At 70.8% G+C, this 56,559-nt stretch carries 50 protein-coding genes and 2 tRNA genes (1 of these 52 cut by a window edge); 36 read left to right on the forward strand and 16 right to left on the reverse strand.

Going from position 1 to position 56,559, the window contains the following annotated elements; translation table 11 throughout:
• Positions 1-206 precede the first annotated feature (206 nt).
• The 5 genes from ACFYXF_RS07450 (at position 207) to moeZ (ending at position 6,288) form a co-directional block, all read left to right on the forward strand.
• Positions 207-1,931: a DUF3492 domain-containing protein gene (locus ACFYXF_RS07450; RefSeq protein ID WP_389348624.1), complete on the forward strand. Its 1,725-nt coding sequence runs from the start codon at positions 207-209 to the stop codon at positions 1,929-1,931.
• On the forward strand, positions 1,928-3,208 hold the full coding sequence (locus ACFYXF_RS07455) for a hypothetical protein (RefSeq protein WP_389348625.1): 1,281 nt from the start codon (positions 1,928-1,930) through the stop codon (positions 3,206-3,208). Before ACFYXF_RS07450 ends, ACFYXF_RS07455 begins: the two co-directional genes overlap by 4 nt.
• 141 nt (positions 3,209-3,349) lie before the next feature.
• Entirely contained in the window at positions 3,350-4,309 is a 960-nt protein-coding gene (locus tag ACFYXF_RS07460; protein WP_235474996.1) for an NAD(P)-dependent oxidoreductase, read from the forward strand.
• Positions 4,297-5,046: a spherulation-specific family 4 protein gene (locus tag ACFYXF_RS07465; protein WP_389348626.1), complete on the forward strand. Its 750-nt coding sequence runs from the start codon at positions 4,297-4,299 to the stop codon at positions 5,044-5,046. The genes ACFYXF_RS07460 and ACFYXF_RS07465 overlap by 13 nt, the downstream gene beginning before the upstream one ends.
• Positions 5,047-5,109: 63 nt before the next feature.
• On the forward strand, positions 5,110-6,288 hold the full coding sequence (moeZ, locus tag ACFYXF_RS07470) for an adenylyltransferase/sulfurtransferase MoeZ (RefSeq protein ID WP_389348627.1): 1,179 nt from the start codon (positions 5,110-5,112) through the stop codon (positions 6,286-6,288).
• Between the two features lie 80 nt (positions 6,289-6,368).
• Here moeZ and ACFYXF_RS07475 read toward each other — a convergent pair whose 3' ends face one another.
• From ACFYXF_RS07475 to ACFYXF_RS07485, 3 genes are all read right to left on the reverse strand, one after another.
• The gene (locus ACFYXF_RS07475; RefSeq protein WP_389348628.1) at positions 6,369-7,919 is read right to left on the reverse strand and encodes an alpha/beta hydrolase; all 1,551 of its coding nucleotides are present in this window, start codon (positions 7,917-7,919) and stop codon (positions 6,369-6,371) included.
• 115 nt (positions 7,920-8,034) lie between these two features.
• Positions 8,035-9,585 (reverse strand): alpha/beta hydrolase, encoded by a 1,551-nt coding sequence (locus ACFYXF_RS07480; protein ID WP_389348629.1) that lies wholly within the window; start codon positions 9,583-9,585, stop codon positions 8,035-8,037.
• Positions 9,586-9,683: 98 nt separating this feature from the next.
• Complete coding sequence (locus ACFYXF_RS07485) at positions 9,684-12,422, reverse strand: YbhN family protein (RefSeq protein WP_389348630.1); 2,739 nt, start codon at positions 12,420-12,422, stop codon at positions 9,684-9,686.
• A gap of 185 nt (positions 12,423-12,607) precedes the next feature.
• Between ACFYXF_RS07485 and ACFYXF_RS07490 the strand changes: the two genes are divergently transcribed.
• From ACFYXF_RS07490 to nudC, 5 genes are all read left to right on the forward strand, one after another.
• Positions 12,608-12,973, forward strand: a complete 366-nt coding sequence (locus ACFYXF_RS07490; protein WP_389348631.1) for an MGMT family protein — start codon at positions 12,608-12,610, stop codon at positions 12,971-12,973.
• Between the two features lie 257 nt (positions 12,974-13,230).
• Positions 13,231-16,596: an ATP-dependent helicase gene (locus tag ACFYXF_RS07495; RefSeq protein WP_389348632.1), complete on the forward strand. Its 3,366-nt coding sequence runs from the start codon at positions 13,231-13,233 to the stop codon at positions 16,594-16,596.
• Positions 16,597-16,632: 36 nt separating this feature from the next.
• Complete coding sequence (locus tag ACFYXF_RS07500; RefSeq protein WP_389348633.1) at positions 16,633-20,142, forward strand: UvrD-helicase domain-containing protein; 3,510 nt, start codon at positions 16,633-16,635, stop codon at positions 20,140-20,142.
• Positions 20,143-20,152: 10 nt separating this feature from the next.
• Entirely contained in the window at positions 20,153-21,565 is a 1,413-nt protein-coding gene (locus ACFYXF_RS07505) for a dipeptidase (RefSeq protein ID WP_389348634.1), read from the forward strand.
• A gap of 166 nt (positions 21,566-21,731) precedes the next feature.
• Entirely contained in the window at positions 21,732-22,679 is a 948-nt protein-coding gene (gene nudC, locus ACFYXF_RS07510) for an NAD(+) diphosphatase (RefSeq protein ID WP_389348635.1), read from the forward strand.
• A 57-nt stretch (positions 22,680-22,736) separates the two neighbouring features.
• On the opposite strand, the gene ACFYXF_RS07515 is transcribed toward nudC, so the two are convergent.
• Complete coding sequence (locus ACFYXF_RS07515; RefSeq protein WP_235474985.1) at positions 22,737-22,994, reverse strand: glutaredoxin domain-containing protein; 258 nt, start codon at positions 22,992-22,994, stop codon at positions 22,737-22,739.
• A gap of 189 nt (positions 22,995-23,183) precedes the next feature.
• Between ACFYXF_RS07515 and ACFYXF_RS07520 the strand changes: the two genes are divergently transcribed.
• From ACFYXF_RS07520 to ACFYXF_RS07540, 5 genes are all read left to right on the forward strand, one after another.
• The gene (locus tag ACFYXF_RS07520) at positions 23,184-25,379 is read left to right on the forward strand and encodes an ATP-dependent DNA helicase UvrD2 (protein WP_389348636.1); all 2,196 of its coding nucleotides are present in this window, start codon (positions 23,184-23,186) and stop codon (positions 25,377-25,379) included.
• A 171-nt stretch (positions 25,380-25,550) separates the two neighbouring features.
• Positions 25,551-25,874 (forward strand): hypothetical protein, encoded by a 324-nt coding sequence (locus ACFYXF_RS07525; RefSeq protein ID WP_389348637.1) that lies wholly within the window; start codon positions 25,551-25,553, stop codon positions 25,872-25,874.
• Between the two features lie 172 nt (positions 25,875-26,046).
• Complete coding sequence (locus tag ACFYXF_RS07530) at positions 26,047-26,415, forward strand: WhiB family transcriptional regulator (RefSeq protein ID WP_020119791.1); 369 nt, start codon at positions 26,047-26,049, stop codon at positions 26,413-26,415.
• Positions 26,412-26,735, forward strand: coding sequence for a hypothetical protein (locus tag ACFYXF_RS07535; protein WP_164409200.1), 324 nt, complete (start codon positions 26,412-26,414; stop codon positions 26,733-26,735). The genes ACFYXF_RS07530 and ACFYXF_RS07535 overlap by 4 nt, the downstream gene beginning before the upstream one ends.
• A 122-nt stretch (positions 26,736-26,857) precedes the next feature.
• The gene (locus ACFYXF_RS07540) at positions 26,858-27,082 is read left to right on the forward strand and encodes a hypothetical protein (RefSeq protein ID WP_389348638.1); all 225 of its coding nucleotides are present in this window, start codon (positions 26,858-26,860) and stop codon (positions 27,080-27,082) included.
• Positions 27,083-27,088: 6 nt separating this feature from the next.
• On the opposite strand, the gene ACFYXF_RS07545 is transcribed toward ACFYXF_RS07540, so the two are convergent.
• Both ACFYXF_RS07545 and ACFYXF_RS07550 read right to left on the reverse strand, forming a co-directional pair.
• Positions 27,089-28,453, reverse strand: coding sequence for an ABC1 kinase family protein (locus tag ACFYXF_RS07545; RefSeq protein ID WP_389348639.1), 1,365 nt, complete (start codon positions 28,451-28,453; stop codon positions 27,089-27,091).
• Positions 28,446-29,657, reverse strand: coding sequence for a TOMM precursor leader peptide-binding protein (locus tag ACFYXF_RS07550; protein WP_389349000.1), 1,212 nt, complete (start codon positions 29,655-29,657; stop codon positions 28,446-28,448). The genes ACFYXF_RS07545 and ACFYXF_RS07550 overlap by 8 nt, the downstream gene beginning before the upstream one ends.
• Positions 29,658-29,995: 338 nt before the next feature.
• Between ACFYXF_RS07550 and ACFYXF_RS07555 the strand changes: the two genes are divergently transcribed.
• The 4 genes from ACFYXF_RS07555 (at position 29,996) to ACFYXF_RS07570 (ending at position 33,870) form a co-directional block, all read left to right on the forward strand.
• Entirely contained in the window at positions 29,996-30,598 is a 603-nt protein-coding gene (locus tag ACFYXF_RS07555) for a M48 family metallopeptidase (RefSeq protein ID WP_389348640.1), read from the forward strand.
• A gap of 133 nt (positions 30,599-30,731) precedes the next feature.
• On the forward strand, positions 30,732-32,405 hold the full coding sequence (locus tag ACFYXF_RS07560) for a TerD family protein (RefSeq protein ID WP_389348641.1): 1,674 nt from the start codon (positions 30,732-30,734) through the stop codon (positions 32,403-32,405).
• Between the two features lie 11 nt (positions 32,406-32,416).
• Positions 32,417-33,097: an AIM24 family protein gene (locus tag ACFYXF_RS07565; RefSeq protein WP_389348642.1), complete on the forward strand. Its 681-nt coding sequence runs from the start codon at positions 32,417-32,419 to the stop codon at positions 33,095-33,097.
• Between the two features lie 17 nt (positions 33,098-33,114).
• The gene (locus ACFYXF_RS07570; protein ID WP_389348643.1) at positions 33,115-33,870 is read left to right on the forward strand and encodes an AIM24 family protein; all 756 of its coding nucleotides are present in this window, start codon (positions 33,115-33,117) and stop codon (positions 33,868-33,870) included.
• A gap of 65 nt (positions 33,871-33,935) precedes the next feature.
• On the opposite strand, the gene ACFYXF_RS07575 is transcribed toward ACFYXF_RS07570, so the two are convergent.
• Both ACFYXF_RS07575 and ACFYXF_RS07580 read right to left on the reverse strand, forming a co-directional pair.
• On the reverse strand, positions 33,936-34,451 hold the full coding sequence (locus tag ACFYXF_RS07575; protein ID WP_389348644.1) for an NUDIX hydrolase: 516 nt from the start codon (positions 34,449-34,451) through the stop codon (positions 33,936-33,938).
• Positions 34,448-35,851 (reverse strand): zinc-dependent metalloprotease, encoded by a 1,404-nt coding sequence (locus ACFYXF_RS07580; protein ID WP_389348645.1) that lies wholly within the window; start codon positions 35,849-35,851, stop codon positions 34,448-34,450. The genes ACFYXF_RS07575 and ACFYXF_RS07580 overlap by 4 nt, the downstream gene beginning before the upstream one ends.
• A 188-nt stretch (positions 35,852-36,039) precedes the next feature.
• On the opposite strand from ACFYXF_RS07580, the gene ACFYXF_RS07585 reads away from it, so the two are divergent.
• From ACFYXF_RS07585 to ACFYXF_RS07600, 4 genes are all read left to right on the forward strand, one after another.
• Positions 36,040-37,152, forward strand: a complete 1,113-nt coding sequence (locus tag ACFYXF_RS07585; protein ID WP_235474974.1) for an SDR family oxidoreductase — start codon at positions 36,040-36,042, stop codon at positions 37,150-37,152.
• 212 nt (positions 37,153-37,364) lie between these two features.
• Positions 37,365-37,826: a molybdenum cofactor biosynthesis protein MoaE gene (locus ACFYXF_RS07590; protein ID WP_389348646.1), complete on the forward strand. Its 462-nt coding sequence runs from the start codon at positions 37,365-37,367 to the stop codon at positions 37,824-37,826.
• Positions 37,827-37,936: 110 nt separating this feature from the next.
• Complete coding sequence (locus ACFYXF_RS07595; protein ID WP_189147013.1) at positions 37,937-38,095, forward strand: hypothetical protein; 159 nt, start codon at positions 37,937-37,939, stop codon at positions 38,093-38,095.
• A gap of 58 nt (positions 38,096-38,153) precedes the next feature.
• The gene (locus tag ACFYXF_RS07600; protein WP_389348647.1) at positions 38,154-39,248 is read left to right on the forward strand and encodes a PDZ domain-containing protein; all 1,095 of its coding nucleotides are present in this window, start codon (positions 38,154-38,156) and stop codon (positions 39,246-39,248) included.
• 38 nt (positions 39,249-39,286) lie between these two features.
• On the opposite strand, the gene ACFYXF_RS07605 is transcribed toward ACFYXF_RS07600, so the two are convergent.
• The gene (locus ACFYXF_RS07605; RefSeq protein ID WP_389348648.1) at positions 39,287-39,829 is read right to left on the reverse strand and encodes a PPA1309 family protein; all 543 of its coding nucleotides are present in this window, start codon (positions 39,827-39,829) and stop codon (positions 39,287-39,289) included.
• Between the two features lie 164 nt (positions 39,830-39,993).
• Here ACFYXF_RS07605 and ACFYXF_RS07610 point away from each other — a divergent pair, with 164 nt between their 5' ends.
• From ACFYXF_RS07610 to ACFYXF_RS07625, 4 genes are all read left to right on the forward strand, one after another.
• Positions 39,994-42,942, forward strand: a complete 2,949-nt coding sequence (locus ACFYXF_RS07610; RefSeq protein WP_389349001.1) for a UPF0182 family protein — start codon at positions 39,994-39,996, stop codon at positions 42,940-42,942.
• Between the two features lie 72 nt (positions 42,943-43,014).
• A tRNA-Met gene (locus tag ACFYXF_RS07615) sits at positions 43,015-43,088 on the forward strand.
• Positions 43,089-43,294: 206 nt separating this feature from the next.
• Positions 43,295-45,094 (forward strand): sel1 repeat family protein, encoded by a 1,800-nt coding sequence (locus tag ACFYXF_RS07620; RefSeq protein WP_389348649.1) that lies wholly within the window; start codon positions 43,295-43,297, stop codon positions 45,092-45,094.
• Positions 45,095-45,381: 287 nt separating this feature from the next.
• Positions 45,382-45,455: transfer RNA gene (locus ACFYXF_RS07625), tRNA-Met, on the forward strand.
• A 24-nt stretch (positions 45,456-45,479) separates the two neighbouring features.
• On the opposite strand, the gene ACFYXF_RS07630 is transcribed toward ACFYXF_RS07625, so the two are convergent.
• Together ACFYXF_RS07630 and hisN are read right to left on the reverse strand one after the other, a co-directional pair.
• Positions 45,480-45,878, reverse strand: a complete 399-nt coding sequence (locus tag ACFYXF_RS07630) for a cyclic nucleotide-binding/CBS domain-containing protein (RefSeq protein ID WP_389348650.1) — start codon at positions 45,876-45,878, stop codon at positions 45,480-45,482.
• A 122-nt stretch (positions 45,879-46,000) separates the two neighbouring features.
• Positions 46,001-46,801, reverse strand: a complete 801-nt coding sequence (hisN, locus tag ACFYXF_RS07635) for a histidinol-phosphatase (protein WP_235474968.1) — start codon at positions 46,799-46,801, stop codon at positions 46,001-46,003.
• Positions 46,802-47,001: 200 nt separating this feature from the next.
• Here hisN and ACFYXF_RS07640 point away from each other — a divergent pair, with 200 nt between their 5' ends.
• A complete protein-coding gene (locus ACFYXF_RS07640) occupies positions 47,002-47,634 on the forward strand; it encodes a TetR/AcrR family transcriptional regulator (protein ID WP_389349002.1) in 633 nt (210 codons plus the stop codon).
• An 18-nt stretch (positions 47,635-47,652) separates the two neighbouring features.
• Here ACFYXF_RS07640 and ACFYXF_RS07645 read toward each other — a convergent pair whose 3' ends face one another.
• From ACFYXF_RS07645 to ACFYXF_RS07660, 4 genes are all read right to left on the reverse strand, one after another.
• A complete protein-coding gene (locus ACFYXF_RS07645) occupies positions 47,653-47,976 on the reverse strand; it encodes a multidrug efflux SMR transporter (RefSeq protein ID WP_200395956.1) in 324 nt (107 codons plus the stop codon).
• 157 nt (positions 47,977-48,133) lie between these two features.
• Complete coding sequence (rsgA, locus tag ACFYXF_RS07650) at positions 48,134-49,144, reverse strand: ribosome small subunit-dependent GTPase A (protein ID WP_389348651.1); 1,011 nt, start codon at positions 49,142-49,144, stop codon at positions 48,134-48,136.
• Between the two features lie 16 nt (positions 49,145-49,160).
• Positions 49,161-50,477: a 3-phosphoshikimate 1-carboxyvinyltransferase gene (gene aroA, locus ACFYXF_RS07655; protein WP_389348652.1), complete on the reverse strand. Its 1,317-nt coding sequence runs from the start codon at positions 50,475-50,477 to the stop codon at positions 49,161-49,163.
• 135 nt (positions 50,478-50,612) lie between these two features.
• On the reverse strand, positions 50,613-51,335 hold the full coding sequence (locus ACFYXF_RS07660) for a M50 family metallopeptidase (RefSeq protein WP_389348653.1): 723 nt from the start codon (positions 51,333-51,335) through the stop codon (positions 50,613-50,615).
• A gap of 50 nt (positions 51,336-51,385) precedes the next feature.
• On the opposite strand from ACFYXF_RS07660, the gene ACFYXF_RS07665 reads away from it, so the two are divergent.
• From ACFYXF_RS07665 to rsrA, 4 genes are all read left to right on the forward strand, one after another.
• On the forward strand, positions 51,386-52,201 hold the full coding sequence (locus tag ACFYXF_RS07665; protein WP_389348654.1) for an SOS response-associated peptidase: 816 nt from the start codon (positions 51,386-51,388) through the stop codon (positions 52,199-52,201).
• A 1-nt stretch (position 52,202) separates the two neighbouring features.
• The gene (locus tag ACFYXF_RS07670; RefSeq protein WP_389348655.1) at positions 52,203-52,841 is read left to right on the forward strand and encodes an alpha/beta family hydrolase; all 639 of its coding nucleotides are present in this window, start codon (positions 52,203-52,205) and stop codon (positions 52,839-52,841) included.
• Positions 52,842-53,096: 255 nt separating this feature from the next.
• Entirely contained in the window at positions 53,097-53,777 is a 681-nt protein-coding gene (sigR, locus tag ACFYXF_RS07675) for an RNA polymerase sigma factor SigR (RefSeq protein WP_389348656.1), read from the forward strand.
• A complete protein-coding gene (rsrA, locus tag ACFYXF_RS07680) occupies positions 53,774-54,067 on the forward strand; it encodes a mycothiol system anti-sigma-R factor (protein ID WP_389348657.1) in 294 nt (97 codons plus the stop codon). Before sigR ends, rsrA begins: the two co-directional genes overlap by 4 nt.
• A 64-nt stretch (positions 54,068-54,131) precedes the next feature.
• On the opposite strand, the gene ACFYXF_RS07685 is transcribed toward rsrA, so the two are convergent.
• Positions 54,132-54,497 (reverse strand): hypothetical protein, encoded by a 366-nt coding sequence (locus ACFYXF_RS07685; RefSeq protein WP_389348658.1) that lies wholly within the window; start codon positions 54,495-54,497, stop codon positions 54,132-54,134.
• Between the two features lie 164 nt (positions 54,498-54,661).
• Between ACFYXF_RS07685 and ACFYXF_RS07690 the strand changes: the two genes are divergently transcribed.
• The 4 genes from ACFYXF_RS07690 to ACFYXF_RS07705 all read left to right on the forward strand — a co-directional run.
• Positions 54,662-55,027, forward strand: a complete 366-nt coding sequence (locus tag ACFYXF_RS07690; RefSeq protein ID WP_389348659.1) for a hypothetical protein — start codon at positions 54,662-54,664, stop codon at positions 55,025-55,027.
• 43 nt (positions 55,028-55,070) lie between these two features.
• Complete coding sequence (locus ACFYXF_RS07695) at positions 55,071-55,883, forward strand: hypothetical protein (RefSeq protein ID WP_389348660.1); 813 nt, start codon at positions 55,071-55,073, stop codon at positions 55,881-55,883.
• Positions 55,884-56,011: 128 nt separating this feature from the next.
• A complete protein-coding gene (locus ACFYXF_RS07700; protein ID WP_389348661.1) occupies positions 56,012-56,176 on the forward strand; it encodes a hypothetical protein in 165 nt (54 codons plus the stop codon).
• An 18-nt stretch (positions 56,177-56,194) separates the two neighbouring features.
• Positions 56,195-56,559 carry the 5' portion of a roadblock/LC7 domain-containing protein gene (locus tag ACFYXF_RS07705; protein WP_389348662.1) on the forward strand. It continues 58 nt past the right edge of the window, so 365 of the gene's 423 nt are visible here — the first part of the coding sequence; the start codon lies at positions 56,195-56,197; the stop codon falls past the right edge of the window.

A 56,559-nucleotide genomic window follows, 5' to 3' on the forward strand; every position in this document is an offset into this window, starting at 1 on the left:
CCGCCGCGTTTCTGCACCGGGGGGGTGTGTGTTCCCCCTCCGCCCCACGCCGGTTGGCCGGTTTTGGCCCCCCCCCCCCCCCCCGGTGGGGGGGGGGGCCCCCCCCCCCCCGCCCCCCCCCCCACCGCCATGTCCGCATACGTTCGTCCCGCTGCGAGCCGCCGGGTCAACGGCGGCTCCCCATACGGGAGATCGGGGGTGTGCTCGTGCGCATCGGACTGCTGACGGAGGGTGGCTATCCGTATGTGAGCGGTGACGCCAGACTCTGGTGCGACCGGCTCGTGCGCGGGCTCGGCGGGCACGAGTTCGACATATACGCGCTCAGCCGCAGTGAGCGGCAGGAGGACGAGGGCTGGATCGAGCTGCCGCCGCAAGTCAGCCGCGTCCGGACCGCTCCGCTCTGGACGGCCGAGGACGACGGGGTGGGATACGGCCGCCGCGCACGCCGCCGGTTCGCCGAGTGCTACGGCGAGTTGGCGGCAGCGCTGTGTGCCGGACCCGACGCGGGAAACGCGGCGGACGGACCGGACGCGTCCACCGCTGAGGCGGACCGTTTCGGCAACGCGCTGTACGGGCTGGCCGAACTCGCCCGGGACGAGGGCGGACTGGTGGGAGCGCTCCGCTCCGAAGCCGCCGTACGCGCCCTGGAGCGCGCCTGTCGTGCGCCCGGTGCCCTGGGAGCGGCGCGCGAGGCGCGCGTACCGGATCTGCTCACCGTCGCCGCGCACCTGGAGCGCGCTCTGCGCCCCCTCTCGCTCGACTGGTACGAGGACGACGGGCTCGGCTCGGTCGACCTGTGCCATGCGGCCGGCGGCGGCCCGGCGGCGCTCCCCGGACTGCTCGCCCACCACTTCTCCGACGTACCCCTGCTGGTCACCGAGTACGGGGTCCCGCTGCGGGCGCACTACCTCGCCTCGGGCGCCGACGACAGCGCCCCCGCCGTACGGTCCCTCCTCGCGGCCTTCCACGGCAGGCTGGCCTCGGAGATCTACCGGAAGGCCGCGCTCGTCACCCCCGGCAACACGCACACCCGCCGCTGGCAGGAGAGATGCGGGGCCGACCGCGAGAAGCTGCGGACCGTGTACCCGGGCATGGACGCGTCCCACTTCGCGGAAGTGGGCGAGTCGCCGGAGACCGCGGACCCCGACACGCTGATCTGGGTCGGCCGTATCGAGCCCGCCAAGGACCTGATCTCCCTCCTGCACGCCTTCGCGGAGGTCCGCAAGGAGGAACCGAAGACCCGGCTGCGCATCATCGGCGCGGCCACGGGAGCCGAGAGCGAGGCGTATCTCGGCCACTGCAAGGCACTGGCCGCACAGCTCTTCCCCGATGAGGCCGAGGGCATGCACGCCGTCGGCGACAACCCGGTGTCCTTCGAGGAGATCGGCGGCCCGGAGGCACCGACGCTCGCGGAGGCGTACGCGGCGGGCGCGGTCGTCGTCCTGTCCAGCGTGGTCGAGGGCTTCCCGATCAGCCTCGTCGAGGCCATGTTCTGCGCCCGGGCGACCGTGTCGACGGACGTGGGCGCGGTGGTCGAGATCATCGGCGGTACGGGGCTCGTGGTGCCGCCGCGCAATCCGCGGGCCCTCGCGGAGGCGTGCGTGGCGCTGCTGCGGGACCCGGCGCGACGGGAGCGCCTGGGCGCCGCCGCCCGCGCCCGTGCCCTCGAACTGTTCACCGTCGAGCAGAACATCGCGGCATTTCACGGCATTTACCTGGAGGTCGTCTCGCGCAGCCCCGTCAACAAGGTGGTCCTCGACGACACCGGCGAACCGCTGCCGTTCGCCGTCCCCGCGGAGGCCCACGTCCCCGGCCGCTGGACGCAGGCCGGCATAGGCGTGGTGGCCCGGGGCGGGCCCAGCTGGGCGACAGAACGCGCATCCGCACCGGTACAGGCGACCCCCGTACCGGCCGGGGAGGGCGCGCGATGAGCGAGCTGGGAGAACTGGACCGCCCTGGGACACCGAACAGCCCCGGAGCCTGGGACGAGAGCTCGGAGGAATGGCTCATGGCCACCGCGGAGACCGACGCACCGGACACGGAGACGACCGCGCAGGACACACGGGCGCGGGCCCGGACGGCCGTACCCTCCACACGTACCGCGCGCCGAGGCACCGCGGACCCCGTGAAGGCGCTCATGCACCGGCACCGTGAGCTGTGCGAGCGCGCGGTGGACCCCCTGGAGATCGCCGCCGGCCTGGAGGCCCACGGCGTCACGGACCGGACGGCCGCCCGCTTCCGCCACCGGGACGTGTTCTCCCTGGCCGAGGAGATGTACGCCAGGGTCTCCCGGGACGCGGAAACGGCACCGCGGCCCACCCCGCCGACCGCACCCCGCGTACGGGCCGACTGGGTCCTGCTCTCGCTGCTGCCGGGCGCCCTGTGCGCGGCGACGGTGACGGGCCTGCACCTCACCGAGGGCCGCGTCCGGCTCGCCGTGGCGACCCTGGGCGCCCTGGCCGTGGCGCTGGCCGTACGCGCGGCACTCGCCCGGGGGCCACTGAGCCCTAGGTCCCACCCGGCGCCCCCCGGCACCTACGCGAGCCACACCCCGGCGTCCACGCGCGCGTGGACCTACTGGCTCCTCGCGTACGCCCTCCTGGGCGACGACCTGCTCACCGCCGCGCTGACGGGCGGCCTGGACGGATTCCCGGCCGCCGCCGGTGACCTGGCCACCGCCCCGGTGCTGGCCCTCACCGCGGCCTGCGCACCGGCGGCCTGGTGCGCCCACCTCTTCGCGCGCGGAGCCCGTCGCAAACTGGCCGCCAGCCGTGGCCTGGCCGACTTCACGGCAGCCGTGAAACCCCTCCTCCTGGGCACGTTCGCCCTGTTCCTCTGCACATTGGCGGCGCTGACGGCCGTCTCCGGAACGGTCCTGCGCGAACCGGCGGCCCACACCACGACCGTCACCCTGGGCGCCCTGCTCCTCCTGGCCCGCCTCCTCACGGCACACGGCTTCACCCACGCCCCCGCGGTGCTCCTCGGCGCGGCAGCGGCGACGGAGGCGGCGGCCCTGGCCACCGCCTTCGCGTCCCACCTCCCCGGCTGCGCCTTCCTGGCCGTCCCAGTGGACGCGGTCGTGGCCGCCTGGGGTGCGGCAGGCATCCCGGCGGCGGCCTGCGCAGGGGCCGCCCTGGTCCTCCTGCTCCACGCGACCCGCACGCTGACCAGGGCGTCGGCACACGCGATGCCGGGTGAGGCCGGATGACGCCCCGGACCACGACCACGGCAGGTGACCGATTCCGCATCGCCCGGCCCCCCATCACGAACGCACCCGCAACCCCAGAAGGAGCAAACCGATGATCACCTCCCGACCCGGAGCCGGAGAATCCGCCGAGGGAGCCGTCCGATGAGGGTTCTGCTGATCGGAGCCAACGGCTATCTCGGCCGCTTCGTCGCCGACCGACTGCTCGCCGACCCGGCCGTGCAACTCACCGCCCTCGGCCGCGGCGACGACGCCGACGTCCGTTTCGACCTCGCGTCCGGCAGTCCCGGCGCACTCACCCGCTTCCTCGACGCCGTCCACCCCGGAGTCGTCGTCAACTGCGCGGGCGCCACCCGAGGCGGTGCCCGCGAACTCACCCGCCACAACACCGTCGCCGTCGCCACCGTCTGCGAGGCCCTGCGGCGCAGCGGCTGCGGCGCCCGTCTGGTCCAGCTCGGCTGCGGCGCCGAGTACGGCCCCAGCCAGCCCGGTTCCTCCACGGCCGAGGACGCGGTGCCCCGCCCCGGCGGCCCGTACGGCGTCAGCAAGCTCGCCGCCACCGAACTCGTCCTCGGCTCCGGCCTCGACGCCGTCGTCCTGCGTGTCTTCTCGCCGGCCGGCCCCGGCACGCCCGCCGGCTCCCCGCTCGGCCGCCTCGCCGAGGCGATGCGCCGCGCGATGCAGTCCGGCGACGGCGAGCTGAAGCTCGGGGGCCTGGGCGCGCAGCGCGACTTCATCGATGTACGGGACGTGGCACGGGCCGTCCACGCCGCCTCGCTCTCGGCCGCGCAGGGCGTCATCAACATCGGCTCCGGCCGCGCCGTGCGGCTGCGCGACGCCGCGTCCGTCCTTGCCCGCGTGGCTGGATACGGCGGCGCGCTGCACGAACTCGACGGCCCGCCCGGCCCCTTGCGGGCGTCCATCGGCCACCCCCGCCCCGACCCGGACCACGCGCCCCCGGCCGCGTACCCGTACCCGGACGGCTGCGGCAGCTGGCAGCAGGCCGACGTACGCACCGCCCGTGACCGGCTCGGCTGGCGGCCCCGGATCAATCTGGAGGAGTCCCTGGCCGACATCTGGATGGAGGCGGCATGCCGCATCTGACCAGCGCCAGGGCAGGCACCGCGAGCACGGGCGTCCGCACCGGCTTCGGCATCCCGGGCTTCGCACACCCCCTGCTCGCTCCGACCGAGTGGGGCGAACTGACCCGTCCGGGCATGCCCCTGCACTGGGTCGTCCTCAACGTCGCCGACGGCCCGGGCAGCCGCCCCGACCCGCACTGTCTGGAGGCCGCCGGCCGGCTGCGCAACGCGGGCGTCCGCGTCCTCGGCCACCTCGACACGGCCCACGGGGCCCGTACGCACGGTGAACTCGCCGCCGAGGCGCAGCGATACCGCGACTGGTACAAGGCCGACGGCTTCCTCCTGGACCGTTGCCCGACCGACCGCACCGCGCTCCCGGTGATCGGCCGCACGGTCGACACGCTCCGCGCGGCGGACGGCGACACGCACATCGTCCTGGGCCACGGCACCCATCCGCACCCGGCCTACGCGGAGCACGGCGACCAGCTCGTCACGTTCTCCGGCCCCTGGAGCGACTACCGCTGGTCGCAGGTGGCCGAGTGGACCGCCGAGCATCCGCCCGAGCGCTTCTGCCACTTCGTGCACGGACTGCCGCACGGCCATCTCGACGAGGCGCTGCGCGTCGCCCGCTGGCAGGGCGCCGCCACGATCTACTTCACCGACCGCACGGACCGCGGTGGCCGCACCGATCCCTGGGAGACCATGCCCGGCTACTGGGACGACATCGTCTCGCGCCTCGGAACGGGTGTCTCGGAATGAAGAAGGGCGTGGCAGTGTTACGGGGAGAACAACTGTAGTGATTGACCGACCAACGGAGTCCCCGTGTCGCTGCCACCCCTGGTCGAGCCCGCTGGCGAGCTCACCGTAGACGAGGTCCGCAGGTACTCCCGCCACCTGATCATCCCCGATGTGGGGATGGACGGGCAGAAGCGGCTGAAGAACGCCAAGGTGCTCTGTGTGGGCGCCGGCGGCCTGGGCTCGCCGGCGCTGATGTACCTGGCCGCGGCGGGCGTGGGCACGCTCGGCATCGTGGAGTTCGACGAGGTAGACGAGTCGAACCTGCAGCGCCAGATCATCCACAGCCAGGCGGACATCGGCCGCTCCAAGGCCCAGTCGGCCCGCGACTCCGTGCTGGGCATCAACCCGTACGTGAACGTGGTTCTTCACGAAGAGCGGCTCGAAGCCGAGAACGTGATGGAGATCTTCGGTCAGTACGACCTGATCGTCGACGGCACGGACAACTTCGCGACCCGCTACCTGGTCAACGACGCGTGCGTGCTGCTGAACAAGCCGTACGTGTGGGGCTCGATCTACCGCTTCGACGGCCAGGCCTCCGTCTTCTGGTCCGAGCACGGCCCCTGCTACCGCTGCCTCTACCCGGAGCCCCCGCCGCCGGGCATGGTTCCCTCCTGCGCCGAGGGCGGCGTCCTGGGCGTGCTGTGCGCGTCCATCGGTTCCATCCAGGTCAACGAGGCCATCAAGCTCCTCGCGGGCATCGGCGAGCCGCTCGTCGGCCGTCTGATGATCTACGACGCCCTGGAGATGCAGTACCGCCAGGTCAAGGTCCGCAAGGACCCCGACTGCGCGGTCTGCGGCGAGAACCCGACCGTCACCGAACTCATCGACTACGAGGCCTTCTGCGGCGTCGTGTCCGAGGAGGCCCAGGAGGCGGCGGCCGGCTCGACGATCACTCCCAAGCAGCTCAAGGAGTGGATCGACGACGGCGAGAACATCGAGATCATCGACGTCCGCGAGATCAACGAGTACGAGATCGTCTCGATCCCCGGCGCCAAGCTGATCCCGAAGAACGAGTTCCTCATGGGCACCGCCCTGGCGACTCTCCCGCAGGACAAGAAGATCGTCCTGCACTGCAAGACGGGTGTCCGCAGTGCGGAAGTCCTCGCGGTCCTGAAGTCCGCCGGTTTCGCGGACGCGGTCCACGTCGGCGGCGGAGTGATCGGCTGGGTCAACCAGATCGAGCCGCACAAGCCGGTGTACTGACCCGCAGTTCACCTCCCTGTTCGTCCTGTTCGGTCGGCGGGGGTCCCACGCACCACAGGTGCCCGGGGCCCCCGCCGCCGTCATGAACAGACCTTGCCGTCCTTCGGCACCGTCCCGTCCAGCAGATACGCGTTCACCGTGGAGTCGACGCAGTCGCTCCCACTGCCGTACGCCCCGTGTCCCTCGCCCTTCCAGGTCAGCATCACCCCGACGCCCTTGCCCAGCTCGTCCGCCATCTTGCGCGTGCCCTCGTACGGCGTCGCAGGATCCCCGGTGTTGCCGACCACCAGGACGGGTGCCGCGCCGGGCGCGCTGACCTCCGGTGTGTCGTACTGACCGGCGACCGGCCAGTCGTGGCACCAGCCGGCCGTGTCCCAGCCCATGAACTCCCCGAACACGGGCGAGATCTTCCGGAATGCGGGCAGCTGCTTCTTGGTCTGCGCAGCGGTCGGACGCTGCTTGTCGTCCAAGCACGATATGACCCGTTGGGCATGTGTCGTCGTGCCGTAGTGGCCCGACGCGTCGCGGTCGTTGTAGCCGTCGGAGAGCGCCAGCAGGTCCGAGCCGTCACCCTGCTCGGCCGCGTCCAGGGCGCCGGTCAGTGCCGGCCAGCTCTGCGCGCTGTACAGCGGGACGACGATGCCGGTGAGCGCCAGGCCCTGTGTCAGCTTCCGCCCGGAGGAGGTGGGCAGCGGCTCGGCGTCGATCCGCTTCAGCAGGGCCGCGATCTTCCGCGATCCCTCCTCCGGGTCCTGGCCCGTCGACTTCAGATAGTCGTCGAGAGCGCGCTGGAATCCTCTGGCCTGGTTCTTCGCGTGTCCCACCATGTCGGCGCTCGGGTCGACCACGGCGTCGAGGATCAGCCGTCCCACGTTCTTCGGGAACAAGTGGGCGTACACACCGCCGAGTTCGGTGCCGTACGAGATGCCGAAGTAGTGCGTCTTCGTGTCGCCGAGGACCTGGCGCATCAGGTCCATGTCGCGGGCGGAGTCGGTCGTCGACACATGCGCGATGAGGTTTCCGGCGGCCTTCTCGCAGCCCTTGCCGAAGCTGGCGGCGTCCTGGAGATACGCCTTCTCCTCGGCCGCGTCGTCCGGCGTCGGGTCCACCGACTCGGCGGCCTGGATCTCCTTGTCGCTACGGCAGCGCACGCCCTCGCTGGCTCCGACCCCGCGCGGGTCCCAGCTCACCAGGTCGTAGCGCTCGCGCAGTGCGGAGACCGTGCCTGCGTACGAGGGCATCACGGAGATGCCCGACTGACCCGGTCCGCCGAAGTTGAACAGGAGGGAGCCGATGCGGCTGCCCCCGGTGGCCTTGGCGCGGATGAGGGCCAGGCCGATGGTCTCGCCGTCCGGCTTCGCGTAGTCCAGCGGCACCTTGAGCGTCGCGCACTGCCAGTCGCTGCCCGGCGTGGGGGAGTCCGACGTACCCTCGCAGCGGCCCCAGTCGAGCTTCTGCGAGGTCAGCGAGGCGGGCAGCCCGGGCGAGGCCCGGGACGAGGACGTGGTCGACGAGGGCGCGCCGGCGCCACCGACCCCCTTGTCGTCACCGCTGCCGGACGAGCCACTGCTGCAGCCGGCCACCAGCAACGCGGCTGCGGTCGCGGCCGTCCACCGTACGAAACGAGACATGCGCACTTCCCCCCTGCGGGCCCTCCGCTCGGTCGGCGGATGGCGGTCCGGCCATAGTAGGCGGATCACGCCGAGGCCGTTTCAGCCTGTGGATAACCTTCTGACCTGCACTTTTCTAGGAGCAGACGGTTCCGGCCGCCGGTACCTTCCCGTTCAGCAGATAGCCGTCCACCGCCGCCAGCACACAACGGTTTCCGCTGTCGTACGCGCCGTGCCCCTGCCCCTTGTACGTCAGCTCGACCCCCACGCCCTCACCCAGCGCCCCCACCATCTTCCGCGCGCCCTCGTACGGCGTGGCCGGGTCGCCGGTGTTGCCGACGACGAGGATCGGCGCCGATCCGGTCGTGCCGACGTCGGGGTGGTCGGCGGCGCCCGGCACGGCCCAGTCGGTGCAGCTGAGCATGGACCAGGCCATGAAGTCGCCGAACAGGGGCGAGGCGGCGCGGAACTCGGGCAGCCTCGCCTCGACGTCCGCGACGGTGTAACGCGGCTTCTCGTCGGAGCAGTTGATGGAGGTGTTCGCCGCGGTGATGTTGCTGTACTCGCCGTTCTGGTTGCGCCCGTTCATCGAGTCGGACAGCAGCATCAGGACCTTGCCGTCACCGTCGTACGCTTGTTCAAGGCCTGCGGTGAGATAGGGCCAGAACTCCTGGGAGTACAGGGCCTGCGCGATGCCGTTGGCCGCCGCGCTCTGGGTCAGCTCGCGCGGGAAGATGCCCGGGATCGGCTTGGCGTCGAGATCCTTGAGGAGCTTGGCGATCCGGTCCTCGACGTCCTGGGCGGTGTCGCCGACCGGGCAGTCCTCGGTCTTCGACGTGCAGTCCTCGGCGAAGTTGTCGAGCGCGAGCTGGAAGCCCTTGGCCTGCCCGAGCGAGCCCTGTTCGGGGGTCTGGGTCGGGTCGACGACCGCGTCGAAGACGGCCCGGCCCACCTTCTTGGGGAACAGGTGTGCGTAGACGCCGCCGAGTTCGGTGCCGTACGAGATGCCGAAGTAGTACAGCTTGTCGTCGCCGAGGACCTGGCGCATCAGGTCCATGTCGCGGGCCGCGTCGGTGGTGCGCACATGCGGGAGCACCTTCTTGGAGTGCTTCTCGCAGGCCGAGTTGAACTCCCGGGTGTTGTCCAGCAGTTCGGAGCGCTCGGTGGCGGTGTCGGGCGTCGAGTCCTGCTGGAAGTAGACGTCGAGCTGTTCGTTGTCCTCGCAGCGCACACCGGCGCTGCGGCCGACCCCGCGCGGGTCGAAGCTCACCAGGTCGTAGCGCGTGCGCAGGGCGGTGTAGTCCTTGCCGAACGCGGGGAGCGTGGTGACTCCCGAGCCGCCGGGGCCGCCGAAGTTGAAGATCAGCGACCCGATGCGCCTGCCGGCGGCGCCGCTCGCCTTCGCCCGGATCAGCGCGAGCCCGATCGTGTCGCCCTTGGGCTTGGCCCAGTCGAGCGGTGCCTTCATGGTGGCGCACTGCCAGTCGTCGCCATCCGGCAGCGGGGACGGCGCATCACCGCCGCCCTCCGACTCGGACGGCGCGGGACAGTCCTTCCAGCTCAGCTTCTGGGCCGACAGATCCTCGTCCGTGGAGCCGGAGTCGTCGCTGCACCCCGTCACCAGGGAGACCAGCAGGAGGGCGGTGACCGTCAGGGCAGCGGCACGCGGCGGGAAGGGGTTGGGCATGCCCCCATCCTGCGGTCGTACCCGGCGGGGCGCTCGGGGCGCGAGCCGTACGAGGTACCGCGCACGCGCTTGAGCGCACCCGCCCGAAACCGCACTCCCTAGAGGGAGCCCTTCCGCGTCAGATGGTTGAAGAACAGCCAGCCCGGCAGCACCGGAATCCACAGGGTCAGCAGCCGGTAGAGCAGCACGGCCGGGGCGGCGACCTCCTTGGGGAGGCCGACGGCGATCAGACCGACCGTCAGGGTCGCCTCGACCGCGCCCACCCCACCGGGGGTGGGGGCCGCGGACCCGAGCGCGTTGCCCGCGAGGAAGACGACGGCGACGCTGGCGAGGCTGAGCGAGGTCGTCTCGTCGCCGAACGCGCGGATCGACGCGTCCAGGCACATCACGAAGCACGCGGTGAGCAGCAGCATGCCGCCGATGCCGGTGATCAGTTTCTGGGGCCGCTGGAGGACGTCCAGCATGCGCGGTACGACACCGGCGAAGAGCGACCGCACGCGCGTGACGACGAATTTCCGCAGAAACGGCACCGAGGTCACCACGAGGACGAGCACCGCGACGGTCAGCAGACCCGCGATGACCGTCCGGGACGGCGACAGCGACGGCGTCTTCTCGGTACCGGTCAGATAACCGAACGACAGGAGCATCAGGATGTGGCAGCCGAGCCCGAACAGCTGCGACGCGCCGACACTGGCCACCGCGAGCCCCGGCCGCACCCCCGCGCGTTGCAGGAACCGCGTGTTCAGGGCCACGCCGCCCACCGCCGCGGGCGCCACGATCTTCACGAAGGACCCGGCGACCTGCGCGGCCACGGTCCGCATGAACGGCACCCGCTCGGGTACGAAGCCGAGCAGACTCATCGCCGCGGCGAAGTAGCTCAGCGCCGAGAACAGCACGGCCGCGATGACCCAGCCCCACTCGGCTTCGTCGAAAAGGGTGCCGAACTCGATATGGGTGAGCTGGGAGAGCAGGAAGTACGCGCCGAACGCGCCGGCGATGAAGCTGATCAGCGTGCGCGGTCTCACCCGCTCCAGCCGGGCCGGTTCGACCGGTGCCTGCGGTCTGATCAGCAGCACCTGGTGGCGGATCTGGGTGAGCAGATCCTCCTCGCGGGCCCCGTCCAGGGCCTCGTCGAGAGCCCGCTTCTCGGCCCGCTGCTCCGCCCGTACGGCCTTCTTGCCGGGCTTCTCCAGTACGACGACGGGCCCGGTGTCGGCGTGGGACGCCTCCAGACGGGCCTGCTTGGCCAGCTGGGACGCCTCCAGGACCGCCTCGCGCTGACGCTGGGCACGCTCGCGGGCGAGTCTGCGCAGCGTCGCGCGCGTGGAGCGGGACAGCGCGATGGGCTGGAGCATGGGCAGACAGTCCGCCACCGCGTCCGGGCCGAGCACCCCGACCGCCGACGCCACCGCGCGTTCGGCGCCCACGCGCAGGCCCAGGGTCGACACCAGCTGGGCGATGTCCATGCGCAGCAGCAGGTCCCCGGCCGCGATCTCGCCGACCCGGAGGTCCGTGAGGATCACCTTGCCGGAACGATCCACCAGGATCGCGTCGGCGACGAGTCTGCGATGCGCGATGCGCCGCGACTGCAGTGCCTTCACCTGATGCCAGGTGTTGCGCAGCAGCTCGTCGGTGATGTCCTCGTCGTCCAGCGAGTCGAGCGTGCGGCCCCCGGTGTGCTCGTAGACGAGCATCACGGCGTCGGGGCCGAGTTCCGAGGTCGCGATCAGCTTGGGCGCGTTGGCCCCGGCGGCGATCGCCGCGTACGCGAGGAGAGCCTCCTGCTCCAGGGCCTGGCGCAGCGACTGGAGGCTGCTGCGGGTGGCCAGGCCGCGCAGCGTGATGTTGCGCCACATGCGGTAGAAGAAGCCCTGTGCCTGCTGTTCCCGGTCGACCACGGTGACGTCCAGCGGGGGGCCGTCCTCCAGGGTGACGAAGTAGCGCCGGCCCCGGTCACCGCTGTCCGTCGCCTCCGGCACCTCCTCACGGGCCGCGCTCACCGGGCGGAAACCGACGTGCCGCAGGCCCGCCATCAGGTTGCGCCCGGTGGGACGTACGTTCGGTGAGCCGACCGCGTACAGCGTCCCGTACGCCACCGACCAGCCGATCAGCACCGTCAGGATGATCGAGAACGGTGTCGTGTAGCCGGTGACCAGCATCGAGAAGGCGTCGAGCAGCAGCACCACCCACAGGACGGCGCGCCACCGTGGCCGACGGGACATGCCGACGGCCGTCATGTACGCGATGACCGGCGCGAGATAGCCGTGCACCGGGTCGGTGAGGGCGTGGATGTCGCCGGGGGAGGGCTGGGTCAGCGCCTCCTGGATGGAGTCCGGGGCGGCCTTGGCGACCCACAGGTCGGTGGCGAGGGTCACTCCGTGCGCGAGGACCGCCGCGAGGACACCGTCGGCGATCCGCAGCCCGTCCCGCTTGATCAGTCGCTCGATCGCGAAGGCGACCGGCACCAGGAGGATCGCGATGCTCGACGCCAGACCCGCGATCTTGATCAGCAGGTCGGGCGCCTGGCCGGTGCCCTTGTTGATGTCCTGTTCGAGCCCCGAGGTGGTGCCGTGCGCGAACGCGGCGATCGCGAGCAGGACGACGATCGCGAAGACGCCCGCCAGGAGCCGCATGAGGTCGGAGGGGCGGTGCACGCGCGCGGGGAGCAGCGGTTCGTCGCCCTCGACCTCTTCGGCGTGGGGGTCGTCGTCGGCGCAGTCGGCGGCCGGGTCGGCCGGTGTCCGCTCGGGCTCGGGGCCGGTGCCGTCGGCGCCGGGGCGCGACGAGACCTCAGAGGTGCCCTCCGCGTCTTCGGGGTGCACGCCCTGCTGCTTCATGGTCTCTTCTTGGTCTCGTATCACCGGTCACCGCCCGCACGATGGTGGCATGCCCCTCTGACACACAGGGGCATCAGGGTGCAGTGCGGGGGCGCACAGTCTGCCGCAAGCGCCGCTCCGGGGCGAGGAATACCCACGGTCGCCGCCTCGTCACATTGTCGGTGGGGTGGGGCAGGATGGGCCGGATGAGCAACGAGAGCCTTCCGGCGGACGCCCTGCCGGAGTACGCCGAGCGGGTCCTGGAGGCCGCGGAACAGATCCCGCCCGGGCGTGTCATGACGTACGGCGATGTCGCCGAGTGGCTGGAGGAGGGCGGGCCGCGCCAGGTCGGGCGCGTGATGGCCCTCTATGGAGGGGCCGTTCCGTGGTGGCGGGTCGTCCGCGCGGACGGCGCCCTGCTCCCGGGCCACGAACTGGAGGCCCTCGGTCACTACCGCGCGGAGGGCACACCTCTGAAGGAGGCGAGCAGGGCCACCGAGGGCCATCTGCCGCGCCTCGACATGAGACGCGCGCGGTGGGACGGCGGAGAACCGGCGGAGGGTCACACCTGACAGCTTCCGCCATCGGACGGGCGTCAGGGGAACCTGTGGCCCGTACGGGGTAAACCGGGCACGTCCGTGCCATGGCGTACGTTCGTGGGGCGAGGGGCCGGAGTGGCGCTCGGGGCGGGAGGGAACAAGCGGAAGCCCTGCTTCCGAACCGCCCGTCGGCGTAGCGTCGGCTGCACCTGTCCCCCTCACCTCCCGGCCACCGTTCTCCACGCGTGACGGCCAGCCAACCAGCACACCCACCAGGACCGGCGAACCACGTGAGCTCCTCTTCCTCCACCAGGCGCCTGTCGCACCCTCAGGTGCGACAGGGGGACCGTGGCGCTTACCGACTGGTGCGTACCCCGCCCACGCGGCAGGACCCCCCTCGTCTGGACGCCGCACAGCGCGCGGTGGTTGACCATGCGCGGGGACCACTGCTCGTCCTCGCGGGCCCAGGTACCGGAAAGACCACCACGCTCGTCGAGTCCGTGGCCGCCCGCATCGCACGGGGCGGGGACCCCGAGCGGATCCTCGTGCTCACGTTCAGCCGCAAGGCGGCCGTCGAACTGCGCGACCGGATGGCGCTGCGCATCGGCGCCGCCCGCGCTCCCCGCGCGACCACCTTCCACTCCTTCTGCTACGCCCTGGTCCGCGCCCACCAGGACAGCGAGCTGTTCGTGGAGCCCCTGCGGCTGCTCTCCGGCCCCGAACAGGACGTGGCCGTACGCGGACTGCTCGCGGGCCAGCCCGACCTGGAGCGGCTCGGCCTCGCCCATGTGCGCTGGCCGGACGAACTGCGCGCCTGCCTCACCACCCGCGGCTTCGCCGACGAGGTCCGCGCGGTCCTCGCCCGCAGCCGCGAACTGGGCCTCGGCCCGGACGCCCTGGACGCCTTCGCCCGGCGCATCGGCCGCCCCGACTGGCGTGCCGCCGCCGCCTTCCTCGCCGAGTACCTCGACGTGCTCGACATGCAAGGGGTGCTCGACTACGCGGAACTCGTGCACCGCGCGGTGCTTCTCGCCGACCGTCCCGACACCGCGGGGCAGCTCGCCGCCCGCTACGACGCCGTCTACGTGGACGAGTACCAGGACACCGACCCGGCCCAGGTGCGGCTGCTGCACGCGCTCGCCGGGAGCGGCCGGACACTCGTCGCCCTCGGCGACCCCGACCAGTCGATCTACGCGTTCCGCGGCGCGGACGTCAACGGCATCCTGGACTTCCCGGCGGCCTTCCCGCGCGCGGACGGCCGCCCCGCGCCGGTCGAGGTCCTCAGGACGTCCCGCCGCTCAGCAGCCGTCCCGCTGACCGCCACCCGTCTCCTCACCCAGCGCATGCCCCTGACCCGCCTCCCGGCCGAGAAGGTCCGCGCCCACCGCGGACTCGCCCCGGTCCGTGACGGAGGCCGCGTCGAGGTCTGCACGTTCCCGACGGCCGGTACGGAACTGGACAACATCGCCGACATCCTCCGCCGCGCACATCTGGAGGACGGTGTCCCCTGGGGCGAGATGGCCGTCCTGGTGCGGGCCGGCGGCCGGACGATCCCCACGGTCCGGCGCGCCCTCACGGCTGCCGGGGTCCCCCTGGACATCGACGGCGACGACCTGCCCCTGCGCCACGAACCGGCGGTGGCACCGCTCCTGACAGCGCTCAGGGCGGTGGCTACGGCGGAGGCGTCCGGCGCGGACGAGGAGACGGGCGCCGAAGAGTCAGGGGACGTCGACGCCGCCGTGTCGGGAGACACCGTATGGCTCGGCACGGAGACCGCTCTGACGCTCCTCACCTCCCCCCTCGCAGGCATGGACGCCGCCGATCTGCGCCGCCTGGGCCGCGCCCTGCGCGAGGAGGAGCGGGCCGGGGGCAACCCCGTACCGCCGCCCTCGGACGAACTCCTCGCTCGCGCGCTCGCCGAACCGGAACGCCTCGTCGCCCACGACCCGACGTACGCGCGCGGTGCCCAGCGCCTCGGCGCGCTGCTCAGGAAGGCACGTGAGCGCCTCGCGGGCGGCGGCACGGCCGAGGAGGCCCTCTGGGATCTGTGGAACGGCACGCCCTGGCCGACGCGGCTGGAGCGGGCCGCCCGGCGGGGCGGCGCGGCCGGACGCAACGCCGACCGCGACCTCGACGCCGTGTGCGCGCTGTTCGCGACCTCCGCGCGCGCGGAGGAGCGCACCGGAGGCCGGGGCGCCCTCAACTTCCTGGATGAGATCGACGCCGAGGACATCGCCGCCGACACCCTCACCCGCCGCGCCGTACGCCCCGACGCCGTGCGCCTGATGACCGCGCACCGCTCCAAGGGTCTCCAATGGCGGCTCGTGGTCGTCGCGGGCGTCCAGGAGGGCCTGTGGCCCGACCTGCGCCGCCGCGGCTCCCTTCTGGAGGCCGACCGCATCGGCCGCGACGGCCTCGCCGAACCGCTCACCCCGGGGGCACTGCTCGCCGAGGAACGGCGGCTGTTCTACGTGGCTGCCACGCGTGCGCGTGAACGCCTGGTCGTCACCGCCGTGAAGGCTCCCGCCGACGACGGGGACCAGCCCTCCCGCTTCCTCACCGAACTCGGCGTCGAACCCAAGGACGTGACGGGCCGCCCGCGCCGCCCCCTCTCCGTCGCCGCCCTCGTCGCCGAACTGCGCGCCACCACGGTCGACCCGCGCGTCTCCGGCCCCCTCAGAGAGGCCGCCGCCCGCCGCCTGGCCCGGCTCGCCGCGCTCACCGACGAGGACAGCCGCCCACTCGTGCCGTCCGCCCACCCCCACCGCTGGTGGGGCATGTACGAGCCGACCGAGAGCAAGGTCCCGCTGCGCGACCGCGACCAGCCCGTCGTGCTGTCCGGCAGTGCCCTCGACCAACTCGCCAACACCTGCGCCCTGCAGTGGTTCCTGGGCCGCGAGGTGAAGGCCGACGCCCCCGCGACCGCCGCCCAGGGCTTCGGCAACGTCGTGCACGTCCTCGCCGACGAGGTGGCCTCCGGACACACCCCCGCCGACCTCGACGTCCTCATGGAACGCCTCGACTCCGTGTGGAACGCGCTCGCCTTCGACGCGCCGTGGAAGTCGGCGCAGGAGAAGGAGCACGCACGCGTGGCACTCGAACGCTTCCTGACGTGGCACGTCGACTCCGGCCGCACCGGCCGTACCCCCGTGGCGAGCGAGCACGACTTCGACGTGACCCTCGGGGCCGGCGACTACGAAGTGCGCATCCGCGGTTCCATGGACCGCGTCGAGACCGACGGCGAGGGCCGCGCCTACGTCGTCGACTTCAAGACCGGCAAACAGGCGCCCACCGCCGCCGAGGTGGCCCGCCACCCCCAGCTCGCCGTCTACCAGCTCGCCGTCCGTGAAGGCGCCGTCGACGACGCCTTCGACGGCGTACGACCCGAACCGGGCGGCGCCGAACTCGTCCAGCTGCGCCAGGGCGCCGCCAAACGGGACGGCGGCGAGACCCTGCCCAAGGTGCAGGCGCAGGCACCCCTTGGGGGAGGTTCAGACGCGGGGGCGGAGGGGGAGTGGGTCGGCGACCTGCTGGCCACCGCCGCCGGCAAGGTCCTCGACGAACGCTTCACCCCGACCGCCGGCCAGCACTGCGCGCACTGCTCCTTCCGGGCCTCGTGCAGCGCCCGCCCGGAAGGCCGGCACGTGGTCGAGTGACCCCGGCTGTCAGTGGCCGCCGCTAGCCTCTCTCACGTGCCAGCCAGTATCAGCGACCCCGAGCAGCTCAAGCAGCTCCTCGGCATCCCGTTCACCCCGGAGCAGACGGCCTGCATCATCGCGCCGCCCGCCCCGCAGGTGATCGTGGCCGGAGCCGGGTCGGGCAAGACGACGGTGATGGCGGCACGCGTGGTGTGGCTCGTCGGCACCGGCCAGGTCGCCCCCGAACAGGTGCTCGGCCTCACCTTCACCAACAAGGCCGCCGGTGAACTCGCCGAACGCGTCCGCAAGGCACTCGTCAAGGCGGGCGTCACCGACCCGGACGTCATCGACCCCGACAACCCGCCGGGCGAACCGGTCATCTCGACCTACCACGCCTTCGCCGGCCGCCTGCTGACCGACCACGGCCTGCGTATCGGCCTCGAACCCACGGCCCGCCTGCTCGCCGACGCCACCCGCTTCCAACTTGCCGCGCGCGTACTGCGCGAGGCGCCCGGTCCGTACCCGGCGCTCACCCGCTCCTTCCCGGACCTCGTCAGCGACCTCCTGAACCTCGACGCCGAACTCGCCGAACACCTCGTCCGCCCCGAGGAACTGCGCGCGTACGACGCCGAGCTGCTGCTCGCCCTGGAGGGCGCCAAACTCACCAACGCGGACCTGCGCAAGGTCCCCGAGGTGGCCGCCGCCCGCCGTGAACTCACCGAACTGGTGACCCGCTACCGGGCCGCCAAACGCGAGCGCGACCTGCTCGACTTCGGCGACCAGATCGCCCACTCCGCGACGCTCGCCCGGATCCCAGAAGTGGGCCGCGTCCTCCGCGAGGAGTTCCGGGTGGTCCTCCTCGACGAGTACCAGGACACCTCGGTGGCCCAACGCGTCCTCCTGGCCGGCCTGTTCGGCGGCGGCACCGGCCACCCGGTGACCGCGGTCGGCGACCCCTGCCAGGCCATCTACGGCTGGCGCGGCGCCTCCGTCGCCAACCTCGACGACTTCCCCGAGCACTTCGCCCACGCCGACGGCGGCTCGGCGGCCCGCCAGTCGCTCAGTGAGAACCGCCGCAGCGGAGGCCGCCTCCTCGACCTCGCCAACGGCCTCGCCGAGCCCCTGCGCGCCATGCACGCGGGCGTGGAGGCCCTCCGCCCCGCGCCCGGCGCCGAGCGCGACGGCCAGGTGCGCTGCGCGCTGCTGCGCACCCACGCCGAGGAGATCGACTGGCTCGCCGACTCCATCGCCCACCTCGTGAACACCGGCAAGGCGCCCGGCGAGATCGCCGTCCTGTGCCGCACCGCCACCGACTTCGCCGAGATCCAGGGCGCGCTCGTCGCCCGGGACGTCCCCGTCGAGGTCGTCGGCCTCTCCGGGCTGCTGCACCTGCCCGAGGTCGCCGACCTGGTGTCCGTCTGCGAGGTCCTCCAGGACCCCGGGGCCAACGCCTCCCTGGTACGGCTGCTGACCGGCCCGCGCTGGCGCATCGGCCCGCGCGACCTCGCCCTCCTGGGCCGCCGGGCCCGGTTCCTCGTGTCCCACGCGCGCGTGGGTGACACCGACGACCCGGACCGCCGGCTCGCCGAGGCAGTCGAGGGGGTCGACCCCTCCGAGGTGATATCGCTCGCGGACGCCCTCGACACCTTCCTGGAGACGTCCCTCAGAGGAGAGGGCGACGACGGGCTGCCCTTCTCGCCGGACGCGCGCGTGCGCTTCGCCCGGCTCGCCGTCGAACTGCGCGACCTGCGCCGCTCACTCGCCGACCCGCTGATGGACGTACTGCACCGCGTGCTCGCCGTCACCGGCCTGGAGGTGGAGCTTTCGGCGTCCCCGCACGCCCTGGCCGCCCGCCGTCGCGAGACCCTCTCCAACTTCCTCGACGTCGCCGCCTCGTTCGCCGCCCACGAGAGCGAGGCGAGTCTGCTCGCCTTCCTCGGCTTCCTGCGTACGGCGGCGCAGTACGAGAAGGGCCTCGACGACGCCCTGCCCGGCGGCGAGAACACCGTCAAGGTGCTCACAGCCCACAAGTCCAAGGGCCTGGAGTGGGACGTCGTGGCCGTCCCCGGCCTGGTCACCGGCACCTTCCCGAGCGCCCAGGGCCGAGAGAAGTGGACCTCCCAGGCCAAGGTCCTGCCGCACGAGCTGCGCGGCGACACCGACACGCTGCCCGACATCGAGGCCTGGGACGCCCGGGGCATGAAGGCCTTCCAGGAGGCGATGAAGGACCACCAGCACACCGAGGAACTCCGCCTCGGCTACGTCACCTTCACCCGCCCCCGCTCCCTCCTGCTCGGCTCCGGCCACTGGTGGGGCCCCTCCCAGAAGAAGCCCCGCGGCCCCTCCGACTTCCTGCAGGCCCTCTACGACCACTGCGCGGCCGGACACGGCGAGATCGAGGCCTGGGCGGACGAACCGGAGGAGGGCGAGGAGAACCCCGCCCTGCACGCGGCGGCCGCCGACCAGCTCTGGCCGCTCCCGCTGGACGACACCGCGTTCCGCCACCGCAGGGCCGCCGCCGAGACGGTCCTCGCCCACCTGGAGACCCTCGCCTCCCACGAGGACGGCCACCCCGCTGCCGTGCCGGACCCGGACACGTACGAGGACCCGGACTGGCCACCGCCGTCGGACGACGACGAGATTCCGTACGACGGCCCTCTTGATGAAGACACGGGCTTCCCCGCGGACGACGACGCCGACTGGGACGCCTGGACCACGGACCGCCCCGAACCGCCCGCACAGACGCCGTCCCACGCGCGCGTGCCCCGCACCGAACACGACGACGAGCGCCCGCCCACGGTGCCCCACGCCCGCCGACACCCCGCCGAAGCGGATCTCACCCCCGAGGAGGCCCGTGCCGTCGCCTCCTGGGACCGTGACCTCGACGCGCTCACCGGGGAACTGCTCCGCGCGCGGGAGAGCGTCACCGACGTCCCCCTGCCTCCGTCGCTGACCGCCACCCAGCTGATGCTCCTGGCCGCCGACCCGGACGCCCTCGCGCAGGAGCTGGCCCGCCCCATGCCACGCCCGCCACGGCCCGCCGCCCGCCGGGGCACCCGCTTCCACGCCTGGGTCGAGTCCCGCTTCGAGGACTTGCAGCTTCCGATGCTGGAGCCCGAGGAACTGCCCGGCAGCGACGCGGAGATCGCCGACGAACGCGACCTGGAGAACCTCAAGGACGCCTTCGAGCACACCCCGTACGCACACCGCACGCCCTACCGGGTCGAGGCCCCCTTCCACCTAGCCATCGCCGGACGCGTCGTACGGGGCCGGATCGACGCCGTCTACAAGGAAGGCGACGGCGACGGGGCGACGTACGAGATCGTCGACTGGAAGACCCACCGCGCCCCCACCGCCGACCCCCTCCAGCTCGCCGTCTACCGCCTGGCCTGGGCCGAGCAGCAGGGCGTGCCCCTGGAGGCCGTCGGGGCCGCCTTCCTGTACGTGCGCAGCGGCGAGATCGTACGGCCCGATCTTCCGGACCGGGCCGCGCTGGAGCGGCTGCTTCTGGAGGAGCCGGCCGCGTTCGAAGTACCGGACGAGGATGTCAGTGCGGGCCGATAGGCTCTTGACCATGAGCCATCCCGTTGACAGTGACGTCAGCGCCGTCCGCACGTACATCGAGCAGCACCGCGCGGCCTTCCTCGACGACCTCGCCGAGTGGCTGCGCATCCCGTCCGTGTCGGCCCAGCCCGACCACGCCGCCGATGTGCGCCGCAGCGCCGACTGGCTCGCCGCCAAACTCCGGGAAACCGGCTTCCCGACCGTCGAGGTCTGGGCCACCCCGGGCGCCCCGGCGGTCTTCGCCGAGTGGCCCGCCGACGACCCGGCAGCCCCCACGGTCCTCGTCTACGGCCATCACGACGTGCAGCCCGCCGCCCGCGAGGACGGCTGGGACAGCGACCCCTTCGAACCGGTCGTCCGGGGAAACCGCCTCCACGCGCGCGGGGCCGCCGACGACAAGGGCCAGGTGTTCTTCCACACACTCGGCGTCCGCGCCCACCTCGCCACCACCGGCCGCACCGCACCCGCCGTCCACCTGAAGATGCTCGTCGAGGGCGAGGAGGAGTCCGGCTCCATCCACTTCCGTGACCTCGTCGAGGAGCACACAGACCGGCTCGCCGCCGACGCCGTGATCGTCTCCGACACCGGGATGTGGGCCGAGGACACCCCCACGGTGTGCACCGGCATGCGCGGTCTCGCCGAGTGCGAGATCCAGCTCCACGGACCCGACCAGGACATCCACTCCGGCTCCTTCGGCGGCGCCGTGCCCAACCCGGCGACCGTCGTCGCCCGCCTCGTCGCCGCACTGCACGACGAGCACGCGCGCGTGACGATCCCCGGCTTCTACGACGGCGTCACCGAACTCGGCGACCGCGAGCGCGAACTCCTCGCCGAACTCCCCTTCGACGAGGGGGAGTGGCTGCGCACCGCCAAGTCGTACGCCACCCACGGTGAAGCCGGACACACCACCCTGGAGCGCGTCTGGACCCGCCCGACCGCCGAGGTCAACGGCATCGGCGGCGGCTACCAGGGCCCCGGCAGCAAGACCATCGTCCCGGCCTCGGCCATGGTGAAGCTCTCCTTCCGGCTGGTCGCAGGCCAGGACCCCGATCACATCGAGAAGATCGTCCGCGACTGGACCGCGACCCGCGTCCCCGCCGGGATCCGGTACGAGATCACGTTCGCGGCGGCCACGCGCCCGTGCCTGACCCCGCTGGACCACCCCGCCCTGCAGTCCGTCGTACGCGCCATGAGCCGCGCCTTCGGCAAACCGGTCCGCTACACGCGCGAGGGCGGCAGCGGCCCGGCCGCCGACCTCCAGGACGTCCTCGGCGCCCCCGTGCTCTTCCTGGGCATCTCCGTCCCCTCCGACGGCTGGCACGCCCCGAACGAGAAGGTGGAGATCGACCTGCTCCTCAAGGGCGTCGAGACCACCGCCCACCTCTGGGGCGACCTCGCCGGGAACTGGCGTCATGAGTCCTGACAACCCGGCGCGGCCCGAGCCGCCAGCAGCCCCGGGGCACACTGGAAGCGCTGCCCCGCACTCGCGCGAGCCCGCCCGAAAATCACCGCCCCCCACGCGTCCCCACCCACATCCCGCCGAACCGCCCGCCGAAATATCCGTTCCACCGGGGGAGTTGGAAGCACCTGTGACCACCTGGACCGACCACACCGCCGACCGTCCGATCTCGCTCACCGCCCCCAGCGGCATCGACCGGGCCGCGCACCACCGGCTCGACGAGGCCTGGCTCGCCGCGGCGTGGAGCCACCCCACCACCCGCTGCTTCGTGGTCTCCGGCGGCCAGGTCCTCATCGACGAGACGTCCGACGGACGTACCGAACTCGTCATGACCCCGTCCTTCGAAGCCCCCCTCACCGAGGCGCACCGCTACTTCCTCGGCAAGGACGAGGAAGGCACCAGCTACTTCGCCCTTCAGAAGGACGCCCTGCCCGGCCGCATGGACCAGTCGGCCCGCCCCGCCGGCCTGCGCGAAGCCGGCCTGCTCCTCTCGCCCCGCGACGCGGGCCTGATGGTGCACGCCGTCGCCCTCGAGAACTGGCAGCGGCTGCACCGCTTCTGCTCCCGCTGCGGCGAGCGGACCGTCATCGCCGCCGCCGGCCACATCCGCCGCTGCCCGGCCTGCGGTGCCGAGCACTACCCGCGCACCGACCCGGCGGTGATCATGGCTGTCACCGACGAGGAGGACCGCATCCTCCTCGGCCGCCAGGTCCACTGGCCCGAGGGCCGCTTCTCGACGCTCGCCGGATTCGTCGAGCCCGGCGAGTCCATCGAACAGTCGGTGCGCCGCGAGGTGTTCGAGGAGGCCGGAATCCACGTCGGCCACGTCGAGTACGTCGCCAGCCAGCCCTGGCCGTTCCCGTCCAGCCTCATGCTCGGCTTCATGGCCCGGGCGGCCTCCACCGACATCGAGGTCGACGGCGACGAGATCCACGAGGCCCGCTGGTTCTCCCGCGAGGAACTGCGCGCGGGCTTCGAATCCGGCGAGGTCCTTCCGCCGTACGGCATCTCGATCGCGGCCCGCCTGATCGAACTCTGGTACGGCAAGCCACTGCCGAAGCCGGGCAGCACGTTCTGACCCATGAGAAGACCCCCGCACGGCCGCCGGGCCGGTCGGGGGTCGGGGACACGCGGGTCAGGCGCCGAGGGCCTGCTTCACCTGCGCGAGGCTCGGGTTCGTCATCACGACCTCGGGGCCGTCGTTGGAAGGCACGACCAGCACCGTGGGAACCGTCTGGTTGCCACCGTTCGCCTTCTCCACGAACGCCGCGGAGTCCGGGTCCTGCTCGATGTTGATCTCGTTGTACGCGATGCCCTCGCGGTCCATCTGGCTCTTCAGCCGACGGCAGTAGCCGCACCACGTGGTGCTGTACATCGTCACAGTGCCCGGCATGTCTCTCGCGCTCCTCAGCATTCGGGGGACGGGTGCTCGCTGTGGTGGAACGTACGCGACCCTTCCGCCATTCCCGCGGGGGGTATCCGGGGGTTTCCGAGGCAGCCGCCTGCCGGATTAGTACGACTGCAAGGTGGTGCCTGTGGACAACCGGCTCACCTGTCTCCGGCGACCTGGCAGCATGGCCGTGTGACAGCAGCAACGCACTCCACCCTCTTCCCGCAGGTTCCGGACTCGGCCGACGCGGTGCTCGACGGACTCGATCCCGAGCAGCGCGAAGTGGCCACCGCCCTGCACGGTCCGGTGTGCGTGTTGGCAGGCGCCGGCACGGGAAAGACACGGGCGATCACCCACCGCATCGCCTACGGCGTGCGCGCCGGAATCCTCCAGCCCTCCAGCGTGCTCGCCGTCACCTTCACCGCCCGCGCCGCAGGCGAGATGCGCGGGCGCCTGCGCCAGCTCGGCGCCGGCGGAGTCCAGGCGCGCACCTTCCACTCGGCCGCACTGCGCCAGCTCCAGTACTTCTGGCCGAAGGCGGTCGGCGGCCCCATGCCCCGCCTCGTCGACCGTAAGATCCAGCTCGTCGCCGATGCCGCGGCCGCCTGCCGCATCCGCCTCGACCGGGGCGAACTGCGGGACGTCACCGCCGAGATCGAATGGTCAAAGGTCACCCAGACCGTCCCCGCCGACTACGCGCCCTCCGTCGCCAAGTCCGGCCGCGTCGCCCCCCGCGACCCGGCCGAGATCGCCCAGATCTACGCCACCTACGAGGACCTCAAGCGGGACCGCTCCGTCATCGACTTCGAGGACGTCCTGCTGCTCACCGTCGCCGTCCTCCAGGACCGGCGCGACATCGCCGAACAGGTCCGCTCCCAGTACCAGCACTTCGTGGTCGACGAGTACCAGGACGTCAGCCCGCTCCAGCAGCGGCTGCTGGAGCTGTGGCTCGGGGACAGGGACAATCTGTGCGTGGTCGGCGACGCCAGCCAGACCATCTACTCGTTCACAGGAGCAACTCCGGACCATCTGCTCGACTTCCGCGTCCGCCACCCCGGTGCCACCGTCGTCAAGCTGGTCCGCGACTACCGCTCCACCCCCCAGGTCGTCCACCTCGCCAATGGCCTGCTCGCCCAGGCCCGGGGCCGCGCCGCGGAACACCGCCTGGAACTGATCTCCCAGCGCGACCCGGGACCCGAGCCCGGCTACACCGAGTACGCCGACGAGCCGGCCGAGGCCGAGGGTGCCGCCCGACGCATCCGTGACCTCGTCGCCGCCGGTGTTCCGGCGGGCGAGATCGCCATCCTGTTCCGGACGAACTCCCAGTCCGAGACATACGAACAGGCCCTCGCCGACGCCGGCGTCCCCTACCAACTGCGCGGCGCCGAACGGTTCTTCGACCGGCCCGAGGTGCGCAAGGCCATCAGCGCGCTGCGCGCGGCCGCCCGGTTCGGCGGCAACGACTCTCTCCTGGACGACGTCGTCGACCTGCCCTCGCAGGTGCGTGCCGTGCTGTCGGGGGAGGGCTGGACGAGCGAGCCGCCCGCGGGCTCCGGGGCCGTCAGAGAACGCTGGGAGTCGCTGGCCGCGCTGGCGCACCTCGCGCAGGACTTCACGGCCGCGAAATCGGGCGCCACGCTCGCCGACCTCGTCGCCGAACTCGACGAGCGGGCGAACGCCCAGCATGCCCCGACCGTGCAGGGTGTCACCCTCGCCTCCCTCCACTCGGCCAAGGGCCTGGAATGGGACGTCGTCTTCGTCGTCGGAGTCGCCGAGGGCATGATGCCGATCTCCTACGCGAAGACGGACGAGCAGATCGAGGAGGAGCGCCGTCTCCTCTATGTCGGTGTGACCCGTGCGCGAGAACGCCTCCATGTCTCCTGGGCCCTCTCCCGCGCCCCCGGAGGCCGCCCGAACCGCCGTCCCAGCCGCTTCCTCGACGGCCTGCGCCCCGGCTCCGTCACCACCGCCCACCGGACGGGCACGGCCGGCCCCGGCGGCATCGAGCGCGGCTTCGGCGGCAGCCCAGGCGTGGCCCCGCGCCGGACCCAGAGAACCCCGGCCCGCTGCCGGGTCTGCGGGCGCACGCTGACCGACGCGGGCGAGATGAAACTGATGCGCTGCGACGGGTGCCCCTCCGACATGGACGAGGGCCTCTACGAGCGGCTGCGCGAGTGGCGGGCGGACCAGGCGGCGCGCAGTGGCCAGCCCGCCTTCTGCGTCTTCACCGACCGGACCCTGATGGCGATCGCGGAGACCGTCCCCGACGAAGCAGGGGAGTTGGCCCGCATCCCCGGCGTCGGGGTGCGCAAGCTCAACCGGTACGGAGCCGATGTTCTGGCCATCTGCGCTGGTCAGGAAGTTGAGGGGGAGGACGGGAGTGACTGATTCAAACTCGTCGGAAAAATAGTTTGCGCATGCCCCGGCAATCCCCATAGGTTCTTAGCCACGGGCACGGAGTCTTCTCAGAAGACCTGGATCCGTGCTGTACTTCATAGTCGTATATCCGTTGGACTGGTTCACCCCAGTCCCCCAAGACGCCGAGAGGAGGCGAGTCCAGTGATCAGCATCTACACCAGCTCTGTCAGCGAGGTCAAAATGACCGATCTCTCGGCCGTCTCCCTGTGCATGCTCGGCGTCTCGGACCTGGGCACCGGTCTGTCCGGCATTCCTGCCGTCCGGCCGGCGTCCTCCGTGTCTCTCGCGGGTCTCCCTGTCCGCGAGCGCAATGAGCGACCGAGCAAGGCACTGGAAGCAGGAGCAGTAGTGGCAAAGGCCCCGGCCTATGCCTTTGCGGCCGGTGCCGGATCCCTGAAGCAGACGACGCAGCACCACACGATGTGGGCCTTCCGTGGGCCAGAACCCTGGAGTGATCCAGCCTGATCGATCAGGCCGGCGCCTTCAGGGCCGCGGAACCCCATCCGGGATCCGCGGCCCTTCTGTTTGCCCCGAACGGGGACGACGGAGTGAAGGGGCCTCGGGACAAGAGAAAAACCGCCGGTACCAGCCACACCGGCCCAACAGGGCCGGGACGAACAGACGAGGAAGACGAACCGTGCAACTCGAAGCGCACGCCCCGTCAGTACCGCCTTCCGAAACGATCCCCCCGCCCGGCCTCACGGAGGACTCCACCTTGATCCCGCTCACTGCGCTCACCGCGCTCGACGACGCCATCGAGAACCTCGGCGTACCCGTCCCCTGCCGTTCCTACGACCCGGAGGTCTTCTTCGCCGAGTCGCCGGCCGATGTCGAGTACGCCAAGTCCCTCTGCCGCACCTGCCCGCTGATGGAGGCCTGCCTCGCCGGCGCCAAGGAGCGGCGTGAGCCCTGGGGCGTCTGGGGCGGCGAACTGTTCGTCCAGGGTGTCGTCGTGGCCCGCAAGCGGCCGCGTGGCCGTCCGCGCAAGAACCCGGTCACGGCATGAACATCACAGGAACGATCGACCGTCCCTTCACGCACGACCCCAAGAAGCAGGCCCCGATGACGCCGACCACCAGCGAGCCAGTCGGCTCCGCGACCCCGGACTTCACCACCACCGGTGCGAACGACTCGCGCCAGAACAGGACCCGAGAGATGCAACTCATCCCAGAAGCCCTGGCTCGTGCGCATATGCACGACCGCCTTCAGGAGGCCGAGCGGGAACGCCGCGCGCACCGCGTGGTGACCGCCCGCCGGCTCCAGCGCCGGGCCGAGCGCGCCTCGCTGCGTGCCCGCCGTGCGCTCGCCATGGCGGTCATGCAGTAACGACCACGGCAACCCGGCAGTAACAGCAGTCCCTTCCCTCGGGGGTCGGTCCGTCCGAACGGACCGGCCCCCGCAGTGCGTTGTGCCCGCCGGACCGCCGGTCACAGCGATATCGTCGGCTGATGACGAGTGTTCCCGGCAGCAGTGACGCCCTCGTTGGCGACGACAGCGGTTCCCCGACGGAGCCCCGCACCGTCGTGTGCGCCCACTGCGGTGCCCAGGCCGAAAGCCTGCCGCTGACCTGGACCTGCTCGGTGGAGAACGGCACGCGTCACTACCTCTGCGACACATGCGCCCGGCAGAACCTCAGAGCGATCGAGGGACGGCTGGACTCGGCCTGGTGGTGAGCCGGCTCAGACTCCGGCAGCCGACGCCTCCTCCTCGTCCTCCGGCAGGAAGCCCGGTAGCCACTCCTCCAGTTCCGCGCGCATACGGACCGTCGCCCCCAGCTGGCACAGAACACCGATGGTGCTCAAGGTCACCCGGTGGATCAGCAGATACGACGGGGGCAGGTTGAGACGCTTGCCCAGCTGGTGTGCGGGGGAGCGCGGGTCCGCTATGCGGGCTGCCTGGCTGCGCATCCACCCTCGGGTGAAGGTGAACTCGTCCGCCTGCGCCGGTTCGATGATCGGCAGGAGGTAGTCCAGCACGGCGTCGGGGTCCAGGTCGATGGAGTCCTTGACGAAGCCTTCCGCGCACAGGGCCTCGTAGACCGCCTCGGCCTGACCGTCCAGGGTCAGCCGCAGTGAGTCGCCGATCGTCGGGGGCAGGCCGCCCGGAAGACGGTCGACGGTGCCGAAGTCCAGCACACCCAGGCGCCAGTCGTCCTTGCCGGTCGGGCCGCCGGGCAGCAGACGGAAGTTGCCGGGATGCGGATCGGCGTGCAGGAGCCCGGTGCGGGCGGGTCCCGAGAAGAGGAACCGGGCCAGCAACTGGCCCGCGCGGTCACGCTGCTCCTGGGTGCCGTCCGTGATCACCTCCGACAGCGGTATGCCGTCCATCCACTCCGTCACCAGGATCTGTTCGCACTGATGGACCACGTCCGGTACGACGACGTCGGGATCGTCCGTGAACTCCGCCGCGTGGGCCCGCTGGGCCTGGGCCTCCAGGCCGTAGTCGAGTTCCTCGGAGACGCGGTCCCGGAGTTCGGAGATGAGCGGCTTGATGTCCATACCGGGGATGAGGGGGCCCAACAGGCGCGCGAAGCGGCTCAGTTGGTTCAGGTCGGAGAGCAGTGCCTCGCCGGCGCCCGGATACTGCACCTTGACCGCGACCTCGCGTCCGTCGTGCCACACCGCCCGGTGCACCTGGCCGATCGAGGCCGCGGCGGACGGCTTCTCCTCGAACTCCAGGAACAGTTCCTGCCAGTCCGCGCCGAGCCGCTTCTCCAGAACCGAGTGCACTGTGCGCGTGGGCATCGGCGGAGCCGCTTCCTGGAGCTTCGTCAGCGCCGCTCGGTAGGGGCCCGCGACCTCCTCGGGGAGGGCCGACTCGAAGACGGACAGGGCCTGCCCGAACTTCATCGCGCCGCCCTTCAGCTCGCCGAGGACCTTGAACAGCTGTTCCGCCGTGCGCTGTTGCAGCTCGCGGCCGACGAGGTCCGCCGACTCACCGACGATCCGTTTGCCCAGTCCCCAGGTCGCCCGCCCGGCGATGCCGAGCGGGAGCGCGGCGAGCTTGGCGGTACGGGTGACCGCCTTCCGGGGAAGATCAGACATGCGCCCTCCAAGTTCCGGACGGCCGCGCCGCGTGTGCCTTACGGCGTAACCCGGTCGACGGCCGTTGCTCAGCCATTGTCTCGTGCGACTCCCCGTCCTCCGAGGTGCGTTCCCCCTTCTTACTTTTCTCCTCGGCACCGCAAGGACATGCGGGGTGTGCCCAGACGGGGCGGGCGTGCCAGTCGAGCCCGGGGAGGGAGACCTCCCAGCGGGCACCCACCGTGGACGGGTTCCTGCCGTCCAGGAAGGCCAGCGCATGGCTCGCGGTCAGCCCCGCGACCGTCGTCGCCAGAGCCAGGTCGCAGGCCCTGACCTGGCGTGGTCGTGCGGAACGCCACTGCGCGACCAGGCGTGGCCAGACGGCGTCCCGGTCGACACGCCACCGGTCCAGACAGCCGGCGCAGGCCGTCTCGCCGGGCAGGACCAGTGGGCCCACGACGCCGGTTCCCTCCACGACACCGGCGTACAGATGCGGTGTGCCGGAGGTCACGAGTGGTTCGGCGGCGGCCGGGTCGGGCGCGTGCACGGCGAGGTCGTCGCGCGGGGCGAGGATCACCAAGGAAAAGCCGGGGTCGCTCTCACCGGGCGGCGACTGGACGTCCGTACGCCGTGGTGCGCGGTCCGGGGCCGCTCGTCGGGCGGCGCGCCGGGCCGACTCGTCCCGGCGTTCACCGATGGATTCGGCGGGCAGGCCACCCGGTGCGACGTCCCACGGCTCGACCACACCGCCGTCGCGCACATCGACATGGCCCACGCCCGCACCCGCCAGCAGTGACGCCACCACCGCGCCCACCCGGCCCGCGCCGCGGACCTGCACGCGCAGTGACCGGCGGGCGGCCAGCCGTGCCATCGCCTCGCCCGGTGCCGGTGCGACCAGGGAGAGGGAGGCCAGGTCGGGACCCAGCCGCTCCAGGACCTTCTTCTTGCCGCGCAGCGTTTCGACAGCCGGACCGCCCCCTGTCGCGTCGTCGAGGAGGCCGGCCTCGCCCAGTCGCTCCACCAGTCCGTCGACATGATGGGCCGGCAGGTCCATGCGATGCCCTTCCTCGCGGAGGCGGGACAGCCCGCGCGTGCCGTCGAGCATGTTCAGGAAGCTGCCCGTCGCCGTGTCCATCGGACCGAGGGTCATCGCGTGTGCGGGTGTCATCCCGAACTGGACCGTGTTCAGATCCCGCCAGCCGCGCCGCAGCGCGGGCTTCGTCATCGGGTGGGTGACACGCGGGCGGGTCTCACCCGAGTGGGTCGTGTCCGACAGCGCGACAGTCGTGTCCGGTGTGTCCGACGCAGGCGCAGGTGTGGTGGTTGATCGCATGGCAGGCCCCCGTAGCCAGAGAAAGTCCCCGTTGAAAGTCCCTGTTTGTCGGTGGATGTCAGTGCTCGCTCCGCCGACGAGTGCCAGCATGCCGGGTTTGCTCATCGGGCGTCGAAAGTTGTCCACAGGCCGTGGGTATTCGTCGTACAAATCAAACGCATGGTGGGGGATCGACGCCGAACCGTCCCGGAGTCAAGACTTCCCCCATGTGCAGCGGGTAACGTCGTGCCGTGCCCGCCGACCCACTGCACCGCGCCGGAAACCCACAGCGCAGTACGACGAGCCAGCCGCCAAGCGGCTCGGGGGCGAGCGCGATCGAGGTTCGCAGGAGTGCCCGGCGACGCCGGACGGTCTCCGCGTACCGCGAGGGCGATCGCACCGTCGTGCTCATCCCGGCCCGGATGTCCGAGGCCGAGGAACAGCGCTGGGTGACTGTCATGCTCGACAAACTGGCCGCCCAGGAGAGCAAACACAAACGGGTGCCCGGCGACAGCGAGCTGGCCGAGCGCGCCGAGCAGCTGTCGGCCCAGTACTTCGACGGCCGGGCCCGGCCCACCTCGGTGCGCTGGGTCACCAACCAGAACACACGCTGGGGCTCGTGCACCCCGGCCGAGGGCAGCATCCGGCTGTCGCACCGGTTGCAGGGCATGCCCGAGTACGTCGTCGACTACGTCCTCCTCCATGAGCTGGCCCATCTGCTGGTACCCGGACACGGGCCCCGCTTCTGGCGGCTCCTGGACGCCTATCCGCGCACCGAGCGGGCCCGTGGCTACCTCGAAGGGGTGGTCGCCGCCGACCGGCTGCCGCATCCGCCCTCCGCGCGCGGGGAGTGATCTCCGGGCGGCGGGCGCATGGTGCTGACGGGGCGTTGTGTACCGGGTTTGTACCGGCCTCGGTCACGGCCGGAATTAGCCGTTAGCCTGACCCGACGCATTCGGCATTCGGGATGGGGGACGGTCGGTACGCATGGCCAGGGAATTCCAGCGCGGCCACAAGGCCAGGATCAGTGATCTCACCGCGGGCACGGATCTGTACGTAGGCGTGCAGATCTCCGGACCGGGGCTGACCTTCGACATCAGCTGCTTCGGCCTCGACGCCGACGAGCAGCTCTCGGACGACCGGTACTTCGTCTTCTTCAACCAGCCGAAGTCTCCCGAGGAGTCCATCCAGCTCCTGGGCGCCCAGGCGGGCGACACGGAGTCCTTCCGCGTCACGCTCGACCGGATCCCGCCGCAGATCCAGAAACTGTCGTTCACGGCCACGCTCGACGGCGCCGGGCAGATGTCGCAGATCGCCCCCGGATACATCCGTATCGTCGCCGGCGGCGAGGAGGTGGCCCGCTACTCCTTCGACGGCTCGGAGTTCTCCACCGAGCGGGCCGTGATGCTCGGCGACTTCTACCTGAAGGACGTGTGGCGCTTCGCCGCGGTCGGACAGGGTTTCGACGGCGGCCTCGACGCGCTGCTGAAGAACTTCGGCGGGGAGGTCGCGGAGGAGGAGACGCCCGCTCCGCAGCAGCCCCAGTCCGGTGCGGCTCCCGGGTTCGCGCCTCCCGCGTTCGGCGTTCCGGCCCCGGCTCCGGCCGCTCCGCAGCCCGTCGCCCAGGGTTTCGCGCCCCCTCCGGCAGCCCCCGCGCCCCCGGCTCCGGCCCCCGCGCCGTCGATGCACGCGGCCCCCACCATCGTCGCGCCCCTGACACCACCCGGCGGCGCCCAGGTGCCGCCCCCGGCTCCGGCGCCCGCGCCCTACGGACAGCCGGGGCCCCCGCAGGCTCCGCAGCCCCCGCAGGCTCCGTACGGCCAGGTACCCGGCCAGGCCGGATCGCTGCCCCCTGGTTACGGCCAGCCGCCCCAGGCCCCAGCAGGCCCGCCTGGCCCGCCTGGCCCGCCCGGCCCTCCCGGCTACGGTCAGCAGCCGCCGTTCGGGCAGGCCCCCGGCCCGCAGGCCTCCTATGGGGTGCCGCAGGGTGCCGGGCAGAACCCCGGTGTCACAGCCGCGCTCCAGCAGTTCAAGGAGACGCCGACCGGGCAGCGCTGGACGCCGCAGAGCAAGAAGCTGATCCGCGTCGACCTGGGGGTGGGCGGCCAGCCCGTGCTGGCCCGGCAGGGCAGCATGGTGCTCTACCAGGGCAAGGTCGACTTCAGCTACAAGGGCGCCGGATTCGCCGGCCGGATCGTGGGCAACGCGACCGGTCAGGAGATGCAGCTGATGCGCTGTACCGGCCAGGGCCAGGTGTTCCTCGCCGACAACTCCACCCATCTGCACCCCGTGGAGCTCCAGGGAGACGCGATCTGCGTCTCCGCCGAGAACGTCCTCGCCTTCGACGAGAGCCTCCAGTACGAGGTCCGCCGCGTCGAGGGACATGGCATCCCGGGCGGAGCTCTGTTCACGATGCAGTTCCAGGGCACCGGCACGATCGTCGTGAAGACGCACGGCACGCCCGTGGTGCTGCCCGTGACGCCCACCACGTTCGCCGACTGCAACGCCGTGGTCGCCTGGTCGGCCGCCTCCCAGGTGGTCGTCTCCAGCCAGGTACGGATGCGCCGCAACGCCTACCCCGGCGACACCGGAGAGAGCGTCAACCTCCAGTTCCGAGGCGCGCCCGGAAACTTCATCGTCGTCCAGCCGTACGAGGTCTGAGGGAGCCCGTCATGAACCAGCCGCTCGCGGGCTACGCTCCCGCACCCGTCACCGCCCGCATGGACAACCACGGCAACCACATGCTGAAGGTCGCCATGCAGACCGGAAACGACCTCCTCGCGCGCGTGGGGTCGATGGTCGCCTACGAAGGCTTCGTCCAGTACGAGCCCAACCCGCCGGCCGTACGCCAGATCGCGCGCGACTGGGCCACCGGCGAGGGCGCGCCCCTGATGAAGTGCTCGGGGGACGGCCTGCTCTATCTCGCCGACTACGGTGCGAACGTGATCGTGATCAACCTCAACGGCGACGGGATCTCCGTCAACGCCACCAACCTGCTCGCCTTCGACGCCCACCTCACCTGGGGCGTCGAGCGGGTCAAGGGGCTGGCCAAGTTCGCCGGACAGGGCCTGTGGAACACCAGGATCTCCGGGCAGGGCTGGGTCGCGCTGACCGCCCGGGGCAAGCCGATCGTCGTCGACTGCGGTGGTGGCGACGACGAGACGTACGTCGACCCTGACGCGCTCGTCGCCTGGTCCCCGAACCTCAAGGTGAAGGGCAAGCGCAGCTTCAAGGCGCAGTCGCTCATCGGCCGGGGCAGCGGCGAGGCCTACCAGATGGCCTTCTCCGGCCAGGGCATCGTCGTCGTCCAGCCCAGCGAGGACAGCACCGACCGTCTCCGGTTCCGGGGCTGAGGGGGAGCCAGAACGCCATGCAGAGCCCACTTTTCGCGCACAACGACTCGCAGACCCAGGAACGCTGGAGTCTGCAGAACAAGCAGATGCTCCGGGTCACCCTGGAGGGCCACGACGACATCCTCGCCCGCAAGGGCACGATGGTGGCCTACCAGGGGCTGATGGAGTTCGACGCCGAGTACCAGAGCGGCAACCAGAGCCGCTCCCGCGCACGCACGGGCGAGGGCCTGGACCTGATGCGCTGCCACGGGCAGGGCACGGTCTATCTCGCCAACCTCGCCCAGCACATCCATGTGGTGGACGTGGAACAGGACGGGCTGACGGTCGACAGCAGTTACGTGCTGGCGATGGACTCCGGGCTGCACCACGAGGTCATCGCCGTGGACAGCCTGTACGGCATCTCCGGCTCCGGGAAGTACCAGCTCAACATCACCGGCCGCGGCAGGGTCGCCCTGATGACCTCGGGCGCGCCCCTGATGATGCAGGTGACGCCCGACAAGTACGTCAACTGCGACGCCGACGCCATCGTCGCCTGGTCGACCGGCCTGCGCGTCCAGATGCAGGCCCAGACGCACACCTCCGGAGTGTGGCGGCGCCGCGGCAACACCGGCGAGGGCTGGGAGCTCAGCTTCATGGGCAGCGGCTACGCGCTGGTCCAGCCCAGCGAGCTGCTGCCGCCGCAGCACGCCCAGATCGGCCAGGGCGCCGCCGCCCAGTTCGGTATGGGGCAGCAGGGGGTCCGGGCGCAGAACCAGGGCAACGCCTGGAGCTAGCCGCACCGGACGGACAACCGGGACATGTAAGGGGCGACTACCACGGGTGGTCGCCCCTTACCCGTTCACAGTCTGGCGCGCGTTGCTTCGAGCAGTCGTACGACCGAGTCGTCCGCCACGTCCGTCACCTCGGCGTAGGCGAACCAGCGCAGGTCCAGGGACTCGTCGCTGATCGCCTCCACGGCTCCCCTGGGGGCCACGGCGGCGTACTGCACGTCCAGGTGCCAGGCGCAGGGCGTGTGGTGCCGGTCCAGGCGGACCGGAGTGCTCTGGAGCAGCCGCAGCGACGGGATGCCGGACTCCTCAGTGGCCTCGCGGAGCGCGGCGTCCGCCAGCGTGTCGTCGCTCCGCTCGCAGTGCCCGCCCATCTGGAGCCACATCCGCAGCTTCTTGTGGAGCGTGAGCAGGACCCGCTCACGCTCCGGGTCGATCACCAGAGCGCTGGCCGTGATGTGTCCGTCCTTGCAGTCCTTCCACATCCCGTCGGGATGGCCGTCCAGATGGTCCAGGTAGACCTGACGGAGATCCTGCTGGTCCTCGTACTTCTCCAGCACCTGGACCGCGTTGCCGTGGAGCGTCACTCGGAGTCGTCGTCCTTCTTCAGGTTCGGCTTGTCGGTGGAGCCGCCCGCCGCCTCGCCGAGCATCTTGTCCAGCTCCGAGAAGTCCAGCTGCTCGCGGTGCACGAAGCCGTCCGGGTCGTCCAGGTCGGAGGCCGTCGGCAGCATGTCCGGGTGGGCCCACAGACCGTCCCGGCCGTCGACACCGCGCGCGTCCGTCAGCGACGCCCACAGGCGGGAGGCGTCACGCAGCCGGCGCGGCCGCAGCTCCAGGCCGATCAGTGTGGCGAACGTCTGCTCGGCCGGACCGCCCGAAGCCCGCCGGCGGCGCAGGGTCTCACGCAGCGCGTCCGCGGACGTCAGACGGGGCTTCGCGGCCGCGTGGACCACCGCGTCCACCCAGCCCTCCACCAGCGCCAGAGCCGTCTCCAGACGGGCCAGGGCGACCTTCTGCTCCGGGGTGTCCTCCGGCTGGAACATGCCCTGCTGGAGCGCTTCCTGGATCTGCTCCGGGTTCTGCGGGTCGAACTGGCCGACCACGTCCTCCAGCTTGGCCGTGTCGACCTTGATCCCGCGCGCGTAGCCGTCGACCGCGCCGAACAGGTGCGAGCGCAGCCATGGCACATGGGCGAAGAGGCGCTGGTGGGCGGCCTCGCGCAGGGCGAGATACAGCCGTACCTCCTCCTGGGGCACACCCAGGTCCTTGCCGAACGCCTCGATGTTCGCCGGCAGCAGCGCGGCCCTGCCCGCCGGGCCCAGCGGCAGCCCGATGTCCGTCGAGCCGACGACCTCGCCCGCGAGCACGCCGACGGCCTGCCCGATCTGCGTACCGAACATCGCGCCGCCCATGGAGCGCATCATGCCGATCAGCGGGCCCGCCATGGCCTGCATCTCCTCGGGCAGGACATCGCCCATGGCCGCGCCGACACGCTCGGCGACCGGATCGACCAGCTCCTTCCAGGCGGGCAGGGTCGCCTCGACCCACTCCGCGCGGCTCCACGCCACCGCGGAGCCCGCACCGGACGGCAGCGATGTCGCGTCGTCCAGCCACAGGTCCGCCAGCCGTACGGCCTCCTCGACCGCGGTGCGCTCGGCGGGACCGATGCTGGAGTCCTTGACCCCGTCGGACGTCCCCTGGGAGACCGTCTGGCGGGCGATCTGCTTGGCCATGTCCCAGTTCACCGGACCGCCCTCGTACGAGAGCATCTGGCCCAGCTGCTGGAACGCGGCGCCCAGGTCGTTGGGGTTCATCGAACCGAACATGGCTGCGAGCGGATTGTCGCCTCCGGGACCGCCGAAGCCGGCAGGTCCGAAACCGAACGGTCCCTGACCACCACCGCTCTGCTGGTCCTTCTTCTTGCCCTCGTCGCCGTTCTCCGGCTCCTCCGGCGGAAGGCCGAATCCGAATGGGGTGTCACTCACGGGATTCCTCGGCTGGTAAGGCCGTCGGCTCTTCGACGGCGGCTGCCCGACAACACCACCCAGCCTAGACACCGCGGCCGGTTGTGGGGCTCGGTGCTCCGCCGACTCCTGGCCTGCGGCAGGATGGATGTCACCTGGTAAGTACGCGTCACGCGCGTCCTTACTGAAGACAACCGCTGGAGACGCCGGTGAGTTCCCCAGATCCGCAGGTTCGCGCAGCGCGAAACCACTCAACCAACCCGGCCGTACGAGGGCCGGTCGTCGCGGTCACCGGCGCCGCGACCGGCATCGGAGCGCTGCTCACCGAGCGGCTCGCCGCGTCCGAGGAGATCAAGCAGGTCGTCGCCATCGACGAGCGGCGCGGCGAGTGCGCGGCGGCGCAGTGGCACATCCTCGACGTACGGGATCCGGCCATCGCGGAGAAGCTGCGCGGCGCCGACGTCGTGGTGCATCTGGCCGTCGATCTGGACCTGGAGACGGACGGGGCGGCCCGGACGGCGTACAACGTGCGCGGGACGCAGACCGTGCTGACGGCCGCCGCCGCGGCCGGGGTCCATCGGGTCGTGCTGTGCACGTCGGCGATGGTCTACGGGGCGCTGCCTGACAACGAACTGCCGCTGGCGGAGGACGCCGAGTTGCGGGCGACCGCCGAGGCGACCGGGGTCGGGGACCTGCTGGAGATCGAGCGGCTCGCCCGGCGGGCACCGCGGGCGCATCCCGGGCTCAATGTGACGGTCGTACGCCCCGCGGTGTTGATCGGGGGCACGGACACCGCTCTGACCAGGTACTTCGAGTCGCCTCGGCTGCTTGTCGTGGCCGGGTCGCGGCCCGCGTGGCAGTTCTGTCACGTCGAGGATCTGTGCAGCGCTCTGGAGTACGCGGTGCTGGAGAAGGTCGAGGGGGAGCTTGCTGTCGGGTGCGACGGGTGGCTGGAGCAGGAGGAGGTCGAGGAGCTGAGCGGGATCCGGCGCATGGAGCTGCCGTCCGCTGTCGCTCTGGGGGCCGCTGCCCGGCTGCACCGGATCGGGCTCACGCCCTCTCCTGCCGGGGATCTGGCGTACACGATGTACCCCTGGGTGGTGAGCGGGAGCCGGTTGCATGATGCCGGGTGGCGGCCGCAGTGGAGCAATGAGGAGGTGCTCGCTGAGCTGCTTGAGGAGGTTGCGGGGCGGCATACCGTGGTGGGGCGGCGGCTGGGGCGGAAGGATGCGACTGCGGCGGGGGCCGCGGGGGCGACGGTGGCGTTGTTGGGTGCGGCTGCGGTGGTTCGGCGGGCTCGGAAGGCTCGGCGGCGGATCTGAGGGTGCGGGGTGGGGGTGGGTTTGTTTCGCCCCCGCCGCCCTTACCCGTCCCATCCCTGGGGGCTGCGCCCCCAGACCCCCGCTGTCGGCCTGAACGGCCTCGTCCTCAAACGCCGGACGGGCTGGATGGTGGCCCTCCGTCCTCAAGCGCCGGATGGGCTGGTGGGTGCCGGGCTGGGTGAGTGGTGAGGCCTGGGTGGCACCATGGGGGTATGGCATCCCTTAATGATCATCCCGGTGAGCAGGGCGCTTCGGAGCCCATCAAGCTTCTTGCTGTTCGGGATGAGGCGCTCTCCCTGGATGAGGTTTTTCGGGCTGTGGGGGACGACTCCGCCGGGGGGACCGTGCTCTTCGTGGGGACCGTGCGGAATCATGACGGGGGTGCCGATGTCGAGGCGCTCGGCTATTCGTGTCATCCCAGTGCCGAGGCCGAGATGCGGCGTGTCGCCGAGAAGGTCGTCGCTGAGTTTCCGGTTCGGGCGCTTGCCGCTGTGCATCGCGTTGGGGATTTGAGTGTCGGGGATCTGGCTGTTGTTGTCGCCGTGTCCTGTGCGCATCGGGGGGAGGCCTTCGCCGCCTGTCGGAAACTGATCGACGATCTCAAGCACGAAGTGCCCATCTGGAAGCACCAGACGTTCTCCGACGGGACCGAGGAATGGGTCGGCGCCTGCTGAGCCACGCGGCTCCGGTTGCGTAACCGGGCCCCGGGCGTGAGCGTTAACACAGTGGAGGTTAATCTGCTGATCAGTCAGTTGCGGTCACTCTTTGGGGTTGGGAGGTCGGCATGGCGGCGCTCGCCTGGTTGCTGATTCCGCTGGTGGCTGCGATCGGTGCCGGCCTGTGGGGAAGCTGGGCCAACCGGACTCGCAGGACGCGTGGTGACGGGCCTGAACTCGACGGCTACGTACGCTTCCGCGAGGCCATGGAGAAGTCCCGCACCTGAGACACCGTTCGGGCGGCCCTGACGGTGCGCCGACAGGACCGTCCCGTACTGTCGTGCCATGCCACGCCGCACCGCGACGATGCTCGCCTCCACCCTGATGCTGATCGCGCTTCTCTGCGCCGGAGTGTTCATCACCGTGCCGTATGCGGAGATGTCGCCGGGGCCGACCGTGAACACACTCGGGGACCACGACGGCGAGCCGGTGCTGCAGATCTCCGGGCGCAAGACCTACCCGACCACCGGGCACCTGAACATGACCACCGTCCGGGTCACCAGTGCCGACTACAACATGAACCTCGTCGAGGCTGTGTACGGGTGGCTCGCGCACGACAACAAGGTCGTGCCGCACGACACGCTCTACCCGGACGGCAAGACCGAGGAGCAGTCGACCCAGGAGAACGCCGAGGAGTTCAGTCAGTCCCAGGAGAGCGCCAAGGTCGCGGCCCTGAAGGAACTCGACGTTCCGGTGCAGTCCTGGGTGATCGTCTCCACTGTTCTGAAGGGCTCACCGGCCGAGGGCGCTCTGCACGCCGGTGATGTCATCAAGGCCGTCGACGGTACGACCGTCAAGGAGCCCACCGACGTCGCCAAGCTGGTGACCAAGCACAAGGCCGGCGAGAAGGTCGTCTTCACCATCGTGCCCGCCGCGGAGCAGGCCGCCGCCGAGAAGGCGAACCGGGCGGCCACCAAGACGCAGGACATCACCATCACGACCACCAAGTCCGACGACAGCGGCACCCAGCGCGCCATCGTCGGGATCTCCGCCGGGACCGACCACACCTTCCCGTTCACCATCGACATCAAGCTCGCCGATGTCGGTGGCCCGAGTGCCGGGCTGATGTTCGCCCTGGGCATCTACGACAAGCTGACGTCCGGGAGCCTCACCGGCGGCAAGTTCGTGGCCGGCACCGGCACCATCGACGACGACGGCAAGGTCGGTCCCATCGGCGGGATCGAGATGAAGACCGTCGGCGCGCGCGACAAGGGGGCTCAGTACTTCCTGACGCCCGCCGACAACTGCGCGGCCGCCGCCAAGGACACCCCCGAGGGGCTCACGCTCGTCAAGGTGGGCACCATTCGCGACGCGTTGAGCGCCCTCAAGGACATTCGTTCCGGTGACACCGCTGATCTGCCGAAGTGCAGCACCAAGTGAGCAGTCCGTAGGACTGCTCACCCGCACTGGCTCCTTCGCTACTCCGCGAACGTCGCCGACAGGGCTTCCGCCAGGCCCGGTACCAGCCCCGAGCCCGTGAGCACCTCCGTCGCCGCGTCCTTCTCGCGCAGACGCACCGCCGAGTCCCGGGTGCCGTCGCGCAGCACCGCGACCGTCATCCGTACCTCCTGCCGGTCCGGATGCGCGGCGACCCAGGCGGCCAGCTTCTTGTCGCTGAGCCCCTGCGGAACCGACGCCTCCGCGGACGGCGGCAGCATCAGGCGCTCGACGGTGAGCGCGCAGCCGACCACCGCGTCCGGCCAGGCGATGGTGGCGAGGAACTCGTCCAGCGGCTTGCCCGCCGGGATCTCGTCCTGCTCGATCGGGGTGAGACCGGCGGCCTCCTGCTCGTCGGTCAGGCCGAGCTGGGCCGCGAGAGAGGGCTCCTGGACCTTCAGCCGGGCGGTGTCTACTAGGGCGAAGAGCCTGGCCGGCTGGTCCCAGCCGAGGCCGGAGACGTACTCGTCGATCTCGAGTACGGCCCGGGTGAGCGGGTTCGCCGCCATGGGAGTGTTGGACATGGTCACAATCCTGCCTCGTTCATGGCCCGAACCGGGAACCGAGTAAAGCGTGAGTAAGTTGCATAGGTGAGGCCTCTACGATCACGAGGCCTGACGGATGGTCCGCGATCACGGGGGCCTGACGGACCGACAGCGACTTTTGAGGTGCCACCTTGGCTTTCCAGATGCCGGACCGCGGCGGAGGCCCGCAGGGGCCACGGATCAGAGTGGGCCGCCCGTCCCGGCGCGTCCGGACCCTGCTCATGACGCTGGGCGTCCTTGCCGTACTCGGCATGGCGTTCGTCATGTTCGCGGGTTTCTGGACGGACTGGCTCTGGTACCGCTCGGTCAACTACTCGTCGGTCTTCACGACCACACTGTGGACCAAGATCGGACTTTTCTTCGTCTTCGGTCTGCTGATGGCGACCGCGGTAGGAGTGAACATCTGGCTGGCGCACCGGCTGCGCCCGCCGCTGAGCGCCATGTCGATGGAGCAGCAGAGCCTCGACCGGTACCGCATGGGCATCGCCCCGTACAAGAAGTGGCTGCTGCTCGGTATCACCGCCCTGGTCGGCCTCATCGCGGGTGCCTCGGCGTCCGGGCAGTGGCGGACCTGGCTGATGTGGGTCAACGGAGTGTCCTTCGGACAGAAGGACCCCCAGTTCGGTCTGGACGTGTCCTTCTACGCCTTCGACCTGCCCTGGTACCGCTTCCTGCTGGGCTTCGGCTTCGCCACCACGATCCTCTCCCTGATCGCCGCCGCCCTCACCCACTATCTGTACGGCGGGCTGCGCGTCACCAGCCCGGGAGCCCGTGCCACGTCCGCGGCGACCGGGCATCTGTCCGTGCTGCTGGGCCTCTTCGTCGCCCTGAAGGCGGTCGCGTACTGGCTCGACCGGTACGGCCTCGCGGTGAAGTCGAGCGACTTCAAGGCGACCGGCAACTGGACGGGTCTGCGGTACGTCGACGCCAACGCCTATCTGCCGGCCAAGACGATCCTGTTCTGCATCGCGATCATCTGCTCGCTGCTGTTCTTCGCGACGCTCTGGCGGCGCACCTGGCAGCTGCCCGTCATCGGCTTCGGACTGATGGTCCTCTCGGCCATCCTCATCGGCGGGCTGTACCCGGCGATCGTGCAGAAGTTCCAGGTCCAGCCGAACGAGCAGGCCAAGGAAGCGCCGTACGTCACCAAGAACCTCAAGGCGACGCGCGAGGCGTACGGCATCGACGACGCCAAGGTCAGCGAGTACCCCGGCCGCAGCGACACCGAGGACAAGACCAAGCTGCGGGACGACGTCGACGCGACGGCGAGCATCCGCATCGTGGACCCGAACATCGTGTCGCCGACGTTCCAGCAGCTCCAGCAGATGAGGAACTACTACGCGTTCCCGACCAACCTCGACGTCGACCGCTACAGCAAGGACGGCAAGGAGCAGGACACGGTCATCGGTCTGCGTGAGCTGAACCTCAACGGCATTCCGAAGAACAACTGGATCAACGACCACTTCCGCTACACGCACGGCTTCGGTGTGGTCGCGGCCAAGGGCACCACGGCCGACGCCGAGGGCCGCCCGGTCTTCACCGAGTCCGACCTGCCGTCCACGGGTGACCTCGGGACGTACCAGCAGCGGATCTACTACGGCGAGAAGACCAGCCAGTACTCGATCGTCGGCGGTCCCCAGAAGGAGATCGACTACTCCGACGACGCCGGTGAGAAGACCACCAGCTACAAGGGGAAGAGCGGTGTCAACCTCTCCAACCCGATAAACCGCGCCGCGTACGCCGTCGCGTTCAGCGAACCGCAGATCCTCTACTCCGGGGCCATCGGCGAGGGTTCGCGGATCCTGTACAACCGCACGCCCAAGGAGCGCGTCGAGGCGGTCGCGCCCTGGCTGACCATCGACGGTGACGCCTACCCGGCCGTCGTCGACGGTGAGATCCAGTGGATCGTCGACGCGTACACGACGACGAACGGCTATCCGTACGCCTCCCGCACCACCCTGGGTGACACGACGGCCGACTCGCTGACCGCCAACAACAACCAGCGCGCGGTGGTGGCCCAGCAGAACCAGGTCAACTACATCCGCAACTCGGTGAAGGCGACCGTCGACGCGTACACCGGTGAGGTCAAGCTCTACCAGTGGGACACCAAGGACCCGGTTCTGAAGACCTGGATGAAGGCCTTCCCGAACACGGTCGAGCCGAAGAGTGACATCTCGGCCTCGCTGATGGCCCATCTCCGGTACCCGCAGGACCTGTTCAAGGTCCAGCGCGAGCTGCTCACCCGCTACCACGTGAAGGACGCGCAGACGTTCCTCTCCGGCAGCGAGGTGTGGCAGGTGCCGGACGACCCGAGCAACAAGTCGGGCGACGCGGTGCCGCCGTACTACCTGAGCATGAAGATGCCCGACCAGCAGGCGCAGGCGTTCTCCCTGACGACGACGTTCACGCCGAACGGCCGGGACAACCTCAGTGCCTTCATGGCCGTCAACGCCGAGGCGGGGACCAGCGATTACGGCACGATCAGAATCCTGAAGCTGCCGACGAGCAGAACCGTCGACGGGCCCAAACAGGTCCAGAGCCAGTTCAACTCCGAACAGGACATCGCCGAGTCCATCAGGCTGCTGAGAGGCGGCGACTCGGAGATCGAGTACGGCAACCTGCTGACGGTGCCACTCGACGGAGGCCTGCTCTACGTGGAGCCCGTCTACGTCCGCGGCAGCGGACTCAAGTACCCGCTGTTGCGCAAGGTGTTGGTGACCTACGGCGGCCAGACCGCCTTCGAGGACACCCTCGACGCCGCGCTCAACAAGGTCTTCGGGGCGGAGGGCACGACGACCGAGCCACCGGACGAGGGCGGTGGTACGACGACACCGCCGACAGCCGAGGATCCGACGGTCCAAGAGGCACTCAACGATGCCCAAAAGGCCTTCGACGACGGCCAGGCGGCCCTCAAGAAGGGCGACTGGGAGGCGTACGGCAAGGCACAGGCGGCCCTTGAGGACGCGCTCCAGCGGGCCGAGGAGGCGCAGGCCGACGCGGACAAGGCAGGGAGTGGGAGCGGGAGTGGTGCCGGAAGCGGTTCTTCCAGTAGTGCGAGTCCCAGTCCCAGCAGTAGTCCAAGTAGCGGTTAGTGCTGGTCGGAGGCCCTGTTGAGGCAGTGGCCTCCGCCCCTCCCGCGCCGTGGTACGGTTGCAACACAACGGCGCGGGGTGGAGCAGCTCGGTAGCTCGCTGGGCTCATAACCCAGAGGTCGCAGGTTCAAATCCTGTCCCCGCTACTGATCGCGAAGGCCCGGATCCTCCAAGGATCCGGGCCTTCGTGGTGTGCGAACGCATGTGCCGACCTCGTGAAGGCCGCGTCTTCCCGGGGCAGTTGACGGGAACTGTGTTTGACTTGTCTCTCTGTGGGCATGTCGACAAAACGCTGTAGAGACCTCACTGACTGCGGTATACCAGGTGTACCCAGGTTGCAGGTGGTGCGACGATGGACGTTATGGGGGACAAGGCAACTCTGTTGGAGACAGGGCGATTTGTGCAGCCTTCCGACCGGGACGAAACCGGCGAGGCGGTAGAAGAGGCACGTCAGAGGCTCGCCGCCGAAGCCGGCGATGTCGAGGCGATGAGTGTCCTCGGAGCCATGCTGCTGCGCCGTGGTGATCTCGACGGAGCCGAGCCTCAGCTGCGTGCCGCCACCGCGGCCGGTGACCGTGCCGCCGCCAACAACCTCGGTGTCCTCCTCCATCAGCGCGGGTACGCCGACGACGCCGCCGGCTGGTGGCGGATCGCCGCCGTCGCCGGCTCCGCTCCCGCCGCGCACGCGCTCGGCCGCCACCACCGTGAGCGCGGCGACGAGCCGGCCGCCGAGTACTGGCTGCGCCAGTCCGCCGAGCAGGGGCATGTGCTGGGCGCGTACGCGCTCGCCGATCTGCTGGAGCACCGTGGCGACACGGCCACCGAACAGTGGATGCGGGTCGCCGCCGAGCGGGGGCATCGGGAGGCCGCCTATCGGCTGGCCCGTGCGCTGGACCGGAAGGCCGCGGACGGGACGGACAGCGCGGACGGTGACGAGGGCGACGGGACCGGAGAGGTCGAGCAGTGGTATCGGCAGGCCGCCGCCCGGGGGCACCAGCGGGCCGCGTTGCATCTCGGGGCCATTCTCGAGAAGCGCGGGGAGCTCAAGGAGGCCGGGCGCTGGTATCTGACCTCCGCCAAGGAGGGCGAGGCCCGAGCCGCGTGCGCGCTCGGGTTCCTGCTGCGGGACGCGGGGGACACCGAGAGCGCCGCCGTGTGGTGGCTGCGGGCCGCCCAGGACGGGGACGGCAACGCCGCCAACGCGCTGGGCGCGCTGCACGCCGAGCGCGGTGAGACCCAGACCGCCGAGCGCTGGTACCGCGCGGCCATGGACGCGGGGGATGTCAACGGCGCGTACAACCTCGGTCTGCTCTGCGCCGAGCAGGCGCGTACCGCGCAGGCCGAGCAGTGGTATCGCCGCGCCGCGTACGCCGGGCACCGTGAGGCCGCCAACGCGCTCGCCATTCTGCTGCTGCAGGGCGGGGACGCGTCGGGGGCCGAGCCGTGGTTCTCGAAGGCGGCCGAGGCGGGGAGCGTGGACGCCGCCTTCAATCTCGGGATCCTGTACGCCGGGCGTGGTGAGGACGATGCCGCGCTGGGGTGGTACGAGCGTGCCGCGGGCGCCGGGCACACCGAGGCGGCGCTTCAGGTCGGGACGGCTCGGCTGCGGGACGGGGACGAGCGGGATGCCGAGCGGTATCTGCGGTGTGCGGCGGGTGGGGGGAGTGCCGAGGCGGCCTATCGGCTGGCCGCGGTGCTCGATGCCCGGCGTCCGCCGACGCCGGCGCATGAGCTGGGTGAGATCGCGCACGAGAAGACCGAGTGCGAGGAGTGGTACGAGCGGGCGGCTTCTCAGGGGCATCGGCGGGCGCAGGTGCGGGTGGGGATGCTGGCGTCGGCTCGGGGGGATGTGGTGGAGGCGGCTCGGTGGTACCGGGCGGCGGCTGAGGCCGGTTCTCGAAACGGGGCGTTCAACCTGGGGTTGTTGCTGGCTCGGGAGGGGAGTGAGCCTGAGGCTGCCGTGTGGTGGGCTCGGGCTGCTGAGGCGGGGCATGGGCGGGCTGCGTTGAGGCTGGCGCTGGTGTATGCGCGGCGGGGGGAGTTGGCGGAGGGGCAGCGGTGGGCTGATCTTGCGGTTTCTCTTGGGCCGGGGGAGGTTGCGGAGCGGGCGGCTCGGTTGCGGGATGCTTTGCGGGAGGAGCTTTCTGCTTGAGCGGGGGGTGGGGGTGGGCGTTGGTTTTTTCTCGCCCCCGCCGCCCCTACCCGTCCCATCCCGTTCCTGGGGGCTGCGCCCCCAGACCCCCCTTCGCGCTGAACGCGCTCGTCCTCAAACGCCGGACGGGCTGGATAGTGCCGGCCAGCGCTGAAGGTGCGGCGGGGCGGGTGGGCTGAACGCGCTCGTCCTCAAACGCCGGACGGGCTGAAAGGCCTACCGGACGGGCTGAAGGTCTAAGTGATTTGCCTTTGTTGGTTGGGCTGACGTAACGTTGGGTTTACCGACGCGGGGTGGAGCAGCTCGGTAGCTCGCTGGGCTCATAACCCAGAGGTCGCAGGTTCAAATCCTGTCCCCGCTACTTTTGGCCGAGGGCCGGAGTCCGTTACAGGGCTCCGGCCCTCAGGCGTGTCGGGGCCCAGCAGCGGATGATGTCGCGGACCGAGACGATGCCCGTGGGCTCGCCCGTGTCGTCCAGGACGATGAGGTGGCGGAATCCGCCGTGGGCCATCGCGTGGGCCGCGTCCTCCAGGGTCCAGGAGGGGGCCGCGAAGACTACGTCGTTGGTGGTGTGGGCGTGGGCGCGTTCCGTGTCGGGGCTCTGGCCCAGGGCTACGGAGTTGAGGATGTCGCGTTCGGTGAGGATGCCGATTCCGCCGGCGTCCGGGTCGAGAACCACCGCCGCGCCGATACGGCGCGCGGCCATCAGTGCGGCGGCCTGGCGGAGTGTGTGATCGGGGCCGATGGTGAGGACCACGGTGCTCATGGCGTCACGTACGAGCATGGGGTGGAGCCACCTCCTAGAGAGTTCCCGCCCCTGTTCACTTCCTTGTTCAGGATTTCACAAGTTCACAAGTGGGGGGAACTTCAGAGTGGCAGTTAAAGAGACGGTCAACAAGGGGGCCGTCAGTAACGCTGGTTGAGGTAGCCCAGCATCTCGTCGTGGAGGTGGCCGTTCGACGCCGCCGCGTCACCGCTGTGCGGGCCCGGGCGGCCGTCGAGGCCGGTGAACGTGCCGCCGGCCTCCGTGACGATGATCGCGTTGGCCGCCATGTCCCACAGGGACAGCTCCGGCTCCGCGCAGATGTCGATCGAGCCCTCGGCGACCATCATGTACGGCCAGAAGTCGCCGTACGCGCGCGTGCGCCACACCTCGCGGGTCAGGTCCAGGAAGCCGCCCAGCACCCCGCGGTCCTCCCAGCCGGTGAGCGACGAGTACGCGAACGACGCGTCCGACATCTTGGAGACGCCCGAGACGCGCAGCCGGGACGCCGAGGAGAGGCTGCGGCCGGTGTAGGCGCCGTGGCCCTTCGCCGCCCACCAGCGGCGGCCCAGGGCGGGGGCCGACACGACGCCGACGACCGGCTGGAAACCGCCCTCGGCCGCCTCCATCAGGGAGATCAGCGTGGCCCAGACAGGCACCCCGCGGACGTAGTTCTTGGTGCCGTCGATCGGGTCGATCACCCAGCGGCGGGGGCCGGTGCCCTCGATGCCGTACTCCTCGCCGAGGATCGCGTCGCGTGGACGGGCCCGCTGCAATTGCCCCCGGATCAGTTCCTCGGCGGATTTGTCGGCCTCGCTGACCGGGGTCATGTCCGGCTTCGTCTCGACCTTGAGGTCGAGTGCCTTGAACCGGCCCATCGTCGTGGCGTCGGCGGCGTCCGCGAGGACATGGGCAAGGCGCAGGTCATCGTGATAGTCGGGCATAGGCGAACCGTATCTTTCACGCCTGCCGCCCGGCTACAGGGGCCATGGGTGCGGTTACCCGCAGTTGTTCGGCTCCTGCCCGGTCCTGGCCGGGGTGCGAATGTCGATACGCGCCCCCTGGCGCTGCCGCGAACCCTTGACAGTGACTCCGTCCGCGTCAAACCTGGGGCGCAGAGCCGCTCGCCCCTGGGAGGCCGATGATGCCTGCAGCGCGGGATTCCCTGCTGGACGCCGCTTACACGGCGCTCGCGCGCCGTCCGTGGTCCGCGGTGCGGATGGTCGACGTCGCGGTGGCCGCCGGAGTGTCCCGGCAGACGCTGTACAACGAGTTCGGCAGCAAGGACGGGCTCGCCCGGGCCCTGGTACGCAGAGAGGCCGACGCCTACCTCGCGGGCGTCGAACGGGCGCTGACCGGGCCCGCCGACCCGGGTGCCGGTCCACGGGAGCGGCTCACCGCCGCCGCCGAGTGGACCACGGCGTCCGCCCGCGACAGCGTGCTCGTCCGGGCCCTGCTGACCGGCTGCTGGAGCGAACGGCTGCCCTCGCCGACGCTGTCCGCCGTGCCGTCCTCCGCCTCGGTGCCCGCGCAGCGACGGGCCGACGGGCCACTGCCCTCGCCCGGTGAGTTCGTGGCGCTCGTCCGCGACCGTGCCGTGACGGTGCTGTCCGGCCCCGGCGCGGCCAAGTCGGAGGCGGTCGAGATGTCCCGTACCTGCGAACTGGCCGTCCGGCTCGCCCTGTCCTGCGTCGCCGCGCCCCCGGGGGAGGGCGGTGTCGCCGATCTCGTACGGAGTGTGCTGCCGAGGTCGGCCGGCGCCGCCGTCTGGAACTGACCCCCGCCGGGCCGGGTTCTAGTGCGACGAGCCCGACAACTGCAGGCCGATCACGCCGATGATCACCAGGCTGATCGAGACGATCTTCAGGGTGGACACCAGATCGTCGAGGAAGATCATCCCGTAGATCGCGGTGCCCGCAGCGCCGATGCCCGTCCACACCGCGTACGCCGGGCCCACGTCGAGCTTCTTCAGGGAGAGGGTGAGGAGGCCGAAGCTGCCCAGGGCGAAGATGCAGAACGCGACCGTCGGCCACAGGCGGGTGAAGCCGTGGGACAGCTTCAGACAGACGGCGAAGCCGGTTTCCAGGAGTCCCGCCACAACGACCAGCAGCCACGCCATGTCTTGTCCTCCCGTGTACCGCTTCGACTGCTTCGTCTGTTGCGTCCGCTGCATCTGGTTCGTCACGCTCGGATTCGGCTCGGTGCGATTATGCACTTACCGGCACCCGCACCGGCCAAACAACGCGGAGGTCAGCAGGGGAGAGATCCGGGGGAGATCAGTCGCCTTCCGTGCGCTCCCGGGTCGACAGCAGTCGGCGCAGCGAGTAGAGACGCGCCGGGTCCGCGTGGCCCTTCTCCACCCACTCGTCCAGCGCGCAGTCGGGCTCGTCGTGGCTGCACGCGCGCGGGCAGTTCTCCGTGCCCGGTTCCAGGTCGGGGAAGGCGTGGATCACCAGGGACGGGTCGACGTGGTGCAGCCCGAACGAACGTACGCCCGGAGTGTCGATCACCCAGCCCGCGTCGCCCGAGAGGGGGAGGGCGAGGGCGGAGGTGGTGGTGTGGCGGCCACGGCCCGTGACCGCGTTGACGTGGCCCGTCGAGCGGCGCTGGTCGTTGGGTACGAGAGCGTTGACCAGGGTCGTCTTGCCGACGCCCGAGTGGCCGACGAACGCCGTGATCTTGCCGTCCAGCTGTTCGCGTACGCGGGCCACGGCCGCGCCGCTCTCCAGTTCCTGGCGGCTGGTGACGACGTAGGGGATGTCCAGGGCGCCGTACAGCTCCAGGAGTTTGTCGGGCGGGGAGAGGTCCGACTTGGTCAGGACGAGGAGGGGGGTCAGGCCGCCGGCGTACGCCGCCACCAGGCAGCGGTCGATCAGGCGGGGGCGGGGTTCCGGGTCCGCGAGGGCCGTCACGATGGCGAGCTGGTCGGCGTTGGCCACGACCACGCGCTCGTAGGGGTCGTCGTCGTCCGCTGTGCGGCGCAGGAGGGAGGTGCGCTCGCCGATGCGGACGATCCGGGCCAGGGTGTCCTTCTTGCCGGAGAGGTCGCCGATGACGGACACGTGGTCGCCGACCACCGCGGCCTTGCGGCCCAGTTCGCGGGCCTTCATCGCCATGACGATCCGGTCGTCCACCAGGACGGTCAGGCGGCCCCGGTCGACGGTGAGGACCATGCCGTCGGCGGCGTCCTCGTGCTTCGGGCGGATGTTCGTACGCGGACGGTTGCCCTTGGGGTTCGGGCGGGAGCGGATGTCGTCCTCGTCGGTGTTCTTGCCGTAGCGGCGCATGATCCAGGTCCGCCCGTCAGTTCCCGAGCATTCCGGCCCACAGTTCGGGGAAGTCCGGGAGGGTCTTCGCCGTCGTCGCCACGTTCTCGATCCGTACGTCCTTCACCGCCAGACCGATGATCGCACCGGCTGTCGCCATGCGGTGGTCCTCGTACGTGTGGAAGGTGCCGCCGTGCAGGGGGCGCGGGCGGATGTGCAGGCCGTCGGCCGTCTCGGTGACGTCGCCGCCGAGTTCGTTGATCTCCTTGGTCAGGGCCGCCAGGCGGTCCGTCTCGTGGAGGCGGAGGTGGGCCACGCCGGTGAGGGTCGAGGGGGAGTCCGCGAGGGCGGCGACCGCCGCGATGCCCGGGGTCAGCTCGCCGACCTCGCTCAGGTCCACGTCGATGCCGTGGATCGCGCCGGAGCCGGTGAACTCCAGGCCGTACTCCGTCAGTTCGCAGGAGCCGCCCATCTCCGTGAAGATCTCGCGGAGCCGGTCGCCTGGCTGGGTGGTGCGGGCCGGCCAGGCGGGGACCGTCACCTTGCCGCCGGTCACCAGGGCCGCCGCCAGGAAGGGTTGCGCGTTGGAGAGGTCCGGCTCGATGGTCAGGTCCCGGCCGAGCAGCGCGCCCGGGGTGACCCGCCAGACGTTCGGCTCGCCGCCCGACTCCGGGGTGTCGACCTGGGCGCCGACCGAGCGGAGCATGTCGACGGTCATGCGGATGTGGGGGAGCGAGGGGAGGGTCGCGCCGGTGTGGCGGACCTCGACGCCCTGGTTGAAGCGGGGGGCGGAGAGGAGGAGGGCTGACACGAACTGGGATGACGAGGACGCGTCGATCGACACCGGGCCGCCGTCCAGGGCGCCGCTCCCGTGCACGGTGAGGGGGAGTGCGCCTCGGGCGTCGTCGTCGATGCGGGCGCCGAGGGCGCGGAGGGCGTCGATGACGCCGTTGAGGGGGCGTTCGTACGAGCGGGGGTCGCCGTCGAAGCGGATGGGGCCGTCGGCGAGGGCGGCGACCGGGGGGAGGAAGCGCATCACGGTGCCGGCGTTGCCGACGTCCACCGTGGCGGGGCCGCGGAGGCCTGCGGGGAGTACGCGCCAGGTCTCGCCGGAGCCGTCTGGGCCGACGCCCTCCTCGATGCCTACGCCCATGGTGCGGAGGGCGCCGGCCATGAGGAGGGTGTCGCGTGAGCGGAGGGGGCGGCGTAGCCAGCCCGGTTCTGAGGCGAGGGCGGCGAGGACGAGGGCGCGGTTGGTGACTGACTTGGACCCGGGCACGTGGACCGTCGCGTCGACGGCTCCGCTCGCGTGCGGGGCGGGCCAGAGGGCGGTGTCTGCGGGGTTCGGGGCCATACGTTTACTTTAGTGGGCGGCTGTTCCTCGGGTGCGGCGCCGTTGTGGCTGGTCGCGCAGTTCCCCGCGCCCCTAAAGACGCTGCCCCTGCGGGGCGCGTCATCCCCCGAGCCCCGCATTCCTCCAGCCCCCGTCTCATACCTCCAGCAGCCAGCGCCCCCCGCCTATCAGTGAGCACAGGCTCACCGCGTGGAACAGGAACAGCCACAGGCCCGCCGGGACGTGGGTCAGCCTCGACAACTGGTCTGCGTCCGAGTCGCCTGCTCCGCCCCTGCGGCGTTTCGCCTGGAGTTCGAAGGCCGGGCGGACCCCGCCCAGGAGGAGGAACCAGACCACCGCGTAGGCGAAGGCCGCCTGGATCTGGGGGCCGGTCAGCCAGGAGACCGCCAGGAAGGTGCCGCCCGAGATGAACACCGTGAGGGCGCCGTACGCGTTGCGGATCATCACCAGCATCGCCACGAGCAGGACCGTGGCCAGCCACAGGAGGGCCGTGATGTGGCCGGCGGCCAGCAGGGCGGCGCCGCCCAGGCCCAGCAGCGGGGGAGCCGTGTAGCCGAACGCGGCCGTCAGGATCATGCCTATGCCGTGCGGCTTGCCCCGGCTGACCGTGAGGCCGCTGGTGTCGGAGTGCAGGCGGATGCCGGTCAGGGTACGGCCGGTCAGCAGCGCCACCAGGCCGTGGCCGCCCTCGTGCGCGATGGTGATCGCGTTGCGCGATATGCGCCACACGGGATGCGGAACGGTCACGGCGAGCGCGGCCACCAGGGTCGCGATCACCACCCACAGGTCGGGGTCGGGCTGGCTGCCGAAGATCTCGTCCCAGAGGCCGGCCAGCGAGGTGGATGCGGTGCTTTCCATTGTCGGCGGGGGCTCCCTAGCGTCGCTTCGAATCTGGCAGTGTGGCACGTATGTGCGGTAGGTATGCAGCGAGTCGTGCGCCCGAGGATCTCGCAGGAGTCTTTGAGATCGACAAGTGGGATCCCGAGGAGACACTCGCCCCCGACTACAACGTGGCCCCGACCAAAGAGGTCTACGCGGTACTCGACCGTCCTCTGAAGGACGCCGACAGTCCGAAACCGGTTCGGCAGCTCCGGAAGTTGAAATGGGGGCTTGTGCCGTCCTGGGCCAAGACGCCCGAAGGCGGCGCCCGGATGATCAACGCGCGCGCCGAGACCGTCCACGAGAAGCCCTCGTACCGGCGGGCCTTCACCACCCGGCGCTGCATCCTGCCCGCCGACGGCTACTACGAGTGGGTCACCGGGGTCGGCGAGCGGGAGCTGGAGGTCGAGGGGAAGAAGAAGCGGCCCCGCAAGCAGCCGTACTTCGTGACGCCCGCCGACGGGTCGGTCTTCGCGATGGCGGGCCTGTACGAGTTCTGGCGGGACCGGACCCTGCCCGACGACCACCCGCAGGCCTGGTGGGTGACGTGCTCGGTCATCACCACCGAGGCCGAGACCTCCCCGCTCGCGGTCGGCCCCGCCGAGGGCCCGCGCGCCCTCGCCGACATCCACCCCCGGATGCCCCTGATGCTCACTCCCAACCACTGGGACGCCTGGCTCGACCCGGCCCGCACCGACGTGGACGACCTGCTCGAGCTGCTCGCGCCGCCGCCCGCCGGGCTGATGCGCGCGTACCCCGTCTCCACGGCCGTCAGCAACGTCCGCAACAACGGACCGGAGCTGCTGACCGAGCTGGAGGGCCCCGAGGAGGGCACACTCTTCTGACGTGAGCCCAACACGTATCGAAACTGTCGAGACCGACGCGGGCACCGCTCGCATCACCTGGCACCCGGCCCCGCACCCCCGCCTCGTCCTCGCCGTCAGTCATGGCGCCGGCGGGGGCATCGAGGCCCGGGATCTCCAGTCGCTCGCCGGGGAGCTGCCCGCGCACGGCGTCACCGTGGCGCTCGTCGAGCAGCCCTGGCGGGTGGCCGGGAAGAAGGTGGCGCCCGCGCCGAAGACGCTGGACGTGGGGTGGCGGGGGATCTGGCCCGCGCTGGCGAAGCCCGGGCTGCCGGTGATCGCCGGCGGGCGCAGCGCCGGGGCCCGCGTGGCCTGTCGTACGGCCGAGGAACTGGGCGCGGTGGCCGTGCTCGCGCTCTCCTTCCCGCTGCACCCGCCGGGCAGGCCCGAGAAGTCGCGGGCCGACGAGCTGCTCGGGGCCGGGGTGCCCACCCTTGTCGTCCAGGGCGGCAACGATCCGTTCGGGAAGCCGGACGAGTTCCCGGCGGGGGACTTCGAGTTGGCGGAGGTGCCGTACGGCGATCATGGTTTCGCCGTGCCGAAACGGGCACTCGTGGGGCAGGAGGAGGCGGTGGCGGTGATCACCTCGCGGGTCGTGGAGTGGACCGCGTCACTCGGGTGACGGCCGGGAATGCCGGGCGGCGGACCAATGTTGTGCGGATCAGATACCACAAGCGTGTGGTGACCGTTCGTACGAGAGGAAGTCCGCCGCATGGGTTCGACCATCTGCCCGAATCGCCGCAGCAGTGCTGACCTGGACTGGACGGTCCTGCACGCGGCGAAGACCGCCCCTATTCGGGCGGCGGGCGGACACGATGTTCGTCTATCCTCCGATTCGAGTGGGATCGGTTTCGGTCTCGCCACGTCACTGGAGGAGGTGGGTCCGGTCACTGGGACCGACGCAGGGACCGAACACGGCCAGGCGGAGCAGCCCGAGGGCCCGGGCAGGAGTGAGTCGACCGCGGAGCGCAGCGCGCGCTTCGAGCGGGACGCGCTCGAATTCCTCGACCAGATGTACTCGGCCGCGCTGCGCATGACGCGCAACCCGGCCGACGCCGAGGACCTGGTGCAGGAGACGTACGCGAAGGCGTACGCGTCCTTCCACCAGTTCCGTGAGGGCACCAACCTCAAGGCATGGCTGTACCGCATCCTCACGAACACGTTCATCAACTCGTACCGCAAGAAGCAGCGCGAGCCCCAGCGCAGTGCCGCCGAGGAGATCGAGGACTGGCAGCTCGCGCGCGCCGAGTCGCACATGTCGACCGGTCTGCGCTCCGCCGAGTCGCAGGCGCTCGACCACCTGCCCGACTCGGACGTGAAGGCCGCCCTCCAGGCGATCCCGGAGGAATTCCGGATCGCGGTGTATCTCGCGGACGTAGAGGGCTTTGCGTACAAGGAGATCGCGGACATCATGGGGACACCCATCGGTACGGTGATGTCCCGGCTGCACCGCGGCCGTCGCCAGCTGCGCGGCATGCTGGAGGACTACGCCCGTGACCGTGGCCTGGTCCCGGCCGGTGCCGGAGAGTCGAACGAAGCGAAAGGCTCGGGCTCATGAGCTGCGGAGAGCCGCACGAGACGGACTGCAGTGAAGTACTCGATCATCTCTACGAGTTCCTCGACCGGGAGATGCCGGACTCGGACTGCACCAAGTTCGAGGTCCACTTCGAGGAGTGCTCTCCGTGCCTGGAGAAGTACGGGCTCGAACAGGCCGTGAAGAAGCTCGTCAAGCGCTGCTGCGGTCAGGACGACGTGCCGACCGACCTGCGCGCCAAGGTCCTGGGGCGGCTCGACATGATCCGCTCCGGACAGACCGTGCCCGAGCACGACATCGCCACCGAGGGCTGACGCTCTCGAACCGCCATCGGCCCCGCTCAGCGGGGCCGATCGCTGCTTTCCGGCTCGGACGTCCTCAGACGTCCAGGCCGTTCTCGATCCGCTTCAGGCTGTGCCGGGCCAGCGCCAGGTTGCTGCGCGACCGGTCGAGCGCGACGTACAGGAAGAGCGCGCCCTTGCTGCTGGCCAGCGGGCGGATCAGGTGGTACTGCCTGCCCAGCGTGATCAGGATGTCCTCGATGGAGTCGTCCATGTCCAGCGAGGCCAGCGTGCGCATCTTCGACCGTACGACCTCGGTGTTGCCCGCCGCCGCCAGTTCCAGGTCGAGGCCCGGGCCGCCGCCGAGGGTGCCGAGCGACATACCGCTGTCGTAGTCGACGAGCGCCACTCCGAGCGCCCCGTCGACGGTCATGACTTCCTTGAGCGCTGTCTCGATGTTCATTCTTGGTGCCCCAATTCCTCAGTGACGCTGACCGGTCGCTGTCCGTGCAACTACGATCGAACTCCAGCGACTCTCGGGTCGTAAAACATCAACTTTGGTGTGTGTTACGAAAGTTGTCGTTCAAAGTACTGTGCAACGGTCGTACGTGAAGGGGGAATGGCCAAATGGCGACGGCAGTTGAGGCTTCGCTGGCCCGGTTCCTCGATTCCCCCGGCGTCACCGGGGTCGCCCTCGTCGACGCCGTCACCGGCCTCACCTACGGAGCGGCGGGAGACATCGCCGAGGCCGGGGACGGCCAGGAGAGTTCCGAGTTCGCCGCCCTCGTCGCCGACCGGCTGGGCCGGGCGGGTGCCGAGGGCGAACTGGAGAGCGTCGTTACGACCAGCGTGCGCCGCCATCAGGTCCTGCTCGCGGTGGGCCGCCCGGCCGGCGACCCGCTGCTGCTGACCGCCGGACTCGACCGGGAGCGCGCCAACCTCGCGCTCGCCGCGCGCAGTATGGGCGACCTGGCCGACGAGGTGCTGGCATGACCGGCATACCCGGTACGGCCGGACCACGAGCGTGGGTGAGTGCATGAACGCGTCCGCCGCGCGCAACCTGCCCGCGCTGCTCCTGGGGCTGCGCGAGGAGGGGTTCAGCGGCACGGTACGGGTCGCGGGCACGCCTGGTGGCACGATTCACCTGCGCGACGGCCTGGTGGGCGCGGTCGAGACACCGGGCGCGCCGACGGCCACCTCGACCCTGCTGACCTCGGGCCGGATCGACGACGAGGCCTGGCTCGCCGCGTGCGCGGCACAGCCCGACCCCGACCTGCTCGGTGAACGTCTGGTGGCCGACGGGCTGGTGGGCGGCGCCGAACTCGAAGTCATCTGCACGGCCGCCGTGTTCGACGCGGCCTTCGCCATGTCGCTGGGCGCGCCGGGCGGTTGGGAACTGAGCGGCCCGGAACCGGCCCTCCGTGTCCGACCCGGCGTGGAACCACGGCAGCTGACCGACGAGACCACGCGGCGCATCGCGCTGCTCAGCCGTCTGTGGGGCCCTCCGGGCGAACTCGCCCGCGCGCGCCCCACACCGGGTACGGGGGTCGTGGAGGGGCCGCTGTCCGGTCGGCACGAGGACGTTCTGAACCAGGTCAACGGGCGCCGTACGGCCCGGGACATCGCCTTCGCGCTGGGGCGCGGACTGTACGCCGTGATGCTGGACCTGATCCGCATGGAGACGCTCGGGCTCCTCCGATGGGGGACCCCGACCGCATCCGGCGGCCGGCCCAGCACCGCGCCACGCGTCACCCCCGGCCGTACGACGGAAGCCGGCCCGCCGCCGGTGCCGTCGAGAACCGAGCCGCTGCCGAGGCGTATGCCGAGGGGCGGAGAGAGAGGGGGGTAGTGAGTGCGGACGACGGAAGAGATGCCGAAAGCGCTGCCGGAACCGATAGAGGAACCACCGGGGGAACCAACGGGGGAACAGCTGGCGAAACCGCCGACGAAGGCGCCGCGACCCAGAACGATCAGGGTGTGAGCACACCCACTCCGCCCGTACGGAAGCCGCTTCCCGTACGGCCTCCCGCGAATCCCGCCCTACTGGGCCCCACGGCCGAAGAGCTGGCCGCCGACCAACCCTCTGTCGAGACGCTGCGGCGGGTCCGCCATGCGTTGCGCGCTCTTCCGGAGCCCGACTGACCGCAAGGAGTACGTCCCATGGGTCCCCTGAGCCCTCCCCTGAGCGAAGAAAATCCGGAGCCCTCCCAGTCAGCCCAGCTGACCGGCATCCTCACCTCGTTGCGGGACCGGGTGATGGGAGTCTCCGAAAGCGTCCTGTCCACGGTGGACGGACTTCTCGTCGTCGCCGACACGGACTCCGCACACCCCGAGTCGATCGCCGCGCTCGCCGCCGCCACGCTCGGGGTGAGCCGCCGTATCGCCGAGCAGGCGAACGTCGGCGTACTCCGCGAGGTGGTCGCCCGCTGCGGCGCAGGGCACGTCATCGTGCTGGCCGTAGGCGAACGCGCCCTGCTGACCGTCATGGGCGACGACGGGCTGGACATCGCCGCGTTCCAGCGTGA

Source organism: Streptomyces sp. NPDC002680, assembly GCF_042889145.1.
GTDB classification, from domain to species: domain Bacteria; phylum Actinomycetota; class Actinomycetes; order Streptomycetales; family Streptomycetaceae; genus Streptomyces; species Streptomyces adonidis.

Excerpts from the sequence above, each read along its gene's own strand:
- ACFYXF_RS07590 (WP_389348646.1), top strand. The coding sequence starts at position 37,365 with ATGGCATCCCTTAATGATCATCCCGGTGAGCAGGGCGCTTCGGAGCCC.
- ACFYXF_RS07685 (WP_389348658.1), bottom strand. The coding sequence starts at position 54,497 with ATGAACATCGAGACAGCGCTCAAGGAAGTCATGACCGTCGACGGGGCG.
- ACFYXF_RS07465 (WP_389348626.1), top strand. The coding sequence starts at position 4,297 with ATGCCGCATCTGACCAGCGCCAGGGCAGGCACCGCGAGCACGGGCGTC.
- ACFYXF_RS07515 (WP_235474985.1), bottom strand. The coding sequence starts at position 22,994 with ATGCCGGGCACTGTGACGATGTACAGCACCACGTGGTGCGGCTACTGC.
- rsrA (WP_389348657.1), top strand. The coding sequence starts at position 53,774 with ATGAGCTGCGGAGAGCCGCACGAGACGGACTGCAGTGAAGTACTCGAT.
- ACFYXF_RS07480 (WP_389348629.1), bottom strand. The coding sequence starts at position 9,585 with ATGCCCAACCCCTTCCCGCCGCGTGCCGCTGCCCTGACGGTCACCGCC.
- hisN (WP_235474968.1), bottom strand. The coding sequence starts at position 46,801 with ATGCCCGACTATCACGATGACCTGCGCCTTGCCCATGTCCTCGCGGAC.
- ACFYXF_RS07645 (WP_200395956.1), bottom strand. The coding sequence starts at position 47,976 with ATGGCGTGGCTGCTGGTCGTTGTGGCGGGACTCCTGGAAACCGGCTTC.
- ACFYXF_RS07485 (WP_389348630.1), bottom strand. The coding sequence starts at position 12,422 with ATGAAGCAGCAGGGCGTGCACCCCGAAGACGCGGAGGGCACCTCTGAG.
- ACFYXF_RS07550 (WP_389349000.1), bottom strand. The coding sequence starts at position 29,657 with ATGACGAAGCCCGCGCTGCGGCGCGGCTGGCGGGATCTGAACACGGTC.
- ACFYXF_RS07560 (WP_389348641.1), top strand. The coding sequence starts at position 30,732 with ATGGCCAGGGAATTCCAGCGCGGCCACAAGGCCAGGATCAGTGATCTC.
- aroA (WP_389348652.1), bottom strand. The coding sequence starts at position 50,477 with ATGGCCCCGAACCCCGCAGACACCGCCCTCTGGCCCGCCCCGCACGCG.
- ACFYXF_RS07630 (WP_389348650.1), bottom strand. The coding sequence starts at position 45,878 with ATGCTCGTACGTGACGCCATGAGCACCGTGGTCCTCACCATCGGCCCC.
- ACFYXF_RS07540 (WP_389348638.1), top strand. The coding sequence starts at position 26,858 with ATGACGAGTGTTCCCGGCAGCAGTGACGCCCTCGTTGGCGACGACAGC.
- ACFYXF_RS07665 (WP_389348654.1), top strand. The coding sequence starts at position 51,386 with ATGTGCGGTAGGTATGCAGCGAGTCGTGCGCCCGAGGATCTCGCAGGA.
- ACFYXF_RS07565 (WP_389348642.1), top strand. The coding sequence starts at position 32,417 with ATGAACCAGCCGCTCGCGGGCTACGCTCCCGCACCCGTCACCGCCCGC.
- ACFYXF_RS07610 (WP_389349001.1), top strand. The coding sequence starts at position 39,994 with ATGCCGGACCGCGGCGGAGGCCCGCAGGGGCCACGGATCAGAGTGGGC.
- ACFYXF_RS07455 (WP_389348625.1), top strand. The coding sequence starts at position 1,928 with ATGAGCGAGCTGGGAGAACTGGACCGCCCTGGGACACCGAACAGCCCC.
- ACFYXF_RS07600 (WP_389348647.1), top strand. The coding sequence starts at position 38,154 with ATGCCACGCCGCACCGCGACGATGCTCGCCTCCACCCTGATGCTGATC.
- ACFYXF_RS07660 (WP_389348653.1), bottom strand. The coding sequence starts at position 51,335 with ATGGAAAGCACCGCATCCACCTCGCTGGCCGGCCTCTGGGACGAGATC.
- ACFYXF_RS07460 (WP_235474996.1), top strand. The coding sequence starts at position 3,350 with ATGAGGGTTCTGCTGATCGGAGCCAACGGCTATCTCGGCCGCTTCGTC.
- ACFYXF_RS07475 (WP_389348628.1), bottom strand. The coding sequence starts at position 7,919 with ATGTCTCGTTTCGTACGGTGGACGGCCGCGACCGCAGCCGCGTTGCTG.
- ACFYXF_RS07545 (WP_389348639.1), bottom strand. The coding sequence starts at position 28,453 with ATGTCTGATCTTCCCCGGAAGGCGGTCACCCGTACCGCCAAGCTCGCC.
- ACFYXF_RS07570 (WP_389348643.1), top strand. The coding sequence starts at position 33,115 with ATGCAGAGCCCACTTTTCGCGCACAACGACTCGCAGACCCAGGAACGC.
- ACFYXF_RS07690 (WP_389348659.1), top strand. The coding sequence starts at position 54,662 with ATGGCGACGGCAGTTGAGGCTTCGCTGGCCCGGTTCCTCGATTCCCCC.
- ACFYXF_RS07620 (WP_389348649.1), top strand. The coding sequence starts at position 43,295 with ATGGACGTTATGGGGGACAAGGCAACTCTGTTGGAGACAGGGCGATTT.
- ACFYXF_RS07695 (WP_389348660.1), top strand. The coding sequence starts at position 55,071 with ATGAACGCGTCCGCCGCGCGCAACCTGCCCGCGCTGCTCCTGGGGCTG.
- ACFYXF_RS07505 (WP_389348634.1), top strand. The coding sequence starts at position 20,153 with ATGAGCCATCCCGTTGACAGTGACGTCAGCGCCGTCCGCACGTACATC.
- ACFYXF_RS07535 (WP_164409200.1), top strand. The coding sequence starts at position 26,412 with ATGAACATCACAGGAACGATCGACCGTCCCTTCACGCACGACCCCAAG.
- rsgA (WP_389348651.1), bottom strand. The coding sequence starts at position 49,144 with ATGCGCCGCTACGGCAAGAACACCGACGAGGACGACATCCGCTCCCGC.
- ACFYXF_RS07640 (WP_389349002.1), top strand. The coding sequence starts at position 47,002 with ATGCCTGCAGCGCGGGATTCCCTGCTGGACGCCGCTTACACGGCGCTC.
- ACFYXF_RS07605 (WP_389348648.1), bottom strand. The coding sequence starts at position 39,829 with ATGTCCAACACTCCCATGGCGGCGAACCCGCTCACCCGGGCCGTACTC.
- ACFYXF_RS07595 (WP_189147013.1), top strand. The coding sequence starts at position 37,937 with ATGGCGGCGCTCGCCTGGTTGCTGATTCCGCTGGTGGCTGCGATCGGT.
- ACFYXF_RS07490 (WP_389348631.1), top strand. The coding sequence starts at position 12,608 with ATGAGCAACGAGAGCCTTCCGGCGGACGCCCTGCCGGAGTACGCCGAG.